Annotated in this window: 52 protein-coding genes, 8 pseudogenes and 1 riboswitch; of the genes and pseudogenes, 39 read left to right on the top strand and 21 right to left on the bottom strand. The window is 39.8% G+C overall.

Annotation, left to right across the window (positions count from 1 at the left end; translation table 11 throughout):
* Window positions 1-155: 155 nt before the first annotated feature.
* From RWS39_RS03465 to RWS39_RS03455, 3 genes are read right to left on the bottom strand one after another with little or no spacing between them, the layout of a single operon-like run.
* A complete protein-coding gene (locus RWS39_RS03465; protein WP_314480503.1) occupies window positions 156-1,295 on the bottom strand; it encodes a tyrosine-type recombinase/integrase in 1,140 nt (379 codons plus the stop codon).
* Entirely contained in the window at window positions 1,282-1,485 is a 204-nt protein-coding gene (locus tag RWS39_RS03460; RefSeq protein ID WP_314480501.1) for a DUF3173 domain-containing protein, read from the bottom strand. Before RWS39_RS03460 ends, RWS39_RS03465 begins: the two co-directional genes overlap by 14 nt.
* Window positions 1,478-2,473, bottom strand: coding sequence for a replication initiation protein (locus RWS39_RS03455; RefSeq protein ID WP_314480499.1), 996 nt, complete (start codon window positions 2,471-2,473; stop codon window positions 1,478-1,480). The genes RWS39_RS03460 and RWS39_RS03455 overlap by 8 nt, the downstream gene beginning before the upstream one ends.
* A gap of 438 nt (window positions 2,474-2,911) precedes the next feature.
* Between RWS39_RS03455 and RWS39_RS03450 the strand changes: the two genes are divergently transcribed.
* Genes RWS39_RS03450 through RWS39_RS03430 form a run of 5 tightly spaced genes read left to right on the top strand, consistent with a single transcriptional unit; the run spans window position 2,912 to window position 6,409 of the window.
* Window positions 2,912-3,217 carry a helix-turn-helix transcriptional regulator gene (locus RWS39_RS03450; RefSeq protein WP_084857093.1) on the top strand — a complete coding sequence of 102 codons (306 nt, stop codon included), beginning with the start codon at window positions 2,912-2,914 and terminating at the stop codon, window positions 3,215-3,217.
* Complete coding sequence (locus tag RWS39_RS03445) at window positions 3,210-3,815, top strand: hypothetical protein (protein ID WP_314480495.1); 606 nt, start codon at window positions 3,210-3,212, stop codon at window positions 3,813-3,815. The genes RWS39_RS03450 and RWS39_RS03445 overlap by 8 nt, the downstream gene beginning before the upstream one ends.
* Window positions 3,775-4,398, top strand: a complete 624-nt coding sequence (locus RWS39_RS03440) for an AbiTii domain-containing protein (protein WP_173257691.1) — start codon at window positions 3,775-3,777, stop codon at window positions 4,396-4,398. The genes RWS39_RS03445 and RWS39_RS03440 overlap by 41 nt, the downstream gene beginning before the upstream one ends.
* Window positions 4,370-4,969: a hypothetical protein gene (locus tag RWS39_RS03435; protein WP_314480489.1), complete on the top strand. Its 600-nt coding sequence runs from the start codon at window positions 4,370-4,372 to the stop codon at window positions 4,967-4,969. The genes RWS39_RS03440 and RWS39_RS03435 overlap by 29 nt, the downstream gene beginning before the upstream one ends.
* Before the next feature lie 9 nt (window positions 4,970-4,978).
* Complete coding sequence (locus tag RWS39_RS03430) at window positions 4,979-6,409, top strand: beta-carotene 15,15'-monooxygenase (protein WP_314480487.1); 1,431 nt, start codon at window positions 4,979-4,981, stop codon at window positions 6,407-6,409.
* 224 nt (window positions 6,410-6,633) lie between these two features.
* Here the strand turns inward: RWS39_RS03430 and yidC are convergent, their stop codons facing one another.
* On the bottom strand, window positions 6,634-7,554 hold the full coding sequence (gene yidC / locus RWS39_RS03425; RefSeq protein WP_314480484.1) for a membrane protein insertase YidC: 921 nt from the start codon (window positions 7,552-7,554) through the stop codon (window positions 6,634-6,636).
* An 82-nt stretch (window positions 7,555-7,636) separates the two neighbouring features.
* A complete protein-coding gene (locus tag RWS39_RS03420; RefSeq protein WP_314480482.1) occupies window positions 7,637-7,915 on the bottom strand; it encodes an acylphosphatase in 279 nt (92 codons plus the stop codon).
* 141 nt (window positions 7,916-8,056) lie between these two features.
* Between RWS39_RS03420 and RWS39_RS03415 the strand changes: the two genes are divergently transcribed.
* The 6 genes from RWS39_RS03415 (at window position 8,057) to RWS39_RS03390 (ending at window position 13,966) form a co-directional block, all read left to right on the top strand.
* On the top strand, window positions 8,057-8,797 hold the full coding sequence (locus RWS39_RS03415; RefSeq protein WP_314480479.1) for a TrmH family RNA methyltransferase: 741 nt from the start codon (window positions 8,057-8,059) through the stop codon (window positions 8,795-8,797).
* Between the two features lie 44 nt (window positions 8,798-8,841).
* A complete protein-coding gene (locus RWS39_RS03410; RefSeq protein ID WP_041826827.1) occupies window positions 8,842-9,333 on the top strand; it encodes an HDIG domain-containing metalloprotein in 492 nt (163 codons plus the stop codon).
* A gap of 19 nt (window positions 9,334-9,352) precedes the next feature.
* Window positions 9,353-10,036 (top strand): Bax inhibitor-1/YccA family protein, encoded by a 684-nt coding sequence (locus RWS39_RS03405; protein ID WP_223367674.1) that lies wholly within the window; start codon window positions 9,353-9,355, stop codon window positions 10,034-10,036.
* 180 nt (window positions 10,037-10,216) lie between these two features.
* The gene (locus tag RWS39_RS03400; protein WP_005592424.1) at window positions 10,217-11,680 is read left to right on the top strand and encodes a flotillin family protein; all 1,464 of its coding nucleotides are present in this window, start codon (window positions 10,217-10,219) and stop codon (window positions 11,678-11,680) included.
* Between the two features lie 162 nt (window positions 11,681-11,842).
* Entirely contained in the window at window positions 11,843-13,267 is a 1,425-nt protein-coding gene (gene gndA, locus RWS39_RS03395) for an NADP-dependent phosphogluconate dehydrogenase (RefSeq protein WP_314480472.1), read from the top strand.
* Between the two features lie 9 nt (window positions 13,268-13,276).
* Window positions 13,277-13,966 carry a response regulator transcription factor gene (locus RWS39_RS03390; protein WP_314480469.1) on the top strand — a complete coding sequence of 230 codons (690 nt, stop codon included), beginning with the start codon at window positions 13,277-13,279 and terminating at the stop codon, window positions 13,964-13,966.
* Window positions 13,967-14,343: 377 nt separating this feature from the next.
* On the opposite strand, the gene RWS39_RS03385 is transcribed toward RWS39_RS03390, so the two are convergent.
* Window positions 14,344-14,826 (bottom strand): S-ribosylhomocysteine lyase, encoded by a 483-nt coding sequence (locus tag RWS39_RS03385; RefSeq protein ID WP_005590897.1) that lies wholly within the window; start codon window positions 14,824-14,826, stop codon window positions 14,344-14,346.
* A 276-nt stretch (window positions 14,827-15,102) separates the two neighbouring features.
* On the opposite strand from RWS39_RS03385, the gene RWS39_RS03380 reads away from it, so the two are divergent.
* From RWS39_RS03380 to RWS39_RS03360, 5 genes and pseudogenes are all read left to right on the top strand, one after another.
* Window positions 15,103-16,716: a ribonuclease Y gene (locus RWS39_RS03380; protein WP_061910604.1), complete on the top strand. Its 1,614-nt coding sequence runs from the start codon at window positions 15,103-15,105 to the stop codon at window positions 16,714-16,716.
* 99 nt (window positions 16,717-16,815) lie between these two features.
* A pseudogene (locus RWS39_RS03375) lies at window positions 16,816-16,926 on the top strand (SAM-dependent methyltransferase); the annotation flags it as partial.
* Window positions 16,927-17,157: 231 nt separating this feature from the next.
* Window positions 17,158-17,754, top strand: coding sequence for a TetR/AcrR family transcriptional regulator (locus RWS39_RS03370; protein ID WP_390896037.1), 597 nt, complete (start codon window positions 17,158-17,160; stop codon window positions 17,752-17,754).
* Window positions 17,754-18,707, top strand: coding sequence for an ABC transporter ATP-binding protein (locus tag RWS39_RS03365; protein WP_314480465.1), 954 nt, complete (start codon window positions 17,754-17,756; stop codon window positions 18,705-18,707). Before RWS39_RS03370 ends, RWS39_RS03365 begins: the two co-directional genes overlap by 1 nt.
* Window positions 18,694-19,470, top strand: coding sequence for an ABC transporter permease (locus RWS39_RS03360; protein WP_314480461.1), 777 nt, complete (start codon window positions 18,694-18,696; stop codon window positions 19,468-19,470). Before RWS39_RS03365 ends, RWS39_RS03360 begins: the two co-directional genes overlap by 14 nt.
* Before the next feature lie 281 nt (window positions 19,471-19,751).
* Here RWS39_RS03360 and RWS39_RS03355 read toward each other — a convergent pair.
* Together RWS39_RS03355 and RWS39_RS03350 are read right to left on the bottom strand one after the other, a co-directional pair.
* A pseudogene (locus RWS39_RS03355) lies at window positions 19,752-19,958 on the bottom strand (hypothetical protein); the annotation flags it as partial.
* A 50-nt stretch (window positions 19,959-20,008) separates the two neighbouring features.
* Window positions 20,009-20,803 carry an ABC transporter ATP-binding protein gene (locus RWS39_RS03350; RefSeq protein WP_314480458.1) on the bottom strand — a complete coding sequence of 265 codons (795 nt, stop codon included), beginning with the start codon at window positions 20,801-20,803 and terminating at the stop codon, window positions 20,009-20,011.
* Window positions 20,804-20,954: 151 nt separating this feature from the next.
* On the opposite strand from RWS39_RS03350, the pseudogene RWS39_RS03345 reads away from it, so the two are divergent.
* Both RWS39_RS03345 and tnpA read left to right on the top strand, forming a co-directional pair.
* Window positions 20,955-21,134, top strand: a pseudogene (locus tag RWS39_RS03345) (hypothetical protein); the annotation flags it as partial.
* Window positions 21,135-21,330: 196 nt separating this feature from the next.
* Window positions 21,331-21,723, top strand: a pseudogene (gene tnpA, locus RWS39_RS03340) (IS200/IS605 family transposase).
* 48 nt (window positions 21,724-21,771) lie between these two features.
* Here tnpA and RWS39_RS03335 read toward each other — a convergent pair.
* Together RWS39_RS03335 and trkA are read right to left on the bottom strand one after the other, a co-directional pair.
* A complete protein-coding gene (locus RWS39_RS03335; protein ID WP_314480456.1) occupies window positions 21,772-23,211 on the bottom strand; it encodes a TrkH family potassium uptake protein in 1,440 nt (479 codons plus the stop codon).
* Between the two features lie 4 nt (window positions 23,212-23,215).
* Window positions 23,216-24,565 carry a Trk system potassium transporter TrkA gene (gene trkA, locus RWS39_RS03330; protein ID WP_314480453.1) on the bottom strand — a complete coding sequence of 450 codons (1,350 nt, stop codon included), beginning with the start codon at window positions 24,563-24,565 and terminating at the stop codon, window positions 23,216-23,218.
* A 305-nt stretch (window positions 24,566-24,870) separates the two neighbouring features.
* Between trkA and RWS39_RS03325 the strand changes: the two genes are divergently transcribed.
* From RWS39_RS03325 to RWS39_RS03280, 10 genes and pseudogenes are all read left to right on the top strand, one after another.
* Complete coding sequence (locus tag RWS39_RS03325; RefSeq protein WP_314480451.1) at window positions 24,871-25,380, top strand: tRNA (cytidine(34)-2'-O)-methyltransferase; 510 nt, start codon at window positions 24,871-24,873, stop codon at window positions 25,378-25,380.
* A gap of 57 nt (window positions 25,381-25,437) precedes the next feature.
* Window positions 25,438-26,367: a hypothetical protein gene (locus RWS39_RS03320; protein ID WP_314480449.1), complete on the top strand. Its 930-nt coding sequence runs from the start codon at window positions 25,438-25,440 to the stop codon at window positions 26,365-26,367.
* A gap of 102 nt (window positions 26,368-26,469) precedes the next feature.
* Window positions 26,470-26,688, top strand: a riboswitch (FMN riboswitch).
* 144 nt (window positions 26,689-26,832) lie between these two features.
* Complete coding sequence (locus tag RWS39_RS03315) at window positions 26,833-27,390, top strand: ECF transporter S component (RefSeq protein WP_314480447.1); 558 nt, start codon at window positions 26,833-26,835, stop codon at window positions 27,388-27,390.
* A complete protein-coding gene (locus RWS39_RS03310; RefSeq protein WP_314480444.1) occupies window positions 27,380-28,030 on the top strand; it encodes a phosphatase PAP2 family protein in 651 nt (216 codons plus the stop codon). The genes RWS39_RS03315 and RWS39_RS03310 overlap by 11 nt, the downstream gene beginning before the upstream one ends.
* A gap of 249 nt (window positions 28,031-28,279) precedes the next feature.
* Entirely contained in the window at window positions 28,280-28,588 is a 309-nt protein-coding gene (locus tag RWS39_RS03305) for an MGMT family protein (RefSeq protein WP_390896036.1), read from the top strand.
* A gap of 59 nt (window positions 28,589-28,647) precedes the next feature.
* Entirely contained in the window at window positions 28,648-29,595 is a 948-nt protein-coding gene (gene mnmL, locus RWS39_RS03300; protein ID WP_020992572.1) for a tRNA modification radical SAM protein MnmL/YtqA, read from the top strand.
* Window positions 29,589-30,137 carry a tRNA 5-(aminomethyl)-2-thiouridylate-methyltransferase MnmM gene (gene mnmM, locus RWS39_RS03295; RefSeq protein ID WP_268731508.1) on the top strand — a complete coding sequence of 183 codons (549 nt, stop codon included), beginning with the start codon at window positions 29,589-29,591 and terminating at the stop codon, window positions 30,135-30,137. Before mnmL ends, mnmM begins: the two co-directional genes overlap by 7 nt.
* A 48-nt stretch (window positions 30,138-30,185) precedes the next feature.
* On the top strand, window positions 30,186-30,440 hold the full coding sequence (locus RWS39_RS03290; protein ID WP_314480432.1) for a hypothetical protein: 255 nt from the start codon (window positions 30,186-30,188) through the stop codon (window positions 30,438-30,440).
* A 12-nt stretch (window positions 30,441-30,452) separates the two neighbouring features.
* A complete protein-coding gene (locus RWS39_RS03285) occupies window positions 30,453-32,507 on the top strand; it encodes a cation:proton antiporter (RefSeq protein ID WP_314480429.1) in 2,055 nt (684 codons plus the stop codon).
* Window positions 32,508-32,711: 204 nt separating this feature from the next.
* Window positions 32,712-33,993: pseudogene (locus RWS39_RS03280) on the top strand (ISL3 family transposase).
* A 115-nt stretch (window positions 33,994-34,108) separates the two neighbouring features.
* Here RWS39_RS03280 and RWS39_RS03275 read toward each other — a convergent pair.
* From RWS39_RS03275 to RWS39_RS03265, 3 genes are read right to left on the bottom strand one after another with little or no spacing between them, the layout of a single operon-like run.
* The gene (locus RWS39_RS03275; protein ID WP_045498955.1) at window positions 34,109-34,837 is read right to left on the bottom strand and encodes an ABC transporter permease; all 729 of its coding nucleotides are present in this window, start codon (window positions 34,835-34,837) and stop codon (window positions 34,109-34,111) included.
* Window positions 34,834-35,574 (bottom strand): ABC transporter permease, encoded by a 741-nt coding sequence (locus RWS39_RS03270; RefSeq protein WP_045498958.1) that lies wholly within the window; start codon window positions 35,572-35,574, stop codon window positions 34,834-34,836. The genes RWS39_RS03275 and RWS39_RS03270 overlap by 4 nt, the downstream gene beginning before the upstream one ends.
* Window positions 35,574-36,482, bottom strand: a complete 909-nt coding sequence (locus RWS39_RS03265) for an ABC transporter ATP-binding protein (protein ID WP_008809655.1) — start codon at window positions 36,480-36,482, stop codon at window positions 35,574-35,576. The genes RWS39_RS03270 and RWS39_RS03265 overlap by 1 nt, the downstream gene beginning before the upstream one ends.
* Window positions 36,483-36,653: 171 nt before the next feature.
* Between RWS39_RS03265 and RWS39_RS03260 the strand changes: the two genes are divergently transcribed.
* Both RWS39_RS03260 and RWS39_RS03255 read left to right on the top strand, forming a co-directional pair.
* Window positions 36,654-37,343, top strand: a complete 690-nt coding sequence (locus RWS39_RS03260; protein ID WP_045498965.1) for a response regulator transcription factor — start codon at window positions 36,654-36,656, stop codon at window positions 37,341-37,343.
* Window positions 37,344-38,654, top strand: a complete 1,311-nt coding sequence (locus RWS39_RS03255) for a sensor histidine kinase (protein ID WP_045498968.1) — start codon at window positions 37,344-37,346, stop codon at window positions 38,652-38,654. It abuts the gene before it with no gap.
* Window positions 38,655-38,981: 327 nt separating this feature from the next.
* Here the strand turns inward: RWS39_RS03255 and RWS39_RS03250 are convergent.
* Both RWS39_RS03250 and RWS39_RS03245 read right to left on the bottom strand, forming a co-directional pair.
* Window positions 38,982-39,386: pseudogene (locus tag RWS39_RS03250) on the bottom strand (transposase); the annotation flags it as partial.
* An 85-nt stretch (window positions 39,387-39,471) separates the two neighbouring features.
* Window positions 39,472-41,739 carry an ATP-dependent Clp protease ATP-binding subunit gene (locus RWS39_RS03245; protein WP_125371831.1) on the bottom strand — a complete coding sequence of 756 codons (2,268 nt, stop codon included), beginning with the start codon at window positions 41,737-41,739 and terminating at the stop codon, window positions 39,472-39,474.
* A 240-nt stretch (window positions 41,740-41,979) separates the two neighbouring features.
* On the opposite strand from RWS39_RS03245, the gene RWS39_RS03240 reads away from it, so the two are divergent.
* From RWS39_RS03240 to RWS39_RS03225, 4 genes are all read left to right on the top strand, one after another.
* On the top strand, window positions 41,980-42,210 hold the full coding sequence (locus RWS39_RS03240) for a DUF1797 family protein (protein WP_005592360.1): 231 nt from the start codon (window positions 41,980-41,982) through the stop codon (window positions 42,208-42,210).
* 139 nt (window positions 42,211-42,349) lie between these two features.
* Complete coding sequence (locus RWS39_RS03235; protein ID WP_314480417.1) at window positions 42,350-43,204, top strand: bifunctional methylenetetrahydrofolate dehydrogenase/methenyltetrahydrofolate cyclohydrolase; 855 nt, start codon at window positions 42,350-42,352, stop codon at window positions 43,202-43,204.
* Window positions 43,205-43,481: 277 nt separating this feature from the next.
* Window positions 43,482-44,138, top strand: a complete 657-nt coding sequence (locus tag RWS39_RS03230; RefSeq protein ID WP_148878025.1) for a CBS domain-containing protein — start codon at window positions 43,482-43,484, stop codon at window positions 44,136-44,138.
* A 94-nt stretch (window positions 44,139-44,232) separates the two neighbouring features.
* Complete coding sequence (locus RWS39_RS03225; protein ID WP_288932921.1) at window positions 44,233-45,774, top strand: ABC-F family ATP-binding cassette domain-containing protein; 1,542 nt, start codon at window positions 44,233-44,235, stop codon at window positions 45,772-45,774.
* Window positions 45,775-45,894: 120 nt separating this feature from the next.
* Here RWS39_RS03225 and RWS39_RS03220 read toward each other — a convergent pair whose 3' ends face one another.
* On the bottom strand, window positions 45,895-46,320 hold the full coding sequence (locus RWS39_RS03220) for a MarR family winged helix-turn-helix transcriptional regulator (RefSeq protein WP_314480410.1): 426 nt from the start codon (window positions 46,318-46,320) through the stop codon (window positions 45,895-45,897).
* 62 nt (window positions 46,321-46,382) lie between these two features.
* Here RWS39_RS03220 and RWS39_RS03215 point away from each other — a divergent pair, with 62 nt between their 5' ends.
* Window positions 46,383-46,817: a GNAT family N-acetyltransferase gene (locus RWS39_RS03215; protein WP_288932925.1), complete on the top strand. Its 435-nt coding sequence runs from the start codon at window positions 46,383-46,385 to the stop codon at window positions 46,815-46,817.
* 57 nt (window positions 46,818-46,874) lie between these two features.
* Here the strand turns inward: RWS39_RS03215 and RWS39_RS03210 are convergent, their stop codons facing one another.
* The 4 genes from RWS39_RS03210 to RWS39_RS03195 all read right to left on the bottom strand — a co-directional run bounded on the left by RWS39_RS03210 (window position 46,875) and on the right by RWS39_RS03195 (window position 49,578).
* Window positions 46,875-47,192 carry a DUF960 domain-containing protein gene (locus RWS39_RS03210; RefSeq protein WP_045498988.1) on the bottom strand — a complete coding sequence of 106 codons (318 nt, stop codon included), beginning with the start codon at window positions 47,190-47,192 and terminating at the stop codon, window positions 46,875-46,877.
* 186 nt (window positions 47,193-47,378) lie between these two features.
* On the bottom strand, window positions 47,379-47,912 hold the full coding sequence (gene ntdP, locus RWS39_RS03205; RefSeq protein ID WP_005590859.1) for a nucleoside tri-diphosphate phosphatase: 534 nt from the start codon (window positions 47,910-47,912) through the stop codon (window positions 47,379-47,381).
* 86 nt (window positions 47,913-47,998) lie between these two features.
* Window positions 47,999-48,775, bottom strand: a complete 777-nt coding sequence (gene recX / locus RWS39_RS03200) for a recombination regulator RecX (protein WP_288932929.1) — start codon at window positions 48,773-48,775, stop codon at window positions 47,999-48,001.
* 26 nt (window positions 48,776-48,801) lie between these two features.
* Window positions 48,802-49,578, bottom strand: a complete 777-nt coding sequence (locus RWS39_RS03195; protein WP_314480400.1) for an aminoglycoside 3'-phosphotransferase — start codon at window positions 49,576-49,578, stop codon at window positions 48,802-48,804.
* A gap of 55 nt (window positions 49,579-49,633) precedes the next feature.
* Here RWS39_RS03195 and rlmD point away from each other — a divergent pair, with 55 nt between their 5' ends.
* Window positions 49,634-50,992: a 23S rRNA (uracil(1939)-C(5))-methyltransferase RlmD gene (rlmD, locus tag RWS39_RS03190; RefSeq protein WP_314480398.1), complete on the top strand. Its 1,359-nt coding sequence runs from the start codon at window positions 49,634-49,636 to the stop codon at window positions 50,990-50,992.
* Between the two features lie 83 nt (window positions 50,993-51,075).
* On the opposite strand, the pseudogene RWS39_RS03185 reads toward rlmD, so the two are convergent.
* Window positions 51,076-51,480, bottom strand: a pseudogene (locus tag RWS39_RS03185) (helix-turn-helix domain-containing protein); the annotation flags it as partial.
* A 147-nt stretch (window positions 51,481-51,627) separates the two neighbouring features.
* Here RWS39_RS03185 and RWS39_RS03180 point away from each other — a divergent pair.
* From RWS39_RS03180 to RWS39_RS03170, 3 genes and pseudogenes are all read left to right on the top strand, one after another.
* Complete coding sequence (locus tag RWS39_RS03180; RefSeq protein WP_125373571.1) at window positions 51,628-51,792, top strand: hypothetical protein; 165 nt, start codon at window positions 51,628-51,630, stop codon at window positions 51,790-51,792.
* 40 nt (window positions 51,793-51,832) lie between these two features.
* Window positions 51,833-51,976, top strand: coding sequence for a hypothetical protein (locus tag RWS39_RS03175; protein ID WP_314480394.1), 144 nt, complete (start codon window positions 51,833-51,835; stop codon window positions 51,974-51,976).
* Window positions 51,961-52,035, top strand: a pseudogene (locus RWS39_RS03170) (hypothetical protein); the annotation flags it as partial. The gene RWS39_RS03175 and the pseudogene RWS39_RS03170, both read left to right, overlap by 16 nt.
* Between the last annotated feature and the right edge of the window lie 435 nt (window positions 52,036-52,470).

Below are 52,470 nucleotides of genomic sequence, written 5' to 3'. Positions count from 1 at the left end.
TCTTGCTCGACAATCCAAAGACAATTGAGAGGCTAGGACTTTTGTCCCAGCCTCGCTTTTAGAAATAGTGGGAAAAATATTAAAAAAGGCCTTTGAAATAAGGACTTTTAGGTGTTTTATGAGTTTTTGGTAGCCATTTTGGTAGCTAAGTAGATTTAATCAATAAAATCATTTCCTATAAGATTGAGTTTATCTGTTAATTCGGTATCTGCGTTCGGGTATAGATGACTATAAATGCTAAGTGTAGTTTTGACATCAGAATGACCTAAGCGTCTTTGAATATACAAGGCATTTACATTATACTCATTAATGAGTAGTGAGGCATGAGAGTGTCTTAGTCCTTTGGGTTGGATATACTTCACACCTGCTCGCTTAGAATATTTCAATATTTGGTCTCTAATACTGCGTTTAGGGTAAGGATTACCATCTGGTGATAGAATAAATGGTATTTTATCAACTTTTGCTTGTCGTTCTTTCCACTCTTTTAGAATAGATATTGTGTTGTCATCTAGTCCAATTGTACGTCTAGAACTTGTAGTTTTTAATATATTCCTACGTACCCAATTTTGCTTATTTATATACTGTAAATTATGATTTATTGTTAAAGTCTTTTTATTGAAATCAATATCTTTCCAATAGAGTGCAGTCGCTTCATTCACACGCATACCAGTAAAATAATATAGCCAAAGTAGAGTAAAGATAAAATGTTCAAAGTAGCTATCTTTATTTAGCGATTTAATTATAAGCTGAAACTCTTCTTTAGTCCAGAAATCTATTTGTTTTTTTATGAGGGGGATTGGAGTAATGTTTTTTGTCGGTATTTCGTGGAATATTAAACCGTATTTTTGAGCGCTAATAAAAACTTGATTTAATAAAACCATTTTATTGCGTGCATAAGTGTTAGAGTATTTCTCCAATAAATTTGTTCGATAATTTAGCACATCGTATGTTGTGATTTCTCTAGGCTTTTTTCTACCAAAATAGGATATAAATTCATCAAATATCACTTGACGTCTTCGTTCAATATCTGGTCTTGTTGTAGCATAATAGTTAGGTATAAAGATTTCTTCCATAAATTGCTTGAACGACCATTGGGTATATTTTATTCCTCCTTTTTGTTGAATCTTATTAAGTGCACTTGTTCGTGCTTCAAATGCTTCTTTAGCAGTTTTGAAACCACGTCTTCGTTCTTGATAAGGTTTTCCGGTTGCAAGGTCAACCCCAGCTTTAAAATAATAACTATATTTTCCAGTTTTATCGTCTTTGGTTACACCAGTATATCTAGTTTTTGACATGTAGTTCCTCCAATCCAAGTATCTCCGCAACAACTGATACTGGTACAGTACCTAGTCCCTTGTTATTATAGAAATCAAAGCCACGCTCAACCATAATATGTTTTGCTTGGCGTAAAATATTATATGCAGTCCATTTTGAAAAGCCTAAGTTCATGATGTCTTGAACAGTCATGGTTAATTTATCATTCATTTATTTTATTTCCTTTGTCTGTAAGTTCGAGAAATTCTCCAATCAATTGTTTCAGTTCGATATTAAGTCTGGGAATTTGTTCCCTTAATGCCTGTTGCAATTCAAAAGAGAATGAGTTGGTGTTGTAATCTTTTAGATGTTTTCTAATTCTTGTCTTCTTAACTCTTATAGTATTAGGTTTTAAGTAGGGGAAAAGTTCCGGTAGAAGGGCTGGTTCGTGTAAAAATATATAGGCGAAAGCTTTACTATCGTCTGGAACACTTGAAATACTGAAAAAACTAAAATTTTCTAGACGTTTAGAAACTTCTGTTATAGTATCTTCGTTAATTGCTTTAGTTCGTAATTGAAACTCCAATCGCCACCAAAAGGGTTTTTCTTTCAAGTTGAGTTTATCTGACCTTTTGTGTCCTATTATTTCTAAGTTCTTATCATACAATCTTACTTGTATATTACTCCCGCTTGCTCCCCAATATTTACTCTCTATATTGCCCTCTCTTCCAAAGAATACTTTATGACTTACACCACCCTTTATATGTTGTAAAAATACTATTTCAGGGCGATTGAAAATATCGAATGCAAGGTCTAATCTAGATAATCTAATATCTAAATTGCTTAATCTAGCAAATGTCATGACCTGCTTCCAGACTTTTAAACCTTGAAATTCTTTAAGGGAGTTAGGGTTAAAGTCAATACGAATAACTTCATACCCCCCGTATGTTGAAAGTTGAAAGAATACTAGGTTTATACTAGCGTCTTCTATCGGTTTGTACAATGTGAAATAATCTTCTCTTAAATTTTCTTGAATTTTAAAATCTTGAACAACAGTATTAAGTGAATGTCTTAATTCGCGAAATATTTTTCTTAGACTCTGCTTATCAGTATCAAGTAATACTGTTAAGCGGTCAATACTGATATAAATTGATTTGTCTAGATTTGTTAAATCTGCTTCACTCTGGTACTTGCGTAAAGTTTGAATTTTATATTGCACAATATACACCTCCTTTATTATTAAATTTGTTAGTTGTCTCTAGTTAGGACAAAGTTTTGCTCGAGACTCGTTATTCTGGCTTTAGCTCTTGGTGTATCTTTTTGCTGGCTGTTAGAATCGCCAGCTTACTGTCAAAGCTAGTCGAACTGCAGCCTTCGGGAGATTTGCCTCCGGCGATCTCCCTCGTCTTTGTCTCCTAGCTTTGACAGTTATTAACAATAACTTTATCACAAGCTAAACATTGATTATCATAGACTTTATATAACCATTTTGGTATAATTGATGTGATTTTACAATAAAGCTTCAAAATAGCTTAGTAGAGCTTTATTAGCTTGCAATTATACTATTAAGTACACGGCAATATATTACCATTTGGTTATAAATATAATACTATCCTTTTGGTTATAAGTCAATAAAAAAGTAAAGGAAAGCTTAAATATGCTAAAAGATAATTTGAAAAAAGAAAGGCTTAAAAATGGGTTAACTCAAGCTCAAGTTGCAGAAAGATTAGGGGTATCACAAGCTCAATATGCCAGGTGGGAAAATGGGGGAAGAAATCCTAAGTACGAAACAATCCAAAAACTAGCTGATATTTTTAATACCACAACGGAAGCATTAAATGGAAGATATGACGGAGTTGAAGTAATTGTGAGATTGCTTAGAGAATATGATTTGACAGATGAGGATAAAAACGAAATATATAATATGGTAGAGCAATACCTTAAGGAGAGAAAATATGAGTAGTTTTTATGATAAATATGTGCGTCCGGTTATAAATTTTTTAGTTCTCGCATTTGCTAAACTATTTGTTGATATTGTAGTCATCACACCTACTGGTTGGGAATATACTAATTTAATTTTTTTTGAGGCATTTTTTGCTTCTTGTTGTTTGTGTTTCAAATATATAAAACAAAGTAAAAAACAACAAGAAGAGGTAGGATTAAATACCCAATTTAATTTTTCATTTTTTAAAAATACTCATTATAAAATTTATAAATCACGATATATCAGGTTTTTAAAAGATAATAAACTCGTGTTGGTATTTTTATTTCTGTCTAATGGAAATTTGTTATCTATCGTTGAAAACGTAAATAAAGAATTTCTTCCTATGATTAGCAAAATAGAATTTAAGAATGAAAATTTACAAAATAATTTATTCGATTTTCTATTGTATTTGAACTATCATGAAGTTCTTGTTAACTTCTTGTTCAGTTGTTATTTTTGCCTGATTGTATGGATTTTTATTAACCAAATTGATTTTCAATTATTTGAAACAGAATCATTAAAAAAAGGGAGAGAGAATGACAAAAAGTCAATTAATTCGAGATATCGCTGGAAATAATATTAGTTTAGAAAATGCACTGTTAAGATTAAAAATAATTACATATTCACTAAATAATTTAAGTTTGCAAAAATGGATTGAAAATGAGTTAAGAGGATATAAGATAGATGATGAAATTCCTCAGTATAGGAAAGGTATTGCGTATAATATAAGATATTCAGGGATAAATGGAAATTTTACAGTTAAGTCAGTACCACTGTCAGAATCATTTTTTACAGATGAAATAAAAAAAATTTTAAGAGAACGGAAAATTACTAATGGTATAGGTACGATTGAACGTAATTTATCAATTAAAATGAGCTATGACCTAATTGAATTTGCCCCAATGGTTTATAGTGCAAGTAAAGGTGGTATTCAGTGTTATACATTAGAACAAGTAGTAAATAAAGCTAGTTTGGAGAATATCTTAAGTAATGTGAAAATAAAGTTGATAGACATATTGCTAGATTTAGAATCGACGTTTGGTGAACTAGACCAGTTAGATATTGATGTGAAATGTATTAGTAGTGAGGAACTACAAACAGTAAATGAAACATTGTTAGATAAAATTTATTATGATGGGAAAAGAGAAAACAATGAGTGAGTTCTTAAGTTACTTTTTGAATAATTCGACGTTATTAGGTGCATTTATTTCAATAATATCTTCATCTATTACTCTGCTTATACAAGCATATATTAAGAAGCATTTGATGGAACAAGGGGAAACCAATATTTACTATAAAACAGTTTACAATAAAATGACATCAAACCCTTGGGGGTTTTATAAAGAAAATAATGAACTATATTTTGACCTACCACTATGGATTGAAATCCATAATACAAAAGGAACTAGACAGATTGTGAGAAATCTAAATTTATCTTTATATTCGGCTGGAAAATTTGTTTCTAAAACAAAACAGTCAACGCATTCTGGGAGAACTGTTTTGGGAGATAACGGTTCATATTCATTCTTAGTTGATGCGGGAGAAATAAAAAGATATGACTTGGAATTCATTATAAAAGGGAAAGATATAGACTTTCATGACTTTGATGAAGTTAGATTATCTTATTTTGATACAAATGATAAGTATAAAGAATATAAAATATTTGAAATTAAAGATTCATGGAAACAGTCTAATTATAAAATAAGTGATGATTGGAAAAAGTTACATTAGGAGAAGAATATGGATTTTGAAAAAAATAATTGGTTTCAAATAATAAGAAATAGAATATTAAGAATGTGTGATGGTAATATTGTAAAACAAGATTTAATATCGGGATTAATGATATTAATTATAATTGCCTATATGGGTGGTACTATAAATTTTCTTTGGGAAATGTTTTTGGGAGATATTATTAAATTTTTTATTTCGAATATTCTTGTGCTAGCTAGAAATGCGGAATCTATTCTAAATTATTTTTTAGGTAAGTGCTCTTGGATTGTTATTGATGGATTTACTGATTTTAAATTTAAGAGTTTTTCAGATTTAGGGAATATTTTGAGAGAATTACTTGTCAGATTACTTATTTCTCTTATTCCACTTTGGATTTCTGGTAAGTTGTTTAATCGAGAAAGTTTTAGGAACCAGATTATTAGCAGTATTTTAATGATTATTTCTTCAGTAATTCTTTTCGGGGAATACAAATTTACAATATCTATTGGGGTGCTTATTATTGCAATCACATTAACACAATTTGGAAAGGGGAATATATATAGGTTTTTATGTAATTTACTTCTATATGTAAGACCATTCACAGTTTCGCAAGATAATGAACACTCAGACACAATCATAGATACGATAAAAAATTTTGTCCAGGTTTTTTCATGTTTTGTGATTCCCTTTATATTTTCTATCTTGTTTAACCTTCCATTTGCAATCTGTTTTTTATTAGTAATTGTTTTAATAATGAGATTCGGTATACAATTTCAAACAAACAATCCGCGAATAGAAACTCTAATTAAAGCTGTTGTCTACATTTTAGTTTTTGTAACCGTGTTGTATTCTAGTGAACAAATAAAGGATATGACAAGTGTTTTTACAGTATTATTTGCAATATACTTCGCAGTTGATAGATTGTTTAGTTTATACGATGAAATACTGACAGTAGTAAAAAAAGATGAAATTAATTATTATCTGTATTTTGATAATTCAATGGATATTTTAGAGCAAAAATATTTACCAAATGAATTTTTAATTGGTACAATATCTGAAATAGATGAAATAAAATTACTTGGCCAATTGATAATAAGAACAGAACTTGGCATGAAAGATAGTTTTGAAAAATTATTACGTCTAATCGAAGAAAAAAGAGAAAGAGAATATGAAGATTATCGATTATTGATACTATCACTTGAATATAAAATGCAGAAAAAAGAAAATGAAAAACTTGCAATAACAAATTTTATTGAAAACAATTTGAAAGATGTTATATTGTTTGACAACCAAAAGGTACTTCCCATTGAATTTTTAGTTCTCTACGGTGAGGAACTAAGAGTACAAAAGGAGTATGATTTAGCCATTCAATATTTGAAATTTTCAAAGTTTTATAGTTCGTATTATTATATAGAAAGCTATAATGAATGTATAAAAAATATAGATAAAGCACAAAATTAATTTTTTAAATATAAGAATCTTAATTTAGTTAAGTTCATGGTAGCTTTCTGGTAGCTAAAGAAACAAAAAAGACTATTTTTTTCTATGTTTACGTAAAAAGAATGTTGATTTATCAGCATTCTTTTTTATTTCAAATGTATTCTCGGAATTAGTATTTTTAGGGCGAGTAGAAAAAAATCCCTCCAAGATTAGATAGGAAATCTTGGAGGAACATGGATAATTATTTATCTAGAACGTTGTTTACCAGCGTTGCGATTCTTTTTCTTTTTATTGCTATGAGTGATTGCTTGGCTCGCTTTTGGCGTTACGTCCTTGATACGGCTTGCATTGCTCATGGCTTTCGGAGGATTCTTTTCATATTCTTCAGCCACTTGCTTTCTAATCCGAGGACGCATTAAGTAGTTAATGATGAATTGTTGGATAATTTGGATGAAACCACCGACTACCCAGTAGAGGGTCACAGCCGCTGGTGACATGAAGGAGAAGACAACAATCATAATCGGGCTCATGTAAGTTGCACTCTTCATCTGCGCTTTTTGGGTTTCATCTTCGATACCATGTAGGGAGAGAATTGACTGGATGTAGTAGAGTACACCGACAATGAGAGTCAAGGCCAGACTAGGTTTTCCAAGATTGATGCCAAGGAATGTACTGCTGGCTACACCGTTTGTGTATTGGGCAGCGAAGAAGAGGGCTGAGAAGAAAGGCATTTGAATGAGTAGTGGGAGGCAGCCGATACCGCCAAACATACTCAGACCATTTTCTCTTTGAGCAGCCATAAGTTCTTGCTGGGCTTCTAGCTTTTCTTCTTGAGTTTCGGCATTATTGATTCGTTCTTGAATAGGGGCAAAGATGGGCTTGAAGTAGTTCATCTTTTCTGACTGAAGAGTAGCCTTCCAAGACTGATAGATTCCCAGTGGGAAAATAATCAGCCGCACGATGAGTGTAACGATAATAATCGCTAGACCATAACCAAGACCTGAATTCTTGGCAAAGAACTGGATGCTATCTGCCATAGGACGACCAAGTACATCCCAAATTGGTCCAGCAGGATTACCGGCCTTATCTCGTCCGACACACCCTGTCAATAATAGTAGGAGGGACAAGCTCATTCCAGAGAATAAAATACGTTTAAATGTTTTCACGAGTTCATTTCCTTTGTTTCTAAAAAAATAATACCTATCTATTCTACTGTTTTTTAAGGAAATATACAATAGTTCTCCAGACCTAATTTGCAATTTTAAAGTCGGTATAGGCATCAAAATTGGCCATGGTGACATCTAAATAGCTGACTTTTGAAAAAGGAGTTGGACCTTTGCGGATTTCTTGAATGAACTTGGCCATGAGGGCAGAGCTTTCTGTTTGAGCTAAAATTTCGACTGTACCGTCGTCATTATTCCAGACGCGACCTGTAATCCCACCGATTTGCAGAGCGAGGGAGTAAACGCCCCAACGAAAGCCGACGCCTTGGACTCGTCCTTGCGCAATCATTCTTACTTTTTGCATAGTTACCTCCTTTTGTAGCGGTTTGAAACACAGTTCTTAGCCCATAGCACAGCGAGCAGTTGCTTGCTGGATATAAGATTTTCTCTGAGGATAAGTCTAGAGGATGAGTTCAAAACTGCTAGATTGTGTTATAATGTATTTATGAACATTATAACCTCAAAAGCCAATAATGTGGTAAAAAAAGCTAAAAAGCTGCAGCAAAAAAAATATCGTAGCGAGTCCTATTTGATTGAGGGCTGGCATCTTTTTGAGGAGGCTCTGGCCAGTCAGGCACGGATTCTTCGAATTTTTGCCTTGGCAGAGTACGAAGAGCGTTTGGCAGCATTTTCTCAGACGATTTTTGTCAGTCCAGAGATTCTGAGTGATTTGGCAGATAGCAAGACCCCTCAGGGAATCGTTGCAGAATTAGCCTTTGAGGAGCAAAACATTCCAGAAAAGCTGGAAGGTGCCTATCTCTTTTTAGAAGATGTGCAGGATCCTGGCAATGTCGGAACCATCATCCGAACAGCGGATGCGGCGGGTTATCAAGGAGTTTTTATCTCTAGTCACTCCGCTGACATTTACAATCTCAAAACCTTGCGTTCTATGCAAGGTAGCCATTTTCATCTGCCCATCTATCGCGTAAGCAGAGAGGATATGCTGACTCTGGCTCGTCAGAATGATTTACAAATTCTGGCTTCGACTTTATCAGAGGATTCCCTTGATTATCAAAAAGTCGAAAAAAATGAGAATTTCCTCCTAGTCATGGGCAATGAAGGTCAGGGAATCAGCCAAGAAATGACGGATGCGGCTGATGTTTTGGTTCATATTTCCATGAAGGGGCAGGCTGAAAGTCTGAACGTAGCTGTGGCAGCTGGCATTCTGATGTTTGCTTTAAGCTAGCTTTTAGAAATCTCTCTATAATAAAACTAAATGGAGGTGATGACATGCCTTACAGAGAAGATGATGAATTTATGGCCTATGTGGGGCATTTGATTGAAAAGCCCAGCGTCCAACGCTTAAAAGGGATTACCCATCATATTCATTCCAATCGGCTTGAACATTCAATCAATGTCAGTTATACTAGTTATAAAATTGCTAAAAAATTTGGCTGGAATGCCCGCAGTACAGCACGAGGTGCTCTTCTGCATGATCTATTTTATTATGACTGGCGTGAAACTAAGTTTAAAAAGAGTCATGCCTGGGTACATCCCCGCCTAGCAGTCCGAAATGCCCGTAAGATTACCAAGCTCAATCGAGTTGAGGAAGATATTATCATCAAGCACATGTGGGGAGCTACCTTAGCACCGCCACGCTACAAGGAGTCCTTCGTTGTGACCATGGTGGACAAGTATTGGGCAGTCAAAGAAGCGACAGCACCTTGGCGACAAAAGCTGAGCGGGCGTAAGAAGTATCATCGAAAGATGATGAAAAGTTAAAATGTAAAAAGGAGACATTATGAACAATACAATTATTCAAGAAAACAGTGGACTTTCTAGTTTTTATTCTAAAGTCTACGGATTTGTCGGGATGGGAATTGCCATCTCTGCTCTGGTTTCAGGCTTAATGCTGACAACCTTCCAGACAGCTCTAGTAGATATTCTGCTCCATTACCGCTGGATATACTACGGTGCGATTTTCCTTGAGGTGGCCTTGGTTTGGTCAGCTTCCAGTATGGGACTTCGCAATAGCCCAGCTGCCCTCCCCCTCTTTTTGAGCTACTCAGCCCTAAACGGCTTTACCATGAGTTTCATTGTGGCCATGTACACAGGAGGTGTGGTCTTTAAAGCATTTGCAGTTAGTGCGGCTGTTTTCCTTGTCATGGCAGCCATGGGCATCGTCATCAAAAAAGATTTATCTGGTATGGGCCGTGCTATGATTGCAGGTCTGATTGGGATTGTGATCGCGAGTTTTGTCAATATTTTCCTGGGTAGCGACATGATAGACTATATTGTCAGCTATGTCAGCGTCGTTATTTTCGCTGGTTTGATTGCTTGGGACAATCAAAAAATTCGCTATGTATATGAGCAGACAGGGGGACAAGCTGGACTTGGATGGGCCCTTTCTCTGGCTTTGAGCCTTTATCTCGACTTTATCAACCTCTTCCTCAGCATCCTTCGTATCTTTGGAAGAAACGACTAATAAAAGATGGATAGCTTCCTCGATAAATGAGGAGCTATCTTTTTGTTTGAAGGGGCATTTGGGAAGTTGAATAGAATTAGCAGTAAAAGTTTTGCAAACTGTTAATTTTTTGATATACTAACTAAAAATATATTTGGGCAATGTATTCGTCTATTGCTCTAGAAAAGAAAGGAAGTTTCTATGGATATGTTATTTATCCCAGGCTGGTTGATTTTTGCAATCGTTGCAGCCATCGTGCTTATTATTCTTTTGGCTAAGGGGTATGTCAATGCTAAGCCAAATGAAGTAGTCGTTATTACTGGTCTGCGTAAGCAGCGCCATTTGAGAGGTAAGGCTGGCTTCATGATTCCTTTTGTAGAGCAGCGCTCTTATCTGGATATTGAGCAGTTTTCTACAGACGTCCGTACTTCTGAGTCTGTGCCAACACTTGATTTTATCAACGTTCGTGCGGATGCGGCTGTTAAGCTGAAGATTGGTACTACGGATGAAATGATTGACCGTGCGGCAGAGAACTTCCTTAATTGGAATACCACTGATATTTCTAACTCTGTCCAAGATGTACTAGAAGGAAATCTTCGTGAAGTAATCGGTCAGATGGAATTGCGCAAGATGGTCAATGACCGTCAGGAATTTGCTTCTAAAGTGCAAGATAACGTAGCGCCAGATTTGGCCAAGATGGGTCTGGAAGTCATTGCCTTTACCGTTCAATCCTTCTCTGATGAAGGTGGCGTTATTGACAACCTTGGTATTGAAAATGTCGAAACGATCAAGAAAGACGCCCTGATTGCCAAGGCTAAGGCTGAACGTGAGCGCAAGGAAGTTGAGGCTGAGCAGGACAAGCTGGCTAACGACAAGCGCGTGGCAGCTGACTTGGAAATTGCTCAAAAGCAAAATGAACTCAAGCTGAAACAAGCTGCCCTCAAGCAGGAAGCAGATATTGCGCAAGCTAAAGCGGACGCGGCTAAAGGGATTGAGGCAGAAATCCAGCGTCGTGAACAAGAACGCGTGGCGGCAGAAGCCAATATCATGAAACAGGAGAAAGAAGCGGAAGTCAAAGAACGGGAAGTTAAGGTTCGTGAGCAGGAGTTGGATGCCAATATCCGCAAGCAAGCTGAAGCTGAAAAATATGCCCGTCAACAGGCTGCCGAAGCCCAATTGATTGAACGTCAGCGTCAGGCCGAAGCGGAACTCTTTGAAACACAAAAAGAAGCCGAAGCCCGCAAGGCTCAAGCCGAGGCTGAGAAATTTGCGCAACTGCAAGAAGCTGAAGCTATTGAAGCCAAGGGACGTGCGGAGGCGGAAGCCATTCGTCTTAAACTAGAAGCGGAAGCAGAAGGTTTGGACAAGAAAGCCGAAGCCATGAAGAAGATGCAGGAAGCTGCGATTACGGAAATGATTGTCGATAAACTGCCAGAAATCGCTCGTGCGGTAGCAGAGCCATTGACCAAGGTAGACAAGATTACCATGTATGGTGAAGGCAACGCTTCTAAAATGGTTGGTGACATCATGCAGAGCATTGACCAAGTTTCCCAAGGAGCAGGCTTTGACATTCGTCAACTGTTAGCTGGAGCACTTGGTGTCAACATGACTGTCAATAAGCTTAAACAAGATGAACAAGCGGTCATTGAAGTTGATGAGAAATAAATCTAAATGTGTCTAAGCTATACAAACAGCTGGGAGTCGGAACTTCTGGCTGTTTGTTTATCATCCGTCAGAAAAGCATTTCTATCAGCTAAATACTTTTCATTACCATGTAAAAATGTTAAAATATAACAGATTAAACAACTAAGATTATAGGAGTAGAAAATGACTAAAGCAAACTTTGGTGTCGTTGGTATGGCCGTAATGGGTCGTAACCTTGCCCTAAATATTGAATCTCGTGGTTATACAGTTGCCATTTACAACCGTAGTAAAGAAAAAACAGAAGACGTAATCGCTTGTCACCCTGAAAAGAAATTTGTTCCAAGCTACGATGTAGAGTCTTTCGTTCAATCTATCGAAAAACCTCGCCGTATCATGCTTATGGTTCAAGCTGGACCTGGTACAGATGCAACTATCCAAGCCCTTCTTCCACACCTTGACAAGGGTGATATCTTGATTGACGGAGGAAACACTTTCTACAAAGATACCATCCGTCGTAATGAAGAATTGGCAAACTCAGGTATCAACTTTATCGGTACTGGAGTTTCTGGTGGTGAAAAAGGTGCCCTTGAAGGTCCTTCTATCATGCCTGGTGGACAAAAAGAAGCTTATGAATTGGTAGCAGATGTTCTCGAAGAAATCTCAGCTAAAGCACCAGAAGATGGCAAACCATGTGTGACTTACATCGGTCCTGATGGAGCTGGTCACTATGTGAAAATGGTCCACAACGGTATCGAGTACGGTGACATGCAATTGATCGCAGAAAGCTACGACCTCATGCAACACTTGCTTGGCCTTTCTGCAGAAGACATGGCAGAAATCTTTACTGAGTGGAACAAGGGTGAATTGGACAGCTACTTGATCGAAATCACAGCTGATATCTTGAGCCGTAAAGACGATGAAGGCCAAGAAGGACCAATCGTAGACTATATCCTTGATGCTGCAGGTAACAAGGGAACTGGTAAATGGACTAGCCAATCAGCGCTTGATCTTGGTGTGCCATTGTCACTGATCACTGAGTCAGTATTTGCCCGCTACATCTCTACATACAAAGAAGAACGTGTGCATGCTAGCAAGGTGCTTCCAAAACCAGCTGCCTTCAAGTTTGAAGGAGACAAGGCTGAGTTGATCGAAAAGATCCGTCAAGCACTTTACTTCTCAAAAATCATCTCATACGCACAAGGTTTTGCTCAATTGCGTGTAGCTTCTAAAGAAAATAACTGGAACTTGCCATTTGCGGACATCGCATCTATCTGGCGTGATGGCTGTATCATCCGTTCTCGTTTCTTGCAAAAGATTACAGATGCTTACAACCGTGATGCTGATCTTGCAAACCTTCTCTTGGATGAGTACTTCTTGGATGTTACTGCTAAGTACCAACAAGCAGTGCGTGATATCGTAGCTCTTGCTGTTCAAGCTGGTGTACCAGTACCAACCTTCTCAGCAGCTATTACTTACTTTGATAGCTACCGTTCAGCTGATCTTCCAGCTAACTTGATCCAAGCACAACGTGACTACTTCGGTGCTCACACCTACCAACGTAAAGACAAAGAAGGAACCTTCCACTACTCTTGGTATGACGAAAAATAGGATAGGCCTATGGCAAAGCGAATTTTATTAGTAGAAAATGAAAAGAATCTTGCACGATTTGTGACTTTGGAACTGCAAAAGGAAGCTTATCTTCTGGATGTAGTTGAGACAGGAAGTCAAGGTTTGGCGTTGGCCAGAGAAAATGACTACGATCTGCTCTTGCTTAATTATGACCTGCAGGATATGACTGCTAGTGAGTTTGCTAGACAACTGAGTTTGTTCAAGCCGGCTTCAGTCATTATCGTCTTAGCCAGCCGTGAAGAAATCAAAGAACATGCAGATGAAATTCAGCGCTTTGCTGTTTCCTATACCGTCAAACCTTTTATTATCAGTGATTTGGTTGAGAAAGTCTCCGATATTTTTCGAGGTCGGGACTTTATCGACCAGCATTGTAGCAAGCTAAAAACACCGACTGCTTACCGCAATCTACGGGTTGATTTGAAAAATCATATCGTCTATCGTGGAGAGGAAGTGATTGTCTTGACACGACGGGAATATGATCTACTAGTGACGCTGATGAGCAACCAAAAGGTCATGAGCCGCGAGCAACTTCTGGAGCGTGTCTGGAAGTATGAAGGTGCCACTGAGACTAATGTGGTAGACGTCTATATTCGTTACCTACGCAGTAAGATTGATATTGCTGGACAGACCAGCTATATCAAAACTGTCCGTGGTATCGGCTATGCGATGCAGGAATAAAAAGAACAAGGGAGGCTGGGACAAAAGTCCGACTTCAAATATAAAAAGCGAACAAAACTAGTTTTCTGGTAATCAGAATTCTGCTTTGTTCGCTTTTCGCATTTAATTATAGATTTGAAGGGCTTAATAATTAAGATTTTTAAAAATTGAAATCTTTTTGTCCCAGACTCCTCAATTGTCTTTGGATTGTCGAGCAAGACGCAGTGGTTGAGTGGGCTCTACTACGCTGATTTCATCAGCTTTTACAGCCCTACTCAACTGTGCGGAGGTGGGACGACGAAATCGAATTCTAACGAATGACCGATTTCTGTCCCACTCTCTGATTTTTTCATTTTTAGCACAAATAATACAAGCTTGAGAAACTAAAATCCCTCTGCTCAGAGAACATGGCGCTCGAAAGCATTGTCAGAGATTCCTTGGCTGAGAATGAGTTTCGCCCATTCTTTGGCAGAAAAGAGGCTGTGATCCTTGTAATTGCCACAGGATTCGATGGTGGTGCCAGGGACATCCTCCCAAGTAGTTGTCTCAGCGATTTCTTCTAAGCAAGATTTGATGACTTGGGCAATTTCAGTCGCTGAGTGTTGCCCCCACATAATCATATGGAAACCTGTTCGGCAACCGAAAGGTGAGCAGTCAATCATACCGTCAATCCGCTTGCGAATGAGCATAGCTAGTAAATGCTCGATGGTATGCAGGCCAGCCGTCGGAATAGAGTCTTCATTTGGCTGCACCAAGCGAATATCAAAGTTAGAGATAATATCTCCTTTGGGACCAGTTTCCTCGCCAATGAGACGAACATAGGGTGCTTTTACGATTGTATGGTCAAGCTCAAAACTTTCAACGATAACTTCTTTAGACATGGTTTCTCCTTTAAAATCTAAAATTGGAACCTGAAAATGAGATCAGGTTTCAAAAGCGACATTTCAAACACTTCCTTTTGATTATAGCATAAAAAAATAAGAGTTAGGAAATAAAAAAATTTTATATATTAAATTCTTTGATTTAGCGCCTTTTCGCCCAATAATAGGCAAAAAACGGCCTTCTTTTTCAAAAAATTGATTTGTGAATTTTTGCTATTTATGATAGAATAAAAAGGAATTTTGAATTCAATAATTAAATAGATTTGGAGTAAAAACATGGGCTTATATACGATAGCTGCTTTTGTTTTTGCTGCCATCATTGGTTTAGTGATTGGGTATGTAGGAATCGCGGTTAAGATGAAAGCATCTAAAGAAGCCGCGGAACTTACTCTTTTAAATGCTGAACAAGAAGCAACCAATTTACGCGGTCAGGCAGAACGCGAAGCGGATTTGATTGTCAAAGAAGCGATGCGCGAAACCAGTTCGCTTAAAAAAGAAGCACTTTTGGAGGCAAAAGAAGAAGCCAGAAAATATCGTGAAGAGGTTGATGCAGAATTTAAGTCTGAGCGTCAAGAGTTAAAACAAATTGAAAGCCGCTTGACAGAGCGCGCAAGTAGTCTTGACCGCAAAGATGACAATTTAACCAACAAGGAAAAGACTTTGGAGCACAAAGAACAGAGTCTTACTGATAAAGCTAAACACATTGATGCGCGTGAAGCACAAGTAGCTGAGCTAGAGCAGCAAAAAGAAGCTGAGCTTGAGCGGGTAGCATCCCTGACTCAGACGGAAGCGCGTGAGATTATCTTGACCAAGACCGAGGACAAGCTGTCCAAGGAAATTGCAACTCGTATTCGGGAAGCAGAGCAGGATATCAAAGAGCGCTCTGACAAGGTGGCCAAGGATATCTTGGTTCAAGCTATGCAGCGGATTGCTGGTGACTATGTGGCTGAGCAGACCAATTCAACGGTTCATCTTCCTGATGACAGCATGAAGGGACGGATTATCGGACGTGAAGGTCGCAATATTCGAACCTTTGAAAGTTTGACAGGGATTGATGTTATCATTGATGATACGCCTGAAGTGGTTACTCTTTCAGGTTTCGATCCAGTTCGCCGTGAGATTGCTCGGATGACCATGGAAGCTCTTCTCAAGGATGGTCGGATCCATCCGGCTCGTATCGAGGAATTGGTCGAAAAGAATCGCTTAGAGATTGATAACCGTATCCGAGAGTATGGTGAAGCCGCAGCCTATGAAATCGGAGCGCCAAACTTGCATCCTGATTTGATGAAAATCATGGGTCGCTTGCAGTTCCGTACTTCCTACGGGCAAAATGTTCTTCGCCACTCGATTGAGGTTGCCAAACTGGCTGGAGTTATCGCTGGAGAGTTGGGTGAAAATGCGAACTTGGCTCGTCGTGCTGGTTTCCTCCATGATATTGGTAAAGCCATCGATCGAGAAGTAGAAGGCAGCCACGTAGAAATTGGAACTGAGTTGGCTCGCAAGTATAAGGAGCATCCAGTTGTTATCAATACGATTGCTAGCCACCACGGAGATGTGGAACCTGAGAGCGTTATTGCAGTCATCGTTGCAGCAGCTGATGCCCTAAGTGCAGCTCGTCCAGGAGCTCGCAGTGAGTCGCTGGAAAGCTACATCAAGCGATTGCAAGATTTAGAAGAAATTGCAAACAGCTTTGAAGGGGTTAAGACAAGCTTTGCCCTTCAGGCAGGTCGTGAAATCCGAATTATGGTCAGTCCAGAGAAAATCAAGGATGATAAGATTACAATCTTGGCGCATGACGTGCGTGAAAAGATTGAAAACAACTTGGAATATCCAGGAAATATCAAGGTCACAGTCATTCGCGAAATGCGAGCAGTTGATTATGCAAAATAAAAAGGTTGAGACATTTGTCTCGACCTTTTTATTTGTTTTAAATGAAGTAGTAAACTGTCAGCGTTTGGCAGAAGCTGGCTTGAACAATGCTCGACTAATCTTAGCTACCTGTCTCAGCAGGACTTCACCGTTGCCCTATACAAGACCATCAATCAGATTAACAACCCGCCTTTCTTAGTCATGATTGAGAAATTGAGAGAAGAAACTTGAGATACAATAAGGATACAGAGAGAAAAGCCAGATAATAGGAGCTTTCAGCACTGTATTTTTAATCGTGAAAATCAAATAATTAGGCCTAAAAGAAGAGAATTAAGGTGTGTGTAAATTTAAAATCTTATATTTCCTTACAAAGAAGATATAAGACTTTTGACATTTTTCAGTTTATATGATAATCTATGACTGTAAATTCAAAAAACGTCACAGTGTTTTTAGGAGGAAGTTATGGCTACTGCTTTTACTGCTGAAGAAAAAGAAGCAATTAGAAAGAAATTACATAAAGTTGCAAAGGAATGCCTTCAAAGATATGGGGTTAAGAAAACCACAGTTGACCAAATGGCAGCAATGGTGGATATCTCTAAAGGTTCTTTTTATAATTTTTATTCTTCAAAGGAAATGTTATTTTTTGCGGTCTTAGAAGAATATCAAATAGATGTTATGAATCACCTGACAGAACAATTAGGTATGGAAGTCAAGATAGATACAAATCGTCTGGTACAGTTACTTTATGATTTTTATCAAGATTTTCGCTATTCATTTATGTATACCATATTTAAAAATCATGAAATGGAATTACTCGTAAGAAAATTGCCAAAAGAGGTGATAACAAATCATCATCTGATAGATGATAGGATGGTTAAAAAAATTGTATCCCGAATCAACATTAGAGAAAATGTATCGGTAGAAATCGTCTCTGCTTTATTTAGAACGATTGCTATGACTATATTACACATCGAGGAAATCGGTGAAAAACAATTTGATACCACATTGAAGTTAGTCATACAAGGAATTGTGGAGCAAATTACTGAGGAGGATAGGTAATGGTGAAAGAAGCAATTAGAACCGCAAACCTTTCTAAAAGATATGGAACAAAAAATGTTGTCAACAACTTGAATCTATCAATAAAAAGTGGTGAAATAGTAGGTTTTTTAGGACTAAATGGTGCAGGGAAAACAACAACGATGAGAATGATGTTAGGATTGATAAAATCTACATCAGGAGAATGTTATATCCAAGGAAAAAAGTTAGATCTGAGTAATTTAGAACTTCGGAACGAAATAGGTTATATTATTGAGACGCCTTATTCTTATCCAGACTTAACTGTGAGAGAAAATTTAGAAATCGTTAGTAAATTAAGAGGGGTTAATAAAGATAATATTGACTGGGTAATTGAGAAATTAAAACTAAAGCAATATGAACATAAAGAGGTGAAACATCTTTCTTTAGGAAATGTTGCGCGTTTAGGAATTGCAAAAGCGATTATTCATAAACCTAAAATCCTAATTCTTGATGAGCCAACAAATGGATTAGATCCTTTTGGAGTTATTGAAGTGAGAGAGATGTTAAAGGAATTGGCAAATAATCTAGGTACAACTGTTCTTATTTCAAGTCATAATCTGGAAGAAATATCTAAAATTGCTACTAGAATAGTCATTATACATGAGGGCAGACTTATAAGAGAAGTTGAAAGCAGTCAATTAGAACAGTACTTAGAAAAGAAGTTACTAGTAAGTGGCTCTAATAATAAGGCCATGAAAGAAGTGTTATCTAACCATGGCTATCAGGTAAACATTCAATCAGACACAGAAAATAATATACATTTCTTAGAATTAACTGATAGAAAATCTGTGGAATATCCGGAAGATATTGCTACATTGCTGGTTCATGCAGGTTATCCACCCAAATCGTTGACTGTTGAGAAAGAAGATTTAGAGCATTATTTCTTAAGAATACTGAATGATTACCACGGAGGAATCTCGAATGAAAAAGCTTAGTTCATGTATTTTAATTGAATGGAGAAAGTTAATAAAAGCAAAACTTTCCATCGTAACTGCTTGTTCTATCTGTTTAGTTCCTTTTATTGTTGGGTTGTTTGCAACTATGATGAAATATCCAGAGAATTTCAAAAATCTTGGTTTGATTTCTGCAAAAATGGAAATGATGAGGATAACAGACTGGTCATCATACTTAATGACCATATCACAAGTCATTTCTGTTGGGGGATTGCTCATTTTTGGATTTACAGCATCTTGGGTTTTTGGTAGAGAATATTCTGATAAAACGATGATCGACCTATTAGCACTCCCGATAAGAAGAGATACAATCGTATTATCCAAGTTTATCGTTATCGCTCTATGGAGCTATACTCTATCAATTTTTGCACTTTTGTTAGGATTATTAGCTGGCAATTTGATTGGACTTGAGAGCGGGAGCTTAACGGTGATTTTCAAAGGTGTACTTACTTTTGTTTTTTGTACTACTCTTACGATCGTACTCTCTACTCCGGTGGCTTTTTTTGCTTGTTTAGGCCGGGGATATTTGTCTCCATTGGCATTTATCATTTTTACTATTATTTTTTCTCAGCTTGGTTCTGCTCTTAACTTTGGGAAATACATTCCATGGGCGATTCCTGCACTCGCAAGTGGTATTGCAGGAAAAGCACTATTGAATTTTGGGAGTATTGTTAGTTTATTTGGAGTGAGTATTCTAGGTCTTATCGCAACAATAGCTTGGTGGAGATATGCTGATTACGATTAAAATGAAGTGATGAGAATAGTAATAATACAAAGTTAAATCTGATTCATTTCAAATCAAAACAACCCCTCCTGTTCAGATTGAAGAACAAGAAGGGTTATTTTATGACAATTGATTGGGCGAGAGGAGACTATGTGAGTACCGTTGGCCCAAATGAAAAGATAGTTTCTAATATACGTGATTGGGAAAAAATGACCTTGCCCCTGATAAGTTAAATGTTAAAGCGTTCTCAGATGGTAGTTTTAGAACAAGGTGAAATCCCGTTGTTATGGCATTAGTCAGGTGAGGGACAAAATCCGAAAAAAATACTTGGTCTGAACTTTTTCTAGCAGGGGCCGGATTAAAAAGAGGCTGAGGAGAAAGAGCAGGAGGATAGGGTAGAAATACCAAGGATTACTGACGAATTGCCCCCCCTCAACAGTCCTCAAAGGGATGTAAGTATGAGACAGCAGGATCTGCCCAGACAGGAAAAGTAAGGCAATCACAGTCATGGTCAGAATCAGAAACTAGCCCAGACTGAAGATGGTGTTAGAAAATTGATTCATGAGGGCCTGTTCTCCACCTTGATGAAATAGCGGTCTTCTCCCAGCTCAATCAGCTCGACTGGCTGAGGATAAAATCGATCCATGACCTCTTTTTGAAAAATTTCTTCTTTAGGACCTTGGGCTATAATTTCACCTTCTTTTAGAAGCAGGACATGATCCATAGTAGCAATGATTTCTTCTACATGGTGGGTGACATAGAGGATGGTTGGAGCCTGGTCCATCTGTGTAATCTTACCAATTTGATCCAGCAGGCGCTCGCGGGCAAAGAGATCCAGACCACTGGTCGCTTCGTCTAAGATAAGTAGTTCTGGCTTTTCCATGAGACTGCGCGCAATCAGCAAGAGTTGCTTTTCTCCTTGAGACAGACTGATGTAGCTCCGGCCAATCAATTCTTGCCCGCCAATGGAAGCCAGCATTTCCCTAGCTTGGTTCAGTTCTTCTTGTCCGTAAGGAGCATAGAGAATACTGCTTTTATACTTGCCTGTCAGGACGACTTCTTCGGCAGTGAGATGGCTGGGCAGGCGCTCAGCAATGAAGGAGCCGACTACTCCAATCTTAGTTCTCAGATGAGGAATGTCGCCAGCACCAAATTCCGTACCCAGAACTGTCACCTTGCCCTGAGTCTTCCAATGCTCAGCCATAAGCAAGCGCAGGAGAGTAGATTTTCCTGAGCCGTTGAGACCGAGGATGGCCCAATGCTCCCCCTTTTTCACCTGCCAGTTGAGATCTTTTAAGATGGTTCGGCCTTGTTTAGCCAAGCTTACATTTTCCAGTTTGATAATTTTTTCCATTTTTACTCTTTCTTTCGTTAAATCTTCTTTATTATAACAAAATTTAGGATAAAATAACCGATAGGAGGAGTCAGATGTTTTATAAAAGTAAGTTGATGTAGGTCCTTTTGCTAATGATTATCTTCTTTATCTGGTGTCAGATGAGGATCTTCCTATTATCATCATGGTACTCTTGCTCTTATCCAGCAATATCTATGGTGTACTAGAGATGATCGAGGCAATCCCGACTTATTCTATTCTCAAAGAAATCGCCAAGTTCTTGGTTAATCGCTATGATAATCACAAGGAAACCCAGCAGCAGAAGAAGAACGAAGAGCTTGGAATCGATTGATTCCAGAGTTTCGAGACCAGAAATAAGACGGAAGAAGGGTCTTCCGTCTTATTTCATTATGTCTTCAAGTCAGTTTTTCTCGTAGAGAAAAACAAGAAAACCACCAGCTAAGCTGGTAGCTGCTAAGGATTTGACCTTTCATTTCTTTTTCCTGGTAGAATCTATTTGTTCAGGTAAGACAAAGGAGAAAAAGGAAATGGCTAAAACCAGTTGCAGTTTATTACATACCGAATGGATGTGCAAATATCATATCATCTTTACTCCCCAAGTACCGCAGAAAAACCATTTACTACAAAATAAGACGAGATCCCATTGAGATCTTTTGTCATCTATGTCAATACAAAGGTGTGGAAATTACTGAGAGACAGATGATACCAGATCATGTTCACATGCTTGTCTTGATCCCTCCAAAACTTTCGAATTTTGATTTCACGGGATATTTGATAAATATGTAAGTATCGTTGATCTAGATGGAAAGGCAGTTGCCAAATATGTTCGCGAGCAAGAGAAAAATGAAATTGTCCTTAAAAAGTTAAGTGTCAAAGCGTACGAGGTTCCGTTCTCAGATGGCAGTTTTAGAACAAGATAAAAGCCCGTTGTTACGGGCTTTAGTCGAGTAACGATAGCTATTTTCCTGCTATCTATTAGACCAGGTTCTTGGTAGGAATAGAAGTAGAATTGGATAGATTTCTAAACGTCCTGCAATCATGGCAAGAGAGAGGAGGAATTTAGAAAATGGGCTATAGATAGAGAAGGTCTCGGTTGTCCCAATCATTGGTCCGATATTATTGAAACAGCTGATGACAGCACTAGTAACAGTCATTAGATTGTTATTGTCCAGACTGATGATGAAAATCAAAGCTGCGATAATCAAAATATAAACAGCTAAATATTTGAGAACCTTGTGTTGGGTATCTTTATCCAAAACAGCGCCGTTGATATGCATGGTTAGAACGCGGTTTGGCGAAAGTGTGGAAAGGATTTGGTTTTTAGCGATGCGGCTGATGATAATGGCACGGATCACTTTGAAACCGCCAGCGGTGGAGCCAGCAGAACCTCCTAAACACATGAGCAGCAGCAGAATGACTTGTGAGAAGAGGGGCCATTGTACGGTATCTCCATAGCCGAATCCTGTCGTAGTAATGATGTTGGAAACTTGGAAAAATGAAATTTCTAAGCTTTTAGCAAATTCCCCGTAAACATGGAGAACATTGAAGCTAATCAAAATAGTGGCAGTGAGGACAATCCAGAGATAGCCTTTCAACTCCTCGTCATGAAAACAGGCCTTAAATCTTCGAATCAAGAGATAATAGTAGAGATTGAAGTTTACCCCAAAGGTCAGAACGCCGAAGCTGACAAGGTAGGTGATTAGAGAACTGTTGTAGTGGGCAATTCCGTCGTTAAAGACAGTGAAGCCTCCCGTACCAGCCGTTCCCATTGCGATGACGATACTATCAAAGAGTGGCATGCCAGCTAGGAAATAAAGAAGGGCAAAAAGGGCAAAGAGCGCTAGATAGATAATATAAAGAATCTGGGCGGTGTTTCTTAGTTTCGACACAACCTTACCAAAGACTGGTCCAGGAACTTCTGCTTTCATGACCTCTAAGTGGCCATTTTTAGCATTGTCCATGATAGCTAAGGCAAAGACCAGCACCCCCATTCCTCCGATCAAGTGGGTAAAACTACGCCAAAAGAGGAGGGAGTGGGAAAGGACAGATACATCATTTAAAATCGTAGCACCAGTAGTGGTAAAGCCAGAGCTGACTTCAAAGAAAGCATCAATTAGATTAGGAATCTGGCCAGAAAAGACAAAAGGCAGAGCGCCAAAGAAGGACCAGAGAATCCAGCAAAGGGCAACAATCAGGACCCCTTCCTTGGTGTAAATGTGGGCATCCTTAGGCTTAAAGGCTGAACCTAATCCACCCAAAATCACTAAAATAATCATTGTCGCGCCGATCGAAAGGAAGACTTCAAGATCTTCATGGTAGATCAGGGCAACGATTGTTGGAACCAACAAGAGGGCTGCTTCAATTAGCAGGAGTTTGGAGAGGAGAAAGCGAATCATAGATCTATTCATGGGGCTACCTCTCTAACAAATCGTAAATCTTATCGATGTTTTGAATCAAGGTCGTCACGATGATCTTATCTCCGACTTCCAAATAGTCATCTCCACTTGGGAAGATGGCTACGCCTTGACGAATGATAGCAGCAATCAGCACCCCGCTCCTTAACTTGAGCTGAGAAAGAGGCTGTTCGATCATTTTATTTCCTTCGTTGATCTGGAATTGGAGTGTTTCAATTTGGCCATTTGCTACATGGTGCAAGGCTTCTAGGCTGGAGAATTGTGCGTTATTCCGTCCGCGGATAAAGTGCATAATGGTATCAACAGCAATCCCTTTTGGCGTGACAATACTTGCGAAGTCTTGATTGTTGATAATCTCAAGCAGACTGGTCCGATTCACTTTGGTGATATTTTTTTGAACTCCCAGGTTATTGAGGAACATGGAAGTGATGATATTTTCTTCATCAACGCCTGTCAGAGTAGCTATTGCATCGTAATGCGCAGCTCTTTCCTCGAGTAAAATATCTTTGGCTGTACCGTCTCCATTGACCACGTAGAGCTCAGGGAATTCTTGGCTGAAGAACTCTGCACGCTGGCGATTGATCTCGACGACTTTGAGCTCAATCTTACTATTTTTGAGAATATTTAAGAGATAATAGGCAATCTTGCCTGCCCCGATAATCATGAGGCTCTTGATGACTCTTGGTCGGATTTTATTGTGGAAGCGGACAATTTCTGAACGATTTCCAGTCAGGAAGATTTTATCAGATGACTGCAAGGTGAAATCACCATCTGGAATGCTGAGTTTTCCTTCTCTCTCAATAGCACAGATGATAACGTGAGGGAAATGCTTCCTAAATTGCGAGAGATTCATTTGGCAGAGATGACTTTCTGGCTTGATTTTAAACTCCATCAAGGTCACTCGGCCATTGGCGAAATGCTCCAATGACAGAGCGTTAGGAAAATCAATAATATTGGCAATATAACGAGCAGCGAGGAGTTCAGGGTTGACCATCAGAGAGAAGCCTAGAATATTTTTTTCTTTAAAATAAGCATTTGAGTATTCAGGATTTCTCACACGGACAATGGTTTCTTTGGCCCCCATTTTCTTTGCGAGAACGGCTGAAACCATGTTAACCTCATCCTGCTCAGTCATGGCAATAAAGATATCGCAGTGGGCAACATCTGCCTGCTCCAAGATTTTAAAATTCGCACCATTTCCAACGATGCCCATAATATCGTAACGTTTTGTAATATGATTTAGAACAGCTTCATTTTGTTCAATTAAAACGACATCATGCTTTTCAGCAACGAGCGAGCGACAAAGGGCGGCTCCGACTTTCCCGCTTCCGACGACGATAATTTTCATATTATTCCTCCCGAATATGTATCTATCATACCTTTTTTTATATAAAATTTCATCTATAAATCTCAATAAAGCCGTTTTTTACAGAATAGTAAGCTGTTTCAAGAGAAATCCTACAAAAATCTCACTTTTTGAGGTCATTTTTATTGACTTGTCGGAAGAAAATGATATACTAGGAAGGTACCCTCATTGATTTACATCAAACCTGTTGTGATGTAAGTTAATGATGCCTTAACCACGCTGTTTGCTGAGCTTGACTCCGGGCAGTGTGGCTATTTTTTTATTCTAATGAAAATCAGGAAAAAATCATGTCTCAGCAAAATCATATCGTCCTTTTTGAACCACAAATTCCGCAGAATACAGGCAATATTGCTCGTACTTGCGCAGCGACCAATTCTCCCCTCCATATCATAAAGCCCATGGGCTTTCCCATTGATGACCGTAAGATGAAGCGGGCAGGGCTGGATTATTGGGATAAGCTAGATATTAGCTTCTATGAGAGTCTGGATGACTTTATGAAGCAGATGGACGGACGGCTCTATCTGATATCCAAGTTTGCCGAGAAGGTCTACTCGGAGGAGAATTTCGCAGCAGAAGGCTCGCACTATTTCATGTTTGGTCGTGAGGATAAGGGCTTGCCTGAGGAATTTATGCGTCAGCATCCAGAAAAGGCCTTGCGCATTCCCATGAATGACCAGCATGTCCGCAGCTTAAATGTCTCTAATACGGTCTGTATGATTGTCTACGAAGCCTTACGGCAGCAGAACTTTGCAGGACTGGACTTGGCGCATGAATACGAAGCGGATAAGTTGAAATAACCTAGCCTTGTCCCACCAGCTCAGGCTACAGGAAATTAGCCTAGAAAGTAGGTACATATGAAATGGATCAAACATAAATGGGTCATCAGCACCCTCCTTCTAATCAGTATCTTTTCTGCAGTGCTCCTATACAATCATTTCACTGCTAAGAAGGATGAAGTGAAGTATGATGATTTTTCAATAAAAGTAGATAAGATTTTACTATTTGGGGATAAGCAACAGTATGTGGTTGGCCTTGATAAAGAAGGTCGTGGAACGGCAGCAGATCCTACTCAAAACTATCTGGTATCTCAAGAGCGTAGGATGCAGGAACGTCTTGCCAATAATAATCATCAGCTAGAGGGAGATTATTGGTATTTGATTCTATATGACTTGCGTACGAAGGATTTTAAGGAACGGAAGATTGATCTCTATAAGGAACTATATAGATATGATTATCAGCTCCAACCATGGGGGTGGGATTCTGTCCACTATAAGGGGAAAGATTATGTGGCTGTGCAAGTCACTCATAAAGATGCCCCAAATACCCAAAACGGTCGTAGTCGTTACCTTTTTTGGGATATAGAGGCAGAGAAGTTTCAGGAAGCTCCACAAGATTTTGATGCCGATACTTATATAGAGGAGATGGCTCTGGGTTTTGGTCCGACAAACCTTCGTGAAGCAATGAAGCCGTATCATGCAGGCGTATCCTATTGGACACTCTCATTTTCTGGGTTTAATGATGAGGAGAAATTTCCGAAGACAGCTAATATCAATTTGTATCAGGAATATCCAGAGATGGTAAAATTAGTGCAGGAAGACAAACTATTTAAAGTATATTTGCGGAAGGGACAAAACACAAAAGAGTCTGTCTTTGAGGATATGCGTCATTGGTTTGCGCCAATCGGTCAAGACAAGATAGATGTGATAGCCACTGATCCTAAAACGGGAGAACAAACCCCCATCAACTCTTATCAAGAGATGGAAGCTTGGTGGGATCAGCATTAAGCCATACGTAAAAAGTAGGTATACATGAATGCCATCTATTGAACTATTTTTGATTACATCAATCAAAAAGCTTGCTCTGGCAGGCTTTTTTTGTTATGATAAGAGTGTCTTCAGGGCAGGGTGTGATTCCCGACCGGCGGTAAGTTTGACTAGCTATTTTAGCTTTCTCGTCGTTGTCTTGTCTCGATATACTTTAAGTATAATCTTTGACTGCGACGCCTAGATAAATCTAAAATATCTTAGCCAAATAAGTCCGCGAGCGAAAGCTGATGTGGTGCGATTCCACAACCGACAGTATAGTCTGGATGGGAGAAGACGAAAGGCGTTATTGCCTGGCCGGTTGGTCGTTTTAATTTTATTTTAAGGGGTATTTTATATACTCTTATAAATTCTGAAAGGATTTTTCGGGCCTTGTGTTAGCAGCCTTCCAGCTTCTCTAATTTTTATAAATTGGAGGAACCTGTTATGACAAATACGCGCAAAATGGCGATAGTAGCGGCTCTATCTGCACTATCATTCCTGCTCATGTTCTATCAAATCCCTTTGGTAGCCGAGTTTCTAAAATTGGATTTTTCGATTATTCCGATTTTATTAGCCTTGGTTCTCTTGGATTTTAAGAGTTCTGTAGCAGTTTTGCTCATTCGCTCTGTTTTAAAATTGGCCTTAAACGGTCATGGAGTGGAAACCTTGATCGGTTTGCCAATCAATATTGTGGCGATTCTGGTCTTTGTACTCTTCTTTGCTCTTTTCTGGGAAAAGAAAAGAGATTTGATGAGCTATTTGCTTGCATCTTTCCTAGGAATTCTTTCCTTGACTGCAAGTATGCTGGCGCTGAATGCTTTTTATGCCATTCCGCTTTATGCTCGTTTTGCAAACTTTGATATCGGTCAGATGATTGGTGTAAGTAAGTATCTGCTGACCATGATTGTTCCCTTTAACCTATTAGAAGGAGTAATCTGGGCGGTGGCTTTCTGGCTAATTTACACGCTTTTGACGCCCGTTCTAAAACGCTATGAAAAATAAACAATCTTATCTAACAAAGGGCTCTTTTGCCCTTTTACTTTTCGTCATACTAGGCTACATGGTCAAGTTTTATCCAGAGCAGCTAACCAGCTTTGACACTCCGATTCAGACCTGGCTGCGGGGAGACTTGCCTGTAGCTTTGACGACATTTTTTAAACTGGTCACCAGTTTCATTGACCCGCTAGGAATTATTATCTGGGTGTCTGCCCTCGTCCTATTTTTCCTTTATAAAAAATGGAAGCTGGAAGCTGCCTTGCTGGCGGGAAATCTGGTCTTACATGGGATTTTGATTAAGCTGATTAAACTCGTCTACCACAGAAGTCGGCCTAGTATTTTGCATTTGGTCGAAGAGGGAGGCTATTCTTTCCCAAGTGGGCATGCCATGGCGACAGCCATTGTGGTGGGGACTTTGATCATTATCGTCCAGCAACGGATGCAGAATCAACAAATTAAGCGTCTGGTACAGGGCTTGCTCTTGCTCTTTATCTTGACCATTATGGCATCCAGAGTCTATCTGGGCGTGCACTACCCGACGGATGTTATTGGAGGAGCCTTGATGGGCTTTGCCATTCTCAATATCGAATTTCCCTTTTATGACAAGCTGCGCTTTCAGTGGCGCTTCACGGGAAAGCAGAAATAAATAGAGATGAGAAGAGGCTGGGACAAAAGTCCTAGCCTCTCAATTGTTTTTGGATTGTCGAGCAAGACGCAGTGGTTGAGTGGGCTCTACTAGGCTGATTTCATCAGCTTTTACAGCCCTACTCAACTGTGCGGAGGTGGGACGACGAAATCGAATTCTAACGAATTACCGATTTCTGTCCCACTCTCTTTTGTCTTGACAAAGGTAGCTTCTTCTTTTAAGATAGGAGCAAGTGAGATCAGGAGGAGGTTGTCCGTTTTGAATCCAGAAATTATACAGTCGATTTTAGCTCTTGTAGATGAGATTCCTGCTGGGCGCGTGGCAACCTATGGCCAGATTGCCCGTTTGATTGGGCGGCCTAAAAATGCCCGCTTGGTGGGAAAGATTCTCAGTCAGTCGGAGCATTATGGCGGCAAGCATCCTTGCCATCGGGTGGTCAATGCAGCAGGGCGTCTGACACCGGGCTGGGAAGAGCAAGCGCACTTGCTTTGGGCAGAGGGAGTGGACTTGAAGGCCAATGGCTGTGTGGACCTCAAGTGTTATCAATGGGAGCGATGATTTTCTTCTTTCTTGGTGAAAGAGGAAATTTTTGTTTCTAGGCTCCTTTTTGTGGTAGAATGGAAGGTATGAAATCTTACAATTCTTTGAATGATTATTATCGAAAACTTTTTGGAGAAAAGACTTTTAAGGTACCTATTGATGCGGGCTTTGACTGTCCCAATCGGGATGGTACGGTGGCGCATGGGGGCTGTACCTTCTGTACCGTTTCGGGTTCTGGCGACGCCATTGTGGCGCCTGACGCCCCCATTCGCGAGCAATTCTATAAGGAAATTGACTTTATGCACCGCAAGTGGCCAGATGTTCGCAAGTATCTGGTCTATTTCCAGAACTTCACCAATACTCATGAGAAGCTGGAAGTGATCCGTGAGCGTTATGAGCAAGCCATCAATGAGCCGGGCGTCGTTGGACTCAATATCGGTACTCGGCCAGACTGTTTGCCTGATGAGACCATTGCCTACTTGGCTGACCTGTCTGAGCGTATGCATGTGACTGTGGAGCTGGGGCTTCAGACTACCTATGAGGAGACCTCGGACCTCATCAACCGTGCTCATTCCTATGAACTCTATGTAGAGACGGTCCAGCGAGTCCGAAAGCTGGCTCCCAAGGCAGAGATTGTTTCTCACTTGATCAACGGCCTGCCGGGAGAGACCCATGAGATGATGCTGGAGAATGTCCGCCGTTGTGTGACGGATAATGACATTCAGGGAATCAAGCTCCACTTGCTTCACTTGATGACCAATACCCGTATGCAGCGGGATTATCATGAGGGGCGACTGCAGCTGCTCAGTCAGGAGGAGTATGTCTCCATCGTCTGCGACCAGCTGGAGATTATCCCCGAGCATATCGTCATCCACCGTATCACGGGCGATGCTCCGCGGGATATGTTGATTGGCCCTATGTGGAGCCTCAATAAATGGGAAGTGCTCAATGCCATCGAGGCAGAAATGCGCCGTCGTGGCAGCAAGCAAGGCTGTAAAGCAAAGGAGCAGAAATTCGTATGTTAAGACCCTTACAGATGGCTCATGCATTTTTGGCAGAAGTCGTGACCAAGGAAGATGTTGTAGTGGACGCTACTATGGGCAATGGACATGATACCCTTTTTCTGGCTAAGTTGGCCAAGCAAGTCTATGCTTTTGACATTCAGGAGCAGGCTGTGGACAAGACTCGCCAGCGCTTAGCAGAAGCTGGCATGGACAATGCTCAGCTAATCTTGGCTGGCCATGAGACTCTGGACCAATACACGGACCATTTCAAGGCAGCGATTTTTAATCTGGGCTACCTGCCTTCGGCGGACAAGTCTGTCATTACCCGACCAGATACGACGCTGGAAGCTTTGGAAAAGGTCTGCCGAGGCTTAGAAAAAGGTGGCCGTGCAGCTATCATGATTTACTACGGGCATGAAGGTGGTGAAGTTGAAAAAGATGCGGTGCTAGACTTCGTCAGTCAGCTGCCCCAGCAGGACTTTACCGTTGCCCTCTACAAGACCATCAATCAGATTAACAATCCGCCTTTTTTGGTTATGATTGAGAAATTAAAAGGAAAATAAGATTTCCAAGGTTGCTAAAAACTTTCTAAGGAATCATTTGGAGAAGAAATGGACAAGCAATATTTGCATGAAAAATTGGCTGGCTTACGAAACAAATACGTCGAGTCTGCCAAGGAAGAAACGAATGCTGGCTTTTTGGGTGAGGCCAAAATGAATAAAAAAATGCTGCGAATCAAGAAAAAATTGGTGAATCTAGAGATGGAGCGCTGCCAAAAGATGATTGAGCACCGCGACCTATCCAAAATAGATCAAAAGATTTCAGCGCAAAAAGAATTGTTTAAAGAGTGCTGCCAGCAAAGATAAAGGAGGTTCAAAGTGGAAATCCTTCTCTACACGATTGTCTTTCTACTCCTGTTGGTTGTATCGAATGTGACCAATCGCTTGCTGCCCCAGCTTCCCCTACCTCTAGTGCAAATTGTGCTGGGGATTTCGCTTGGTTTTCTCCTTCCTCAGGGGAAATTTCATTTAGATACAGAGTTATTTTTGGCCTTGGTGATTGGGCCATTGCTCTTTCGGGAGGCTGAGGAAAGTAATATTACCAGTATTCTCAAGCACTGGCGAATCATTTTATATTTGATTTTTCCAGTTATCTTTATTTCAACGGTTGGTTTGGGTTATCTGGCTCATCTTCTCTGGGCTGCCTTGCCCTTGGCGGCCTGTGTTGCCGTAGGAGCAGCTCTGGGACCGACAGACTTGGTTGCCTTTGCTTCCCTATCAGAGCGTTTTTCCTTCCCCAAGCGGGTGGAAAATATCCTAAAAGGAGAGGGATTGCTTAACGATGCGTCTGGTCTAGTTGCTTTTCGTGTGGCTCTTTTGGCCTGGACTACAGGAAGTTTTTCCCTAGGAAAAGCTAGTATATCCTTAGTTCTTTCCATTATTGGAGGATTTTCTGTTGGGATGGCCAGCGCAGCTCTTAATCGCTGGTTGCATAAACTGCTGATGAGTGCCCAAGTATCAGATATTGCCAGTGAGCTCTTGCTGGAGCTGAGCTTACCCTTGGTTACCTTCTTTTTAGCAGAGGAGATTCATGTCTCAGGGATTATCGCAGTAGTCGTTGCAGGTATCTTTAAGGCTAGCCGCTTCAAGCGGATAACGCTTCTGGAAGCTCAGGTGGATTCGGTCACGGAAACCATCTGGAATACGGTGAACTTCATGCTCAATGGCTCTGTTTTTATCATCTTAGGAATAGAGCTGGAGATGATTGCAGAGCCAATTTTAAAGAGCCCGATTTACGATAATCTCTTGCTACTCGTGAGCATTGTTCTTTTGACTTTCCTGCTCTTTGCCCTTCGGTTTCTTATGCTGTTCACTTTTTACTTCATTCGAATCAGAAGATTGCACAAGAATGTTGGAAACTACCTGAAGGAAATGCTGCTGCTGACCTTTTCAGGTGTCAAAGGAACTGTCTCCATTGCGACTATTCTTTTGATTCCGAGTCAGTTGGAGCAAGATCATCCTTTGTTGCTTTTCTTGGTAGCAGGTGTGACCTTTCTTAGCTTTCTGACGGGTTTGCTCACACTTCCTCATCTGTCTGAGGAAAGAGAAGAAGAAAACGAGCACCTCATGCACATTGCTATTTTAAATGAAGTGGTGAGTGAGCTGGAAGCAGGCCTCAAGCAAACCAAGGCTAAGGCACCTCTCTATGCGGCTATTGACAATTACCATGGTCGTATCGAAAACCTAATCCTTGAACAGGAAGACAAGGCTACTCAGCGAGACTTGGCAGCTCTGAAATTATTGATTTTGAGTATCGAAAATGATGGTTTGGAGCAAGCTTTTGAGGAAGGAAAAATCAGCGATCGTAGCTATCATCTTTATCAGCGTTACCTACATAATATTGAGCAGGGCATCAATCGAAACTTAGTTTCTCGCTTTACCTATATGTTTCTCGTTACACTGCGCGTATTGCGCATGTTGCTCCATGAAATCGTCACCCTTGGTGCTAGATGGCGCTCTTGGAGGCAAGGTGGAGCTAAGCATCTAACTGCTGAGGATATGGAGGATATAGCAGAGCTTTATCTGTCCAATACCGAAGTCATTATCGAAAGTTTGGAACATCTAAAGGGTATCTATAAGCCTTCTCTAATTACTTTTTTGCAGGAATCTCGACTAAGAGAAACGGAGATCATCGGTAGTGGTGCCTTCGTCGAGCGTGTTATTGCGCGATTCAAGCCCAATAACATCTCAGAAATGATCTGGGGCTATTATTTGGAGAGAAAAATTATCTTTGAATATGAGAAAAAGAAATTGATCTCAAGTAGCTATGCTAAACGCCTGCGCCAAAATGTCAATAATTTAGAAAATTACTCACTGAAAGAAAGAGCCAATACTCTACCTTATGACATGGTTAATTACGCTAGAGAGCGCTAGAAGATAAGGCTATCCAGTGAGCTCCACTAAAAATTAATAGAATTCAAAAAGAGAACAGAATACTTTATCCGTTCTCTTTTTGGGCTCTATAATTTCTGTAGTGGGTAACACCACTGTAGGAATTATGGAGCCTATTTGTTGTAGAAAAAAAGTCCCATAAGACTTATAATGAAAAGCGACCAAACCATCATTAGAAAGACTCTTATGGAACAGTTAAATTTTATCACAAACTTACTCGGAATAAAAGACCCTAACATCACTATCTTGAATGTTCTAGATGCTGGAACTCATAAAGAAATCATCGCTAAGCTAGATTATATCGCACCTAAATGCCCTCACTGCCAAGGACAAATGGCTAAATATGACTTTCAAAAAGAATCGAAAATTCCCTATCTAGAGTGTGCGGGTTACAAGACATTGATTCGTCTAAGAAAACGTCGTTTTCGTTGTAAATTTTGCAGGAAAATGGCTGTCGCAGAAACGTCATTAGTCAAAAAGAATCACTAAAATCTCAACTCAACGATTATCAATCAGAAAATCACTCAAAAATTAATCGAGAAAGTCCCTATGACGACCATCGCGGAAAGCCTGGCTGTCTCCACTTCCACCGTCATTCGCAAACTAAAAGAATTCAAGTTCAAGACTGACCTCAACGACCTTCCAGCGCACATGAGCTAGGATGTGGAAACAGTCAGGGAAGTGACTGTTTCAATCGGCAGATAGAGATGAGCTTCATTGCGCAGGATTTCGATTCAAGAAGGATTATAGCTATCCTAGATGGGCGGACACAAGGGACGATTCGCAATCATTTCTTTCGTTATTCTAGACAAGTGAGAAGTCGAGTCAAAATCATTACCATGGACATGTTTAGCCCCTACTACGATATTGCCAGAAAACTATTTTCAAACGCTAAAATTGTCCTCGACCGCTTTCACATTGTACAGCATCTCAATCGGACTATGGACCGCCTCCGCATCCAAATCATGAATCAGTTTGATAGGAAATCACACGAATATAAAGCACTCAAACGCTACTGGAAACTCATTCAACAGGATAGTCGGAAACTAAGTCACAAACGATTTTATCGTCCAACTTTTCGGTTGCACTTGACCAATAGAGAGATTCTAGAGAAGCTACTTTCTTACTCTCCAGAACTCCGAGAACACTATGAACTCTACCAACTCTTGCTTTTTCATTTTCAAGAGAAACAGGCTGATCATTTCTTTGATCTCATTGAAGATATCATTTCTTGTGTAAATCCCATCTTTCTAACTGTTTTTAAGACCTTTTTGAAAGATAAGGACAAAATCTTGAACGCACTGGAACTTCCCTACTCAAATGTAAAACTAGAAGCTACGAATAACCTCATCAAAATCATCAAGCGCAATGCTTTGGCTTTCGGAACTTTGACAATTTTAAAACTAGAATTCTCATCGCTTTGAACATCAAAAAGGAGAGAACCAATTTGGTCCTCTCCAGGGTATGACTTTTTGGGAACCCACTACAGTTGACAAAGAGCTCACTTTTTATTTGCTGATCATTAATTGTATAATAATTACGATAAATCTTCGCTTTCTTCATGTTTTTCACTATAAATGAGATTAAATAAATCTCTTTTTAAGCTGTCTAACTGCTAAGGTATAGAAGACAAAAATATAAGCACTATTGACAACTAAGAAAAGGATAAATTCAGATAAGGTAAAAGGGACTAAGGAACGAGCTCGATCACCAACAGCAATCTGAGCATAAGGGAAAATTCTAAAAAGACCTTGTCCAATAAAGAGGGTCATAAGTCCTGCCATAGCCAAAATAGCTGATATAAGAATAGGCACTGCGAAATTTTTTAAGCGAATACTAAGAAAAATTTGAATGGTGACAATAGTAATGGTTGCTAGCCAACCTGTGATAGACCAAAGCAAAAAGTCCAGTAGATAATTTGCAAAAGGTACCTTCAAAACCAAAGCGCTGATAATATATAAGAGAAGAACTATCAGTTGACTAATAGCCATGACTAGTGATAAGCTGGTGATTTTTGATAAAATGATACGATTGGCCTTAACCGGAATACTTAATAAGCGCTGCCAGTTTTTATTACTTTCCTCGAATTGACAACTGATGGAACAGATAATCCCGATCAGAATAGGAGTAAATACCTGCGAGGAATAGAAAACTGTTTGTCCCCAAAGGACGCGAGCTTGTGTACCATCTAGGAGCACCTTTTGATTGAGAGCGTAAATCATTGCTCCCAATAAGGACCCAACAAGGTTAAAGAAGATTAGCGTTATCGGAATAGCACTTTTTTTGATTTTTTTAAATTCAAAAGTAATCATAATAGATCCGCCTTTCCAATGAGTTTTTTACTGGCAAAGATGCTTAAAAAAATGATAAGCAATAATACGACTAATTTAAAGGGATAAGCATTATCGTATTGAAAAAGATAAGTGTTAGTTCCAGCCACCCGTTTAGCGATTCCCATCATAGAGAAATATTGCCAAGGAATGAAAATACGAATAGGAACTGGTAACGCACCGATACCTACAAATGACAGGAAGGAACCAATTAAGCCTGTTACTACTGTCACACTTGGCTTTGGATAGATAAAAGCTAAGCAAAGATGTAAACAAGACAGAAAGAGACAAACCAAAAAAGTTGTGAACAAAAAGAGACTCAATGAAACAGGTGTCACACTGACCTGCATGCCTTGAATAATAAATTTCAGAAAAAGCGTTTGAATCAAACTGACAACAAAGGCAAAAATAGCCATCACAGTCAATTTAGCTTTAAAAAGTTGCCAAGGACTTTCGTTACTGGTTTGCAAGAGTTTAAAAGTTTTGCCTAGATGTTCCAATTCCAGTAGTCTAGACGCTAAAACTGCAATGAAAAGTGGCAAAATAAAATCATTCAAGTAAGTCATGGTATAAATGGCATTATAGGCCTCATGTGTTTTAGGTAATTCATATTTGATAACAACGCTACTCCAAATCAAGCCCACTGCTACAATAGCAATCAAAGATAACAAGAAAGACCGTCTTTTTAGTTTGATAAATTCTAATTGTAAATTCAGCATTACAAGACACTTCCTTCCCGTCCTGTCATATCAAGGAAAACATCTTCCAGCGATCGACGAATCATACGAACTTGATAAATATCAACATTATTTTCAACTAAGAGTCGAATAGCAGTGGCTATATTAACTTTATTGTTATCGTTGATAATCAATTTTGGGTCATCATCTAAATTAAAACCATTGAACATTAGTATTCTTTTAGCAGTTACATCATCACTGGTCTCAAACAGATATTTTTCATCTTCTTCAAGGTCAGATAGGTGGCCTTCAAAAAGTAATTGACCATGATTGATAATGCCAACAGTTGTAGCCATCTGTTCAATTTCTGAAAGAATATGGCTAGAAACGATGATAGTCATATCGTATTTTTGTGGTAAAGACTTGATAAGCTCACGAATTTCTTGAATACCGGCAGGGTCTAAACCATTAGTTGGCTCATCCAAAATCAGTAATTTAGGAAATTTAACAATAGCTAACGCAATTCCTAAACGTTGTTTCATGCCTAGTGAATAGTTTTTAACTAGCTTGTCTTTTTGATCGAAAAGCCTGACAATCTTTAAGACTTCATCAATATTTCTTTTTGGTAATTTAAGCAATTTTTGGATAATTTCAAGATTTTCATAACCGGTCAAATTAGCATAGTAAGAGGGCTCTTCAATGAGGGAACCTACATTTGAGAGGAGTGATATTTGATTGCTATTAAAGGTTTTGCCAAAGAGCTTAATGGAACCATGGCTTGGTTGCAACAATCCTAAAAGCATTTTCATAGCAGTACTCTTACCAGCACCATTTGGTCCTAAAAAACCATAAATTTCATTTTTTCTAATATGAATAGAGAGCTGATTAACGGCTACTTCACCTGAAAAATCCTTACTTAATTGGTTGGTTTCAACGATATAATTGTTCATTTGTTTTCTCCTTTAAAAATCTTAGAGTGATGTTATATCCTTTCGCTATTTTTATTATAATGAAACTCCTTTATTTTAACCTGTTCATTACTTTAATTCTTCCTTAATTTTTACTTTAAAGTCCTTGACTAAGGAAGCAATGTGTTATACTAGTCTTGTTGAGGTAATAGTATGAATTATAAAGAAAAGAAGATTTTAATTTTAGACGATAACCCAGAAATTTTAGAAATGGTGCAAGAATCATTGATCATTGCTGGGTTTAGCAATCTAACAAGTGTACAATCACAAAAAGAAGCTTTGGAGCAATTTGAAGAAAAATCTTTTGATTTAGTTATTTTAGACATTATGCTGCCTGAAGGATCAGGATTTGAAGTTTTAAAAGGTATCCGTAAGACTTCAACGGTTCCTGTTTTGTTTTTGTCGGCAATCTCCGATATAGAAAAACAATATCAGGGCTTTGAGCTAGGGGCAGATGACTATATTATCAAGCCTTTCCGCCCAAGAGATTTGGAGCTGCGTATTCTTTCCATCTTAAAAAGAGCCTATCCCGAAAAGGAAGATACCCTTGTTTTGCCTGCTTGCCAGGTGCATTTTAGCCAAGCCTTGATTACCAAAGGAAAACTAGAGATTCAGCTGACAGCTAAGGAATACAGTATTCTTAAGATCCTATATGATAATAAGAATCGCATTGTCACTTTTGACCAACTCTTAGAAAAGGTCTGGGGATTACAATACCAAGGCTATGATAATACCCTAATGGCTCATATTCGTAAGATTCGACAAAAGATTGAAGCCAATCCTTCTAAACCAGAAAGCTTAATAACGGTTAAAGGTTTGGGTTACAAACTAAAGGTGAATTAAATGGATACCGTTAAATTTTTTACTAAGTTATTAACCAGGTATGTTCTATTAATCTTGGCTTTAATCATAGGACTTGTTTTTGTTTATGGTTTGGTTTTCTCAGCCTATTTTAGTTTCTATGGAAAGGAAAAACCGGAACTACTTTACACTAAAATCGCTCAATCGAGTCAAGAGAATAATTTCAATTTTGATAAAAGCAGCAAAATTGAAATGGATAAACAAAATACTTGGGCTATGGTACTGAATCAAGATGGCAATATTGTCCAATCTTATCATTTACCTAAAGGACTCAAAAAGCATTATACGAATGCTGATATGGTTAAATTTTCACGTTGGTATTTAGAAGATTACCCTGTTTTCTCCTATGTACGTGGTCAGCAAATTTTAGTTTTGGGCTATCCTAAAAAGCATTCCTTAGCAAAATTTAATTTCTATGCTAATACGCAATTTATTAGGAATTTTCTCAGTTTGGGACTTGTTTTCTTGGGTATTATTCTTTTACTTATTTTTATTCTTTTGAGCCGATCAAAGTTGCGTATTAAAAAGGAGATGGAGCCGATTATTACTGCTGTCACTTCTTTATCTCAAGGTCAAAATATCGTTCTTAAAGAAAAGGGAAATTTCTCTGAAATTAAGACGGCTCTCAATGAGACATCTCATATTTTGGAAGAAAGCAACACGATGAAAGAGCAATGGATTAGAGGGGTCAGTCATGATTTACGCAATCCTCTTATGCTCATATCAGGTTATAACAGTCAGTTAGAGCAGCAATATGGCAAAGGAAAGCAGACAGAGGAAATTGAAAATCAGATTCAAACTATGAAAGAAATGATTTCTAATCTCAATATGAGCTACTTATTGGATAACCAAAAGCGTCACTCCGAATTTTCCAATCTTGATTTGGTTACTGTCCTACGAACAGTAATTGCCGATATATTGAATAATTATGAAACAATTACACTTCATTTTGATTTGCCTGCCGAGACAGTGTTGGTAAAAGGAGAGGTAACTTTATTAGCAAGAGCTTTTAGAAATCTCTTACTTAATAGTATTATGCACAGCGGCTCTAACCAGATTGATCTGACTTATCAATTATCTGATAATAAAGTGCTCATCGTCATTGCGGATCAAGGAGATATTACAGCTCAAAAAATTACTGAGCTAAATCAAAAATCAACTAATTATGAATCACATGGTATGGGAACAGTTATCACCAAACAAATTATTAAATTACATCAAGGTGAAATTGTTTTTTTAGACAATCATCCAGGCTTAAAAGTCACCATTTCTTTACCTTTAGTAAAGGAATAATGACCTGCCCCTAAGAACAAGCTTACACTTAGAACACTAACCATTTAGAGCATTGCGACACATTATTTATCTTCTAAATATTTCTAAATGCTATTTTTGGGGCAAAGTATTCTTTCGTCTAATCATCGTAAATTTTTGATAAATAAGTAGCAATACTATTCTATTTATCAAAAATTTTTCTGTTATACGCAAAAAAAGAGTGAACAAATAAAGTTGCACTCTTTTACTGTTAAAATGTTTTGTCAACAACTATATACGAATTACACTAAAAACGCTTTAGATACTGTCAATAATTATGTGTAAACACTCAAGTAGAGTTATGGAGTGCTAATCAAATAAGCTTTCAAGTGTGTCAGAACATTGACCAAACCCTTTATGGATTCGTTGACTTTGCTTGAAATTATAATCTTCAAACAAAGTAACTAAGTAACGGTCCAGGGCTTCTTCGTTAGGAAAAAGAACCTTCTTTTTCGTTTGACGTTTAATTTCTTTGTTGAGAGACTCAATGAGCTTTGTCGAATAAATGCTGTGCCAAATTTGGTAGGGAAACTAGAAAAAAGTTAAAAGATTATCCGTATTCTCCAGACTTTCTATGACTTTCCTATACTTTGGCTTCCATTCAGCGATAAAGTTCTCTAAAGCTTGTACTGCCATTTCTAAATTTTCAGCACGATAAATCGTTTTTAATTACCCTAGAATAACCACTCGATTAGATCGTTTCACCTTACTAGCCCTTTTCATCAACCCACTACAGTTGACAAAGAGCTCCTTTTTGCTTTGTTTTAAAAAGTTTATCAAGACGCAGAGTTAAAGTCAGTTAGCTTTGGCTTTCATCGGGCTTGGTTTTTTCTGCTTCAGCCTTTTTGGCTGACTTGATGAGAATCTTGCCATTGCTGGTCATGATAGCTTTGAGCTCTTTTTCGCTTGGATTTTCCAGATAGAAGTCAGTAATAGCATCTTCGATATGGTCTTGAATGGTGCGGCGCAATGGACGAGCACCCATTTTCGGATCGTAGCCAAGATCAACCAATTTTTCTTTGACTTTCTCTGTAACATCCAGATGAATGTCGTTGGTTGCTAAGCGCTGGTTGACATCGTCCAGCATGAGGTTGACGATCTGCAGCAGATTGTCCTTGCTGAGTGGCTTGAATTCGATAATGCCGTCGAAGCGGTTCATAAACTCAGGACTGAAGAAGTTACCCAGCTCACCCAAGACGGAATTGGTACGGCCTTCACGAGCTGCCCCAAAGCCAACGCTGGCTTCAGCTTTGCCCGTTCCGGCATTGGATGTCATGATGATAATGGTGTCCTTGAAGCTGACAGTCCGGCCTTGGCCATCGGTCAGGCGGCCATCATCCAGAACCTGTAGGAACATGTGCATAACGTCAGGGTGGGCCTTTTCTACCTCATCCAGCAGAATGAGCGAGTATGGATTACGACGGACGCGCTCAGTCAACTGGCCAGCTTCCTCATAGCCGACGTAGCCTGGAGGGGCACCGACCAGCTTGGCCACGCTGTGTTTTTCCATGTATTCACTCATATCAAAGCGAATCATGCTGTCAGCCGAGCCAAAGAGCTCAATGGCCAGTTGCTTAGAAAGCTCAGTCTTACCGACACCAGTTGGTCCGACAAAGAGGAAACTTCCGATTGGGCGATTAGGACTTCCTAGTCCGACCCGATTCCGGCGGATGGCCTTGGCAATCTTATCCACTGCATCGTCTTGACCGATGACATGGGCCTTTAGGTCGCTGGCGAGATTGACTAGTTGAGACTGTTCTTTTTCCTTCAGGTCGCCAACTGGGATATTGGTCTTTTGCTCCACGATATGCTCAATGGTCTTCTCGCTGATAATTGGAATATCGTTATCCAGCACGCTCGTCTTTTGGAGTTCCTTGTATTTGGCAATCTGATCACGGAAGTAAGCCGCTTTTTCAAAGTCTTCGTCGCGAGTAGCCTGAGCCTTGAGATTTTCTGCCTCAATCAGCCGCTGGTCAATAACTTTAGGATCAACAAAGTTGAGGGTCAGATTCATCTTAGAGCCAGCCTCGTCCAAGAGGTCGATAGCCTTGTCTGGCAGGAAGCGGTCTTGGATGTAGCGGTTGGAGAGAAGGGCAGCTGCTTCAATGGCCGCGTCTGTGTACTTGACATGATGGTAGTCTTCGTATTTTTTCTGAATCCCTTTGAGGATGGTAATGGTTTCTTCTACTGTTGGCTCATCTACCTTAACGGGCTGCATGCGGCGCTCGAGGGCTGCATCCTTCTCGATGATACGGTATTCATTGAGGGTAGTCGCTCCAACCATTTGGAGTTCTCCGCGAGCCAGAGCTGGTTTAAGGATATTTCCGGCGTCCATATTGCCATCGCCAGCAGAACCCGCTCCGACAATTTCATGGATTTCATCAATGAAGAGAATGACATCTTGACGAGAGCGAATCTCGTCCATGAGCTTCTGCATCCGCTCTTCAAATTGACCTCGGATACCAGTCCCTTGTACTAGGCTGACAACGTCCAGGCGGATAACTTCCTTGCCTTGGAGTTTATGAGGTACATCCCCATCCACAATCTTCTGGGCTAGGCCTTCGACCACAGCCGTTTTTCCGACACCGGGCTCTCCAATAAGGACAGGATTGTTTTTGGTGCGGCGGTTGAGGATTTCAATGACACGAGTAATCTCTTCGTCCCGACCGATGACAGGGTCAATTTCTCCTTTACGGGCGATCTCAGTCACATTGATACCAAACTCTTCTAGGAGACCTTTTGGCTTTTGCGGAGCCTGTTGGCGTGCTCCGCCTCCATGATTGGAATTGCCACCATAGCCACCGCCACCGTAGCCTCCTCCAGATTGAGTTGGCGGGATATTTGGTTCTTGGGGTTGTTGGAAATTACCAAGACTGTTAAAGAAATCGTCAATAGGATCAATTCCTTGGTTGTTAGCCTGAGTCAGTCCTCGAAAAAGGCTATTGTTAGGGTCTGTCTTCATGATTTGGTAGCAGTTTTGACAAAGGTCAATCTGCTGCTTGTTTCCGTTTACATTTGTATAGAGATGGATGGTTGATTCATTGATTTTACAATTTTGACAAAGCATATTCTACCTCTTTCTTTGGCCGTAGATCCACCTATTTTTAAATGGTCAAAAATAGTCAAAGTATTATAGTTTCATTATATCAGTATTCTTGCACAATGCAAGAATTTACTACAAAATCCTCCCTGAGACTGATTTTTTGAGAAATTATAGTGCGAAAAGAGAAAAAAATGGTCTTTTACTGGTATTTCAGTTTCTTTTTATGGTAAAATAGGAGAGAAGCAAGTAAATAGGAGAAATAAAATGGAATCACATTTAGTTAGAATCATCAATCGTTTGGAAGCTATGGCCAAAGATGGTGGAAATTTAAAACGTAATTTTGAACGTGAAGGAGTGGTTGTTGCCGAAGTAGCGTACAGCTACGACGAAGAAAATGGACCAATTTTTACTCTGCGTGATGTGGCAGCGCGTGAGACTTATACTTTCGATAGTATTGACTTGATTGCCATGGAAATTTATGAATTATTATACTAAAAAGCAGGCTTCTGCTTTTTTATTTTGCTCGTCAAGATCAGTCTTTAATCCTATAACTTTATATAAGAAAAATGTATAAGTAGGACAAGAGGATTTCTGATATAATGAATAAATATAGTGAAAAAGAAATGAGAAAAGAATGGCAAACATTATTGACGGAAAAGCTTTAGCAGAAAAGCTTCAAGCGAAACTTGCAGAAAAAACAGCAAAATTAAAAGCAGAGACAGGTCAGGAACCTGGTTTAGTGGTGATTTTGGTGGGCGACAATCCAGCCAGTCAGGTTTATGTGAGAAATAAAGAGCGGTCTGCACTAGCTGCAGGCTTCCGCAGTGAAGTTGTGCGTCTGTCTGAGTCAACAAGTCAGGAAGAATTACTGACCTTGATTGCTAAATATAATCAGGATCCAGCTTGGCACGGAATCCTAGTCCAGCTTCCTTTGCCAGCCCATATTGATGATGAAGCGGTTTTATTAGCCATTGATCCAGACAAGGATGTAGATGGCTTTCATCCAACCAATATGGGGCGACTTTGGTCAGGACATCCCTTGATGATTCCTTCTACACCAGCAGGAATCATGGAAATGTTCCGCGAATATAAGGTGGACTTGGAAGGCAAGAATGCGGTGGTGATTGGTCGTAGTAATATTGTCGGTAAACCTATGGCTCAGCTTCTGTTGTCTAAAAATGCGACCGTTACTTTGACGCACTCAAGGACCCATCATTTAGCGAAAATTGCAAAGAAAGCTGATATTTTGGTGGTGGCTATCGGACGAGGACACTTTGTAACCAAGGACTTTGTCAAGGAGGGAGCTGTCGTGATTGATGTCGGTATGAATCGGGACGAAAATGGCAAGCTGATTGGTGATGTTAAATTTGACGAAGTGGCAGAAGTGGCTAGTCTCATTACGCCGGTTCCAAAAGGGGTCGGGCCGATGACCATTACCATGCTAATGGAACAGACTTATCAGGCCTTTTTTAGAAGTTTAGAGAAATAATAGAAAAATAGCATTTGGCTGATCTATTTCTTCTTTCAATTGTTTTTGGTCATCTTGTCGCTAGTGGTATTAGACAAGAAACTATAGAGATAGGCTAAAGCGAGGTTGGGTCAAATATTCCCCCTCGTTTTCTCATAGGCGAATCTAACTTTTTTATAGGTAGCCTGCCTGATTTTTCTAAATTTTGAAAACATAAGAGAAAACTGTGAAAGCGTTTGAAATTAGTTGGAAAATACAGTATAATAAGATTAGAAAAAGAAATTAGAGGAGGCTTCTCATGGCAGTAAAAGATTTTATGACACGCAAGGTTGTATACATTAGCCCAGACACAACGATTGCACATGCGGCAGATATTATGCGCGACCAAAAATTGCACCGCTTGCCTGTGATTGAAAATGATAAGCTGGTGGGTCTTGTGACAGAGGGAACAATCGCAGAAGCAAGTCCATCAAAGGCAACGAGCCTATCTATTTATGAAATGAACTATCTTCTGAATAAAACCAAGGTAAAAGATGTGATGATTCAGGATGTCGTTACTATTTCCCAGTATGCTAGTCTGGAAGATGCGACTTATTTGATGTTGAAAAATAAAATTGGAATCTTACCAGTTGTTGACAATGAGCAGGTCTATGGAATCATTACGGATCGTGACATTTTCAAAGCTTTTCTAGAAGTGTCTGGTTATGGCGAAAAGGGCGTTCGAATGCGCTTTGTCACAGAAGACGAGGTTGGTGTCCTATCGCATATTATCGCCTTACTTGTCGAAGAAAACCTCAATATTTCAAACACAGTTAATATTCCTCGTAAGGACGGTAAAGTTGTCATTGAGGTACAAATTGACGGAGACATTGACTTGGTTTCCTTGAAGTCCAAGTTTGAAGCACACAATATAAAAGTAGAAGATATTACCCGCACTAGCGCAAAAGTTTTATAAAGTAAGAGCCTCAGTTGAGGCTTTTATTTTCTTGCCAATTGGCTTCCTAAGATGGTATAATCAAGGAACTGCAATCAATGATAGAGGAGAAAAGATGAGTATTTTAGAAGTAAAAAATCTCAGCCACGGTTTTGGTGACCGGGCTATTTTTGAGGATGTATCCTTCCGCCTGCTCAAGGGGGAGCATATTGGTCTAGTCGGTGCCAATGGTGAGGGAAAGTCAACCTTTATGAGCATTGTGACGGGTAAAATGCTGCCGGATGAAGGCAAGGTCGAGTGGTCCAAGTATGTGACGGCTGGCTATCTGGACCAGCATGCTGTATTGGAGCAGGGCCAAACTGTCCGCGATGTGCTGCGGACAGCCTTTGACGAGCTGTTCAAGACTGAGGCCCGTATCAATGAAATCTACATGAGCATGGCTGAGGATGGAGCGGATGTGGATGCCCTGATGGAAGAAGTAGGCGAACTGCAGGACCGCTTGGAGAGCCGGGATTTCTATACTCTAGATGCCAAGATTGACGAAGTTGCACGAGCACTAGGTGTCATGGACTACGGTATGGAAAGCGATGTGACAGAGCTATCTGGTGGGCAGCGGACTAAGGTTCTCTTGGCTAAGCTGCTTCTGGAAAAGCCAGATATCCTGCTTTTGGACGAGCCAACCAACTATCTAGATGCGGAGCATATTGACTGGCTCAAGCGTTACCTCCAAAACTATGAAAACGCCTTTGTCCTGATCTCCCATGATATTCCTTTCTTGAATGACGTCATCAATATCGTCTACCATGTGGAAAATCAGCAGTTAACCCGCTATTCTGGGGATTATTACCAGTTCTTAGAGGTCTATGAGATGAAAAAATCTCAGTTGGAAGCAGCCTACGAGCGCCAGCAGAAGGAAATTGCGGACCTTAAGGACTTTGTAGCTCGTAATAAAGCTCGTGTAGCGACCCGTAATATGGCCATGTCTCGCCAGAAAAAATTAGATAAGATGGACATTATTGAGCTGCAGAGTGAGAAGCCTAAGCCTTCCTTCGACTTCAAGACTGCCCGTACACCTGGTCGCTTTATCTTCCAAGTTAAGGACTTGCAGATTGGGTATGACCGTCCACTGACCCAGCCTCTTAATCTGACCTTTGAGCGTAATCAGAAGGTGGCCATCATCGGAGCAAATGGGATTGGGAAAACAACCCTACTCAAGAGTTTGCTGGGGATTATCCCGCCTATCGCAGGTCAGGTCGAACGTGGGGACTATCTAGAGCTGGGTTATTTCGAGCAGGAAGTCGAGGGCGGCAATCGTCAGACACCGCTCGAAGCCGTTTGGAATGCTTTTCCTGCTCTAAATCAAGCAGAAGTCCGAGCAGCTCTGGCCAGATGTGGTCTGACTTCCAAGCACATCGAGAGCCAGATCCAAGTTCTGTCAGGTGGCGAGCAGGCTAAGGTCCGCCTTTGTCTTCTCATGAACCGAGAAAATAATGTTCTGGTGCTGGACGAGCCGACCAACCACCTGGATGTAGATGCCAAGGAAGAGCTCAAACGCGCTCTGAAAGAATACAAGGGCAGCATTCTCATGGTCTGCCACGAGCCTGATTTCTATGAAGGCTGGATGGATCAGATCTGGGATTTCAATCAACTAACTTAAAAAGCTATTAAGGCGGTTTTGCTTGCAGAGACGAGGGTATCTTCTCAGTCACTTGCAAGCAGCCGCTTTTAATAGCTTTAGTTTTTAATATCACATGGTTGCAAATGCAACTGTTTTGTGTTATACTTCTTCTTGTCGGGAGTTTTGAATTTTCTGTAGGATATGATCCAACTGAAAGAGTTCAGATGAAGTCAGTTGATGCAGACTAGTCTGAATATATCTGTCCTCGTAGCTAATCAGCTTATCATATACTTTTAGTGCAGGAGTCAGTGGATAGAGCTCCTTGAATTTCTTATTCTCTTGCTTAGTTTTCTTGACAATCAAGCCCCTTTCCTCCAACTTTCGAAGAGACCTGCTCAGGGTAGTCTTGTCAATCTGAACCAGCTCTGCTAGCTGAGATTGATGGATGGCGGGGTGTTCGACAATGCGAGTAAGAATGAGAAAGAGATTATTATCAAGCCCGTATTGGCCAGCTTCTTGATTCATTTTCATCATAGCTTGACGGGAGATGAAACCCATTTGACGAAATAACTGACGGTAATCCATAAGAACTCCTTTGATAGTTGCATTTACAATGATTATATAATAAAGCAAGGACGAAAACAAGCATGTGGCATAAAAAATATTTGCAAGAATTGGATACACTAGAGTTTTACAAGATTCTAAAACTGCGGATCGATACCTTTGTCGTCGAGCAAGAGCGAATCTATCATGAATTGGATGAAAAAGACTTAAAAGCTGTTCACATTTTTCATGTTAATAAACAAGAGGAAGTAGATGCCTATGCCCGCGTGTTTGAGAAAGCTGAAAAAGTCGTTTTTGGTCGTCTTGTGACAGCCCCGTCAGCCAGAGGAAAGGGTTTGGGGAATAGATTAGTAGAGGAAATCTTGATTCTTTGTGAGAAAAAATGGCCGGGAAAAATGATTGAAATTGAAGCTCAGGAGCAAGTCGTGGGACTTTATGAAAAATTCGGTTTTGTGACTCAAGGAGAGCCTTTTATCTTTGAATCGACGCCTCATATCAAAATGATTTACAAAAAATAAGAAAATCCAGTTGAAGAACCGCTCATAATGATGGTGTCTCAACTGGATTTTGCTTTCTTAAAACATGGAATATTCGTCTGCTAACATGACTGTTTCTCTGCCGTTATTATCCACAACGTAGATCATGCGAGGGTAGAATGGGTCAAATTTATAGGTGAAATCAAAGGAGATGAGTGTATCGAGATGGTCCTCAGAAAAACGAAAAGTCAGCTTTCCTTCGTTATTGATCAACTCGAAGCGAATCAGATTATTCAAAGGGAAGACATCTTTAAGGAAGTTGTCGATGATGTACCAGAAAGTGTCAATCACATCATCTGGAAGGCTAGTGATAGCGCCAAAGCTGGCATAGCGACCACGAGTATTGGTAAAAGCCATGAGACTCACTCCTTTCTAGAAATTTGCTGTGGAGGACCAGAAATTGATCCTCTAGTGCTTTACTAGCAGCATTGATGGTTCTATCATACAAGAAATAAGTAGGAATTGCAAGAAATTGCTTCCTTGCTGGACAAAGGATTTTTGGAAAAGAAAGCAAGAAAAAAGAGCTTGCGCTCTTTGACAACTTTATCGATTCTTTAGTTCAACATAACGTTTGTACCAAATTTTCACATAAGCATCGGAGAAGGGACCGCGTTCGTTGTTGATCCAGTCAACCAGAATCTTGACGTTTTCCTTGAGAATGAAATCCAAATCATCCGAATAGTTCATTTGCCTTTTATGGCGCTCATACTCTTCTACATCAAGCAGCCGTTTTTCTCCGTCTGTGAATACCTTAACATCTAAATCATAGTCGATATACTTAAGGGCTTCATTGTCCAGATAATAGGGGCTGGCAAGGTTGCAGTAGTATGAAGTGCCATTATCACGAATCATGGCAATGATATTAAACCAATATTTCTTATGAAAATAGACAATGGCAGGCTCTCGTGTTACCCAGCGCCGGCCATCACTTTCTGTTACCAGTGTGTGGTCATTAACGCCAATAATGGCATTTTCTGTTGTCTTTAGTACCATGGTATCTCGCCAAGTACGGTGAAGATTCCCATCATGCTTATAACTTTGAATTGTAATAAAGTCGCCTTCTTTGGGAAGTTTCATAACCTACCAACTTTCTACAATTTTTAAGTTTATCCTCTTTATTGTAACATATTTTCATAAAAATGCCTAAGTTTTCATAGAAAATCTTAAAGATATTCTCTCAGAGCGCTGGCAATGTCCGAAAAATCATAGCCTTTGCGGGCCAGAGCTTGAGTCAGACGCTGTTTTAAGTCGTAGCCCTCGTACTTTTTTGAGTACTTGCGGTATTGCTTGTCTAGCTCTTTATAGAGTAGTTCTTGTTGGTTTTCCTGGTCTTCTTCGATTTCCAAATGCTGATAGGCGGTTTTGGCTTGTCCATAAGAAAATCCTTTGTTTATCAGAGCTTGGAGGATTTTATCTTGCAAGGCCTTGCTGGGCAGTTTTCCTTGGTATTTCTTTAAAAGTTTCTCAGCAACTCGCTCGGCTGGCTCAGTGAAATCAAACCGGTTCAATTCTTCTTCTATGATAGTGGCAGAAATCCCTTTTTGACTGAGTTTTTGTTTTAGAACAAAAGCGCCTTTGTCACCAGTGAGAAGGTTGGATTGGATAAAAGAATTGGCATATTTTCTATCATTAATCCAATTATCCTTTTTTAGATTGTCCAAGACCTGACTGATGATTTCTGGTTGGATGTCGTGCTGGGTTAGGTAGTCCTTGATTTCCTTGGCAGTCCTTTGCTTGAAGGAGAGATGGTAGAGAGCTAGATTTTTTCCATAGGAAAATTGGGCGTAAGTTTGAATTTCTTTTAGTTCCTGCTCCGTGATTTCCATTCCTTTAGACAGCATGAAGCGGACGATAGTGTCTTCTGTAATATAAAGCTTTTCGCTGTCGTCCAACTCCAAGAGGTAGAGTCTTTTTTTCTTTTCGATTTTTGTGATTTTCATAAGAGATTTTGGTAAAATCCTTTCTTTTAGCCAAATGCTTCAAAGGCAGCAATCAAGGGCAGTTTGTCTGTATCAACATCCTTCCGGCCATAGTAGTCAAGAAAGAGCTCTGCGTATTTGGGGTCAGATAAATTATAAGTAAGAGACCAGATGGCCCAGTAAAGGTCAATGTGGCGATCACTGAGGCTAGCGAGACCAACGTCAATAAAGCAGGAGAAGGTGGAAGCGTCTTTCAGAATGAAATTAGGCAAGCAGGCATCTCCGTGAATCAAGGAGTCTGACGTCAGTAGGTGTCCCTGTTCTTGGATAAGCTGGTATGCTTCCTCACGACTTTGGATATGAAATTGAGGCAGCAAGGCTTTTTGATAAAAGCAACCTTTCTGATAATTTTCCTCTGCCTGCTCTTTATAGTGTTGGAGGCGATGCTGGATTGGAAAATGCTGGGGTTGGATGCTATGAAGTTTTCTGAGCGCGGCAGCCATCGTTTGGCAAAGTTCTTCTGGCTGTTGGAGAAAGGCTAGGGCGTCCTTGCCCTCGGCTTCTCTAGTCAGCAGGAAGTCATGGTCTGCTGACAGGTAGTGAATGACAGGTACACCGAGTTTTTGCTTCTCAAACCATTTGGCAAGTGTGGCTTCTTGGGATAACTTGCCTTTTTGGTCGATTTTCAAATAATAGCCCGTATCGGCATAGAAAACACGGGCGCTTGAATGTGAGGAGCTGTCGTAAAAGTTGGCTCCCTCTAGATAAGTTCGGATTTGCTCAGGGAAATATGCGAGTGGAAGAGATATTTTTTCTGCTTTCATACTTTTATTGTAACATATTCTCAACGAATCGACTCTAGCGTGGTATAATAGAGGCATGAATGTAAAAGTGAAGCAAAGAATCCCCCTAAAAATCAAGAAAATGGGAATCAATGGGGAAGGAATTGGGTTTTATAAGAAAACACTGGTCTTTGTGCCGGGGGCTTTGAAAGGCGAGGAAGTCTACTGTCAGGTGACCAAGGTGCAGCGGAATTTCATCGAAGCCAAGCTCTTGACCATCAACAAGCGGTCGAAATTTCGGGTGGAAGCGCCTTGTGAGATTTATGATAGCTGTGGGGGCTGTCAAATCATGCACCTCCACTATGACAAGCAGTTGGAGTTTAAAGAAGATTTGCTGCGTCAGGCTTTGAAAAAATTTGCGCCAGATGGTTATGAAAACTATGAGATTCGTCCAACCATTGGTATGCAGGAGCCGCTCTATTATCGGGCCAAGTTGCAGTTTCAGACTCGCAAGTTTAAGGATGAGGTCAAGGCGGGACTCTATGCCCAGAATTCCCACTATCTGGTCTCGCTGAAAAACTGTCTGGTTCAGGACAAGGTAACGCAACAGATCATAAATAAGGTGGCTCGGCTTTTAGGTAAGTATAGGCTACCCATCTATGATGAGAGGAAGACTGCTGGAGTACGTACCGTCATGATTCGTAGATCCAGAAAGACGGGTCAGGTGCAGATGATTTTTGTGACAGGGCGCAAGCTAGACTTTTCTCCAGTCGTTCAAGACCTAGTGGCTGAATTTCCAGAGCTAGAGACAGTGGCGGTCAATTATCATACCAGCAAGTCCAGCGAGATTTATGGGGATAAGACAGAGATTATCTGGGGCGAGGAAGCCATCCAAGAAGGAGTGCTGGACTATGAGTTCTCCCTGTCCCCTCGGGCTTTTTATCAGCTCAATCCTGAGCAGACAGAGGTGCTTTATGGGGAGGCAGTCAAGGCTTTGGATGTGACGAAAGAAGACCATTTGATTGACGCCTATTGCGGAGTGGGGACCATCGGCTTTGCCTTTGCTAAAAGGGTCAAGTCTCTGCGAGGCATGGACATCATCCCTGAGGCCATTGAAGACGCTAAGCGCAATGCGAAACGGATGGGTTTTGACAATACGCTCTACGAGGCTGGAACGGCAGAGGAGATTATTCCTCGCTGGTACGCTGAAGGTTATCGGGCGGATGCCTTGATTGTCGATCCGCCGCGAACAGGTCTGGATGATAAGCTGCTGGAGACGATTGTCCGCTATGCACCTGAGAAGATGGTCTACGTTTCCTGCAATGTCTCAACCTTGGCGCGCGATTTGGTCAAGCTATGTCAGGTATACGATGTCCACTACATCCAGTCGGTTGATATGTTTCCCCATACCGCTCGGACGGAGGCAGTGGTGAAATTGGTCAAAAAAGTATATTGATGTGAACGTCTGTTTTGATGTCGACTGCGTAGACAAAAAATAGATACGTCAGTAATAAATTAACTCAACGAGAACATTTTAAATTGAAGTAATTCTTCATCTGATGGACTGATCCTCGAATCCATTGTGTGTAGAATGAATTTTACCATGGTTTTTTTAAAGGAATTTAAGGTGTAATTTGAGGAGTCAGAAAGTAGACATTTTATATTATTGATATTTTGTAATATGTATTGTTTACGAATATATTGAACTAAATTGACGAATGATTCTGTATTGGAGTAGTCTTTATCATGTAAAATAAGAAATTCATCTAGGGTAACGTGCAACTTGTCTAAAATATTGATAAGCCTAATACAAGATATTTCTGATTCTCCACGTTCGAATCGAGATATTTGAGATTTAGAAAGATGCTCGTCAGCAACGGAAGATAAACTGATCTGTTTTCCTTTACGAACTTTTCTGAGTGTGATGCCAAGTTTTGATTTCATAATTTTCCCATTTTCCCAACAAAAAAAGTAATTGATTTTTATTTATTGTACAATAAATAAAAACTGAAAGGAAGTCTAAATATGAAAATGGCTATTGGTGGAGAGTACTACAGCTTATATACAAAAAGGAAATGAGGTGTAAAGAAAATGAAGAAAGAAAATGAAGATGTGATTTCAACAGCAGCCTCACTAGGGATGATGATTGGAATAGTGTTTGCAATTTTTTTAGATTCTCCAGTTGAATATGGTATTTCTTTAGGATTGTTGAATGGAATATTATTGGGTTCGCTGATTTCTTACAAAAAACGATAAGAATTAAGCATAATTTCTTGCTGTAAGCTAAGGAGTAGGGATGGCTATAGTTGAAATTATTAATGTAACAAAAAGCTTTAAAGATACTGACGTTATTCATAACACTTATTTTATTTTAAAAAGGGAAAAGTATATGGTTTTGTTGGACCAAATGGAGCTGGAAAAACTACAATTATCAAAATGATTCTAGGGATTTTAAAACCATATTCTGGGGAAATAACTATTTTTAATCAAACCGTATAACAGAATTCCGTAAATATATTATCTAGGATAGGATTAGTTTTGGAACCTTTATTTTATGGTCATCTTGATGCTTATAAAAATTTGAAGTTAATAGCAAATATAAGGGCTTAGTTTAGATATTGAAAAACTTAATGAATATCTATCAATGGTAGGATTAAAAGATGTTATTCTCAAGGGAAAGACAACACGAACCTAAGCAGTCGTGAAATTGGTCAAAAAAGACAAGTAGAAGAGCGATTTGTTGAAGCATATTTGAGGCAGCGACAAAAACAAGTCTAAATGAACAGCAAAAGAGGCTGGGACAAAAGTCCTAGCCTCTCAATTGTCTTTGGATTGTTTAGCAAGACGCAGTGGTTGAGTGGACTCTACTACGCTGATTTTATCAGCTTTTACAGCCCTACTCAACTGTGCGGAGGTGGGACGACGAAATCGAAT

This window comes from Streptococcus cristatus, assembly GCF_963529205.1.
In the GTDB taxonomy this organism is placed as follows: Bacteria; Bacillota; Bacilli; order Lactobacillales; family Streptococcaceae; genus Streptococcus; species Streptococcus cristatus_O.
Note: the sequence above shows the minus strand (reverse complement) of the source record. Positions and strands in the feature narration are given on the sequence as shown.

Excerpts from the sequence above, each read along its gene's own strand:
- RWS39_RS03440 (WP_173257691.1), top strand. The coding sequence starts at position 3,775 with ATGACAAAAAGTCAATTAATTCGAGATATCGCTGGAAATAATATTAGT.
- RWS39_RS03460 (WP_314480501.1), bottom strand. The coding sequence starts at position 1,485 with ATGAATGATAAATTAACCATGACTGTTCAAGACATCATGAACTTAGGC.
- RWS39_RS03320 (WP_314480449.1), top strand. The coding sequence starts at position 25,438 with ATGAAATGGATCAAACATAAATGGGTCATCAGCACCCTCCTTCTAATC.
- RWS39_RS03445 (WP_314480495.1), top strand. The coding sequence starts at position 3,210 with ATGAGTAGTTTTTATGATAAATATGTGCGTCCGGTTATAAATTTTTTA.
- RWS39_RS03450 (WP_084857093.1), top strand. The coding sequence starts at position 2,912 with ATGCTAAAAGATAATTTGAAAAAAGAAAGGCTTAAAAATGGGTTAACT.
- RWS39_RS03240 (WP_005592360.1), top strand. The coding sequence starts at position 41,980 with ATGGAATCACATTTAGTTAGAATCATCAATCGTTTGGAAGCTATGGCC.
- RWS39_RS03325 (WP_314480451.1), top strand. The coding sequence starts at position 24,871 with ATGTCTCAGCAAAATCATATCGTCCTTTTTGAACCACAAATTCCGCAG.
- RWS39_RS03255 (WP_045498968.1), top strand. The coding sequence starts at position 37,344 with ATGGATACCGTTAAATTTTTTACTAAGTTATTAACCAGGTATGTTCTA.
- RWS39_RS03180 (WP_125373571.1), top strand. The coding sequence starts at position 51,628 with ATGAAGAAAGAAAATGAAGATGTGATTTCAACAGCAGCCTCACTAGGG.
- RWS39_RS03230 (WP_148878025.1), top strand. The coding sequence starts at position 43,482 with ATGGCAGTAAAAGATTTTATGACACGCAAGGTTGTATACATTAGCCCA.
- RWS39_RS03195 (WP_314480400.1), bottom strand. The coding sequence starts at position 49,578 with ATGAAAGCAGAAAAAATATCTCTTCCACTCGCATATTTCCCTGAGCAA.
- RWS39_RS03265 (WP_008809655.1), bottom strand. The coding sequence starts at position 36,482 with ATGAACAATTATATCGTTGAAACCAACCAATTAAGTAAGGATTTTTCA.
- RWS39_RS03380 (WP_061910604.1), top strand. The coding sequence starts at position 15,103 with ATGGGCTTATATACGATAGCTGCTTTTGTTTTTGCTGCCATCATTGGT.
- RWS39_RS03210 (WP_045498988.1), bottom strand. The coding sequence starts at position 47,192 with ATGGCTTTTACCAATACTCGTGGTCGCTATGCCAGCTTTGGCGCTATC.
- RWS39_RS03245 (WP_125371831.1), bottom strand. The coding sequence starts at position 41,739 with ATGCTTTGTCAAAATTGTAAAATCAATGAATCAACCATCCATCTCTAT.
- RWS39_RS03465 (WP_314480503.1), bottom strand. The coding sequence starts at position 1,295 with ATGTCAAAAACTAGATATACTGGTGTAACCAAAGACGATAAAACTGGA.
- RWS39_RS03310 (WP_314480444.1), top strand. The coding sequence starts at position 27,380 with ATGAAAAATAAACAATCTTATCTAACAAAGGGCTCTTTTGCCCTTTTA.
- RWS39_RS03275 (WP_045498955.1), bottom strand. The coding sequence starts at position 34,837 with ATGATTACTTTTGAATTTAAAAAAATCAAAAAAAGTGCTATTCCGATA.
- mnmL (WP_020992572.1), top strand. The coding sequence starts at position 28,648 with ATGGAAGGTATGAAATCTTACAATTCTTTGAATGATTATTATCGAAAA.
- RWS39_RS03315 (WP_314480447.1), top strand. The coding sequence starts at position 26,833 with ATGACAAATACGCGCAAAATGGCGATAGTAGCGGCTCTATCTGCACTA.
- trkA (WP_314480453.1), bottom strand. The coding sequence starts at position 24,565 with ATGAAAATTATCGTCGTCGGAAGCGGGAAAGTCGGAGCCGCCCTTTGT.
- RWS39_RS03435 (WP_314480489.1), top strand. The coding sequence starts at position 4,370 with ATGATGGGAAAAGAGAAAACAATGAGTGAGTTCTTAAGTTACTTTTTG.
- RWS39_RS03290 (WP_314480432.1), top strand. The coding sequence starts at position 30,186 with ATGGACAAGCAATATTTGCATGAAAAATTGGCTGGCTTACGAAACAAA.
- RWS39_RS03225 (WP_288932921.1), top strand. The coding sequence starts at position 44,233 with ATGAGTATTTTAGAAGTAAAAAATCTCAGCCACGGTTTTGGTGACCGG.
- RWS39_RS03385 (WP_005590897.1), bottom strand. The coding sequence starts at position 14,826 with ATGTCTAAAGAAGTTATCGTTGAAAGTTTTGAGCTTGACCATACAATC.
- RWS39_RS03220 (WP_314480410.1), bottom strand. The coding sequence starts at position 46,320 with ATGGATTACCGTCAGTTATTTCGTCAAATGGGTTTCATCTCCCGTCAA.
- RWS39_RS03360 (WP_314480461.1), top strand. The coding sequence starts at position 18,694 with ATGAAAAAGCTTAGTTCATGTATTTTAATTGAATGGAGAAAGTTAATA.
- RWS39_RS03235 (WP_314480417.1), top strand. The coding sequence starts at position 42,350 with ATGGCAAACATTATTGACGGAAAAGCTTTAGCAGAAAAGCTTCAAGCG.
- ntdP (WP_005590859.1), bottom strand. The coding sequence starts at position 47,912 with ATGAAACTTCCCAAAGAAGGCGACTTTATTACAATTCAAAGTTATAAG.
- RWS39_RS03260 (WP_045498965.1), top strand. The coding sequence starts at position 36,654 with ATGAATTATAAAGAAAAGAAGATTTTAATTTTAGACGATAACCCAGAA.
- RWS39_RS03390 (WP_314480469.1), top strand. The coding sequence starts at position 13,277 with ATGGCAAAGCGAATTTTATTAGTAGAAAATGAAAAGAATCTTGCACGA.
- RWS39_RS03215 (WP_288932925.1), top strand. The coding sequence starts at position 46,383 with ATGTGGCATAAAAAATATTTGCAAGAATTGGATACACTAGAGTTTTAC.
- RWS39_RS03270 (WP_045498958.1), bottom strand. The coding sequence starts at position 35,574 with ATGCTGAATTTACAATTAGAATTTATCAAACTAAAAAGACGGTCTTTC.
- RWS39_RS03415 (WP_314480479.1), top strand. The coding sequence starts at position 8,057 with ATGAACATTATAACCTCAAAAGCCAATAATGTGGTAAAAAAAGCTAAA.
- RWS39_RS03335 (WP_314480456.1), bottom strand. The coding sequence starts at position 23,211 with ATGAATAGATCTATGATTCGCTTTCTCCTCTCCAAACTCCTGCTAATT.
- RWS39_RS03410 (WP_041826827.1), top strand. The coding sequence starts at position 8,842 with ATGCCTTACAGAGAAGATGATGAATTTATGGCCTATGTGGGGCATTTG.
- RWS39_RS03175 (WP_314480394.1), top strand. The coding sequence starts at position 51,833 with ATGGCTATAGTTGAAATTATTAATGTAACAAAAAGCTTTAAAGATACT.
- RWS39_RS03405 (WP_223367674.1), top strand. The coding sequence starts at position 9,353 with ATGAACAATACAATTATTCAAGAAAACAGTGGACTTTCTAGTTTTTAT.
- RWS39_RS03400 (WP_005592424.1), top strand. The coding sequence starts at position 10,217 with ATGGATATGTTATTTATCCCAGGCTGGTTGATTTTTGCAATCGTTGCA.
- RWS39_RS03370 (WP_390896037.1), top strand. The coding sequence starts at position 17,158 with ATGGCTACTGCTTTTACTGCTGAAGAAAAAGAAGCAATTAGAAAGAAA.
- gndA (WP_314480472.1), top strand. The coding sequence starts at position 11,843 with ATGACTAAAGCAAACTTTGGTGTCGTTGGTATGGCCGTAATGGGTCGT.
- recX (WP_288932929.1), bottom strand. The coding sequence starts at position 48,775 with ATGAAAATCACAAAAATCGAAAAGAAAAAAAGACTCTACCTCTTGGAG.
- RWS39_RS03430 (WP_314480487.1), top strand. The coding sequence starts at position 4,979 with ATGGATTTTGAAAAAAATAATTGGTTTCAAATAATAAGAAATAGAATA.
- rlmD (WP_314480398.1), top strand. The coding sequence starts at position 49,634 with ATGAATGTAAAAGTGAAGCAAAGAATCCCCCTAAAAATCAAGAAAATG.
- mnmM (WP_268731508.1), top strand. The coding sequence starts at position 29,589 with ATGTTAAGACCCTTACAGATGGCTCATGCATTTTTGGCAGAAGTCGTG.
- RWS39_RS03420 (WP_314480482.1), bottom strand. The coding sequence starts at position 7,915 with ATGCAAAAAGTAAGAATGATTGCGCAAGGACGAGTCCAAGGCGTCGGC.
- RWS39_RS03365 (WP_314480465.1), top strand. The coding sequence starts at position 17,754 with ATGGTGAAAGAAGCAATTAGAACCGCAAACCTTTCTAAAAGATATGGA.
- RWS39_RS03350 (WP_314480458.1), bottom strand. The coding sequence starts at position 20,803 with ATGGAAAAAATTATCAAACTGGAAAATGTAAGCTTGGCTAAACAAGGC.